Below are 57671 nucleotides of genomic sequence, written 5' to 3'. Positions count from 1 at the left end.
GCCTGCTGGCGACGGTGCCGGAGACATCGCTGGCGCACCTGATGCTCACCTGCACCGGCAGCGAAGCCAATGACCTGGCCTATCGCATCGCCAAGGTCCGCACCGGCGGCACCGGCGTGATCGTCACCGACACGGCCTATCACGGCATCACCGATGCGGTCTCGCAGTTCTCGCCGTCGCTGGGCAGCAGCGTCAACCTGGGACCGCATGTGCGCCTGGTGCCGGCCCCGCGTGCCTATCATGCGCCGGGGCAGGATTTGGGAGAAAAATTCACCCGCGACGTGCAAGCCGCCATCGCCGACCTGCAGCGGCACGGCATCCAGCCTGCCGCCCTGATCGTGGATTCACTCTTAACCAGTGACGGCATCCTGCCGGGACCAGCGGGCTTCCTCAAAGGCGCGGTGCAGGCCATCAAGGAGGCCGGCGGCCTGTTCATCGCCGATGAAGTGCAACCGGGCTTCGGCCGCACCGGCGAGCACATGTGGGGCTTCCAGCGCCACGGGATTGCGCCGGACATCGTGACCATGGGCAAGCCGATGGGCAATGGCCAGCCGGTCGCAGGCATTCTGGCGACGGCCGATGTGTTGCAGGAGTTCGGGCAGCGCTCGCGCTACTTCAATACCTTTGCCGGCAATACGGTCTCGTGTGCCGCTGCGCTGGCGGTGCTGAAGACGATTGAACATGAAGGCCTGATTCCCCATGCACGGGAGGTCGGTGGCGTGCTGCTTGACGGCATCCGTGCGCTGGCCGAACGACACGAAGCGATCGGCGACGTGCGCGGTGCGGGCATGTTCGTGGGTGTCGAACTGGTCTCGGACCGGACGCAGCGCACGCCTGACCGCGCGCTCACCAGCGAGGTGGTCAACCGCATGCGTCAGAAGGGCGTGCTGCTCAGCGCCTGCGCGATGGGCCACAACGTGCTCAAGATCCGGCCGCCGCTGGTGCTGACGGCGGAACAGGCGGGCATGGTGATCGATGCACTGGACGAGTCGCTGACGGAAGCGCGATCGGCGGCGGGGCGGCGTTGATCCTGAGGCCGGCGATGCGGTGCTATGATCGGACCATGCGACCTACCGACCCTCTCGACCGCACCGACATCAAGATCCTCGAGCACTTGCAGCGCGAGGGCCGGTGCTCGAACGTGGAGCTGGCCGAGGCCGTCAATCTCAGCCCCAGTCCCTGCCTGACCCGGACCAAGCGCATGGAAGAAAACGGCGTCATCGCCGGCTATGCAGCCCGGGTCGCGCTGGACAAATTGGGCGGCCATGTCATGGTGTTCTCCGAAATCACGCTGGGCAGTCACCGTCCCGCCGACTTTCGCAAGTTCGAACAGGGCGCGGCCAGGTATGCGGAAATCGTGGAGTGCTACAACGTCAGCGGGGGGTATGACTATTTGCTCAAGATCGTCTCGCCCACCGTGGCGCTGTTCCAGGAGTTGATGGAACGCCTGCTGGAGGACGAGATCGGCATCGAGAAATTCGCCAGCCGCATTGTGTTGCGCCATCCCTATGAGCAGCGGGTGGAGCCGGTGGAGGTGATTGCTTCGGGGAAGAGCAGCTGGAAATAGCGAGGGTGTAGTGATCTCTGCGTTCTCGCAGCTTTTCATTTCTCAGCCGCCATGTAGTAGCGGCCTGCGCAGTTCACGTAGCGATAGTCAAAGACGGGAGAGAAGACGACGTCGCCTTCCTCATCAAGCCATACACCATAGTTGGATCGCTCAAAATAATCCAGGCAGGCCGTCTTTATCTCCGGCTTCAGGTTGGACATGACCAGTGCGACTGCATCCTTGTTCAACTGCAGGAAATTTCCATTCGTGCGGACACCTGCCTTGCGCAGGGAGGGGACGTAGCGATTGATCAGCGCTATGGGTGGAAGCTGTTTTCCCGTGCTGATATCGAAGGTCCAGCCCACTTTGTCGAAGACATGGTTTCCAGCGCATGCACTGGTGACGTTGAAGACGATGCTCATGGTCCGGAACGCCATCAGGGCTTCATCAAACTCTGCTTCATAAGCCCATGCACCACCTTGTGGATCGGGACGACAGGTTTTTCCCTGTGCGAACAGTGACTGATAAAACTTTTCCATGGTGGCATGGATCTGGCTGGCTGCGTCCTTCGATATCCGTCCTCCTGGCTTCACTCTTATCTTCTCGGTATAGATGCGATTCATTGCGTCACGTGGACCGGTTTTCCTGTAGACGGAAATATCGAATTTTTGATCGTCGAGTTCGAGTTCTCGTGCTTGAGTGCAGGGACTAAGAATGGCCGCTCCCAGTGCGGCTGTTCGCAGGAGCAATTTTTTCATGGTATCGCCTTTGATCCGATCAAATGCCATCTGCTTGATGACAATAGGTCAGGGAATAATGAATAGAGAGAGCAACCTTCCGCGGGTCCAGTTTGACTGGTAGACAGACCGCAGGCATTCATCTTCTGATTGGATATTCCTTTTGACATGCCGAATAAGGCCGCTGGAATAACGGCATGAGAAACAATCCCTCGTCCCTTATCAAGATGTGGAAAGCCGTAGTCTTGAAGTGGAAACTACAGAATTCTTTCAAGTCAGCTGTCAACAAGTGTCCATTCTGCTCAATCAGAATCTCGGCAGCATCTTCGCCAAGGACAAGAAGACTGCCCTTTGCGACTGCACCAGCCTCAAACAGCGAAGGCGCATATTTTTTAACGATCTGATGGCTTGAAATTGCCTTACCTGTTCTGATAGCGAAGTTTTTTACACTTTTCCCAAAATAAGGGACGCCACCGCAGACCGCTTGGAAATCGAATACGATGCCCAGCACTCCATGGGCTGAATAGATCTTCTGATGGAGGAAGCGATAGCCCCATGGATGCCTGAATTCCGGCTCATGACAGCTGCGCGCCTCGGCATATACCGACGCATATCTCTCTTCGAGAGCTCTATTGATCCTAAGTACTTGAGCCTTTCCGATCGCGGCAGACCTTTTCAGGACCAACTTTTCAATATATAGACTGCGAAAAGGCTCTTCAAAACCAGTTTGACGGTATATTGATAGCGAATAGTCAATTTCCTCCCTTTCTTTGCTGAGGCCAGTTTCATGAAATATTAAGGTGCCGAAGAGAACCAAGTGGCGGAAGAAAGGGCTCATTGCAAAACTCTCTTGATCCTTTGTGTAAAGTTTTTCCTGTCGGGAAGATTGGCTTTTTGTTCCCACGCCAAGGTTGCATTCCCGCCGTTTATCGCAAGGGTCACGCCGCGGACATCAGCCATATCCATGGCTTCGATCGTCTTGTGCCTGAACAGCACGGCGTACCACGCTGCTGTATCAATACAGTTGAAATTCGTTTCAAGAATGCGGTCTGGATCCTTGATGAGCGGCGGACGTTTCTCTTTGTCACCTTTGCCGCCAGATTTTATGTTCCAGCCAAAATCAAAATCCAATCCCTTGGATAACCATCCGCGAAACGCCCAGTACTCGCCATAGTTGTAGCGTCCAGTCAATTGTTTGAATCCCCTCCCTTTGAATCGCGGCCCATCTCCAGGAGAAACATTGCCGAGTTGTTCGCTATGTTCATAACCATGGCCGTCCGTCACTTCTAGCATATAGGTAAGACTCACCGACTCAACGGCTCCCTGCGCCAAGAAATGCGCCATCCGCAACCGACTGTTGAGCCCATACTTGAAACAGCACTTGTTGATCTCAGCGCGATACTTCTCCCGGAGTTCTTCTGATGTGCCATGACTGATCGTGGCAGCAGCGAGAGAGCCCATGGACGGATAAACCAATGCCAGCTCCTCCTTCGACAACCACATGCATTTCGCCAAATGCTCAATGAACTTGATCGGATGCACATGCCACACTCCGCGCGCATCCGGCAATCCCGGCACCTTCTCCCAGAAGGTCTGGCGTTCGATGTGCCGGATCAACTTCTGAAACTGCTCTTGCGTCAATTTCTGCGCACCGAAGTCCTCCTTCGTCACACGCTCATAGCGCTGAGCGATGCCCTGATTGCTCCACTCGGTGGGGTGTCGGGTGACCACATGGCGGACCATTTCATCCTTGTCTGACTGCACAGTCTTCGTGTCGGTGCGCCCTTTCTGACTCTCCTGGATCAGGCGCTGCAGGCCCTCGTCGTCCATGAAGCCGTCAGCACTGAATTGACCATGCTCCTCAACCTTCCTGAAATCCTTCCAGTCAGCATCGCTGAGATACTTAACCGCACTTTTTTCCGCCCAGAAGATCTTGTTTTGATCCGGTTTGAAAATCTGGATCCAGAGTTTGCCTTCATATTGGCGCTCCTGGAATTCGCCGGCATTCAACCACGGCCCGCTCCACGGAACGATCAAACTGCCAGCTTCCAATGTGCGGGCATTCGTGACAGGATTCTTGGCATAGCCGATGAGCCGCTTCCCTGTCGGCATGTAGGCCTTCCTCGCGGCTGTCTTTTTCTTGAGATCGGCAGGTACTTCTGTCTCCACGAACTGGTCCTTCTCGATCCACCAGTTCTTCTTGTCCTCGGTCTGAATATTGAGACACCCGCCTTTGTCTTTGTCCTTGTCTTTATCCTCCACCACGATCAATGGCTTTTCGGGATCCACTTCCAGCTCATGCTTCACGAGCAGTTCGTCCAATACCCTGAGGCTGGCTGTCAGCCAGCATTTGCCCCAGATCGCCTGCATCGGGTTTTGAAGAAAACGAGGATCCTCAAAGAAGATTTCGAAATGAATACCCTGAGACGGTGTGGCCAGGTTGTCGGGAATGCTGCCGCAATAGCCCAGTACATCGCCGCGCTGCACACGCGAAAACTCAGTCCCCAGTTGTATCTGGCAATCTGCCGCAGGCAGGACCGTCTCATCATGGGCTGGCTCCATGATTGGCCGACCTTGCTTGTCGATCAGCGGAGACTTGTTCTTCATGCGTGGCCTTTCGGGAATCCTCTTCTTCAGGAAATTGATGGCCTGCTCTCCCGATTTTTCCTTGACCTTGCTCCACGCTCGCAGATGCATGTAGAGCGAATAGAACACCAGCTTGCTGGTACCCAGTGAGGTCTGGCCAAGTTCCGTCTCATGCCTGAGCAAAATGAAGCTGCGCGAATAGCTGGCCTTCTCAAAGAGTTCATCTCCGGTATCGGTATCGTCATAGCGATAGGCCACCAGCTCGCCAGCAGCAATCGCGCGGATGGGCGTGTTGCGATCCGCCGGATGAAGGTGCACTCCGCCATGCCAGAATCGATTCTTCCCCATGGGATAAGAGCCGCTCAGAATTTCACTCTGGTGATAGAGCGCATCGGGGACGACACGCTGTTCCGCTCCGGCTACGTAGGGCAGATGAATGGGATAGGTAATGATCATGAGAGAGTCTCGCGTCGATCAGGCCGAAAAGAGAAACGCACCAGCGTTGTCAAATCCGCCCTGAGCAGGAATCACCAGTTGCGCATTCATTGATTTGGGTGAAGTGAATTCATGATTGGCGGCATGCACGATAAAGTCGCCACTGGTTCCGAACTCGACGCCATCGCCACTGAAGCGGGCGTAACTTCCACCACCATTGATGAGAATTTCTTCCTTCGCCGTGATCGTGATTTGCCCGGCTGTCTGCGTGATCTTGAGTTTGGCCAGCAGGTGGATGCTGTCGCTCAGTGCGTGCATGTCGATATTGCCCGCCGCCGCGATGAGTTTCATCCCGGCCCGGTGCACCAATAAGCGCAAGCTATTGCGTACACTGGCAAAGAAGCTGTTTCCGGCTGTAACGGCCACAGTGCCGCCGGTACTGACGACGGTATGTTCCGTGCTGGAAAGATGGGTGGATCCGTCCGTGCTGCCGGCGATGCCGACAGGGCTCGCCAGCACCAGTTGCGGCGTGGCGAACTCGGGAAAAGCTGCGCTCCCGGCAACGCAACCCTTTCCGGAGATGGCATTGTTCTGCTTATTCAGCGCAGCAGCCATGTCCGACAACTCCCCCGGCACCAGCGCACCGCATTGTTCTGCAAAGTCGGCGTGATGCTCCAAGGCTTGCTGTGCCAGCGCCAGACGTTGTGCCGTTTCGCCCAAATCCTTGGCCGGGCCTCCGGCATTGCGGCGTGCCTCGGTGGTAATGAGCATGCCGCGGCCAGCACGCGCCACACCCCACGCATTGGTGGCCAGCTCCCAGCCCTCTCCACGGGCCTCTTCCCGGCCCTGCGTCCGCTCTATGCGCACGATGTGACCCAGCGAGAGCTGACTGCATTGATGATCGGACTTCAACTGAACCTGCAGCTGTTCAGTCGTATCGTCGAGAATCAGATGATTGCCGCGTCCGCCCGGTGCATTTCCCGTGCCCGGCGCCAGCTCGCGGCTACGCAAGCCGGAAAGTGCCCGCTGCTCAGGCAAGGTCCAGGGCGGCATGTTCCAGCGATTGGCCACGGCAGCAAGAATGATCGGCCGGTCAGGGTCACCGGATAGCCAGTGCACGACGACTTCCGAGCCCACCCGGGGAATGGCCGCGCTCCCAAGCTCTGCACCAGCCCATGGCCCGGCAACCCGGATCCAGGCCGAACTGCGGTCATCGTTGCCACCGATCCGGTCCCAGTGAAACTGGACGCGCACCCGGCCATACTCGTCCGTATGAATGCTGTCCGGGCCGGAAGGACCTACGACGGTGGCCGTCTGCGGTGCCAGTATCCGCGTGTCTTCGCTGTTGAACTGGCGTCCTGGTCGCCAAGGGATGGAGCGACGCGTGCACGTGAGCCATTGCTCATAGCGGGAGCGCTCTAATGGTGCTCGCTGCAACACATTGTTGACTGCCTTGTGCTTCACGGAGAGGATCAGGAAGTCATCCTTGCCAGTGGCATCACTCCGGCCGCGCGGTCCGTGGTTGAAGTGATCAACCAGGCGAAAGTAACGACCCGGCTCGATGTAGCGGCAATTGCCTTCGCCTTGATAAGACTTGGCAATGGCCTCCACTTCTTCCATGCGCAGCTTGGCCATCTCGTATCCGGCATCGGCATTGCGGAATCCATAGGCACCGGCATATTCATACGACTCCACATGCGGCACGCATCCCTGCTGGTTCAGCGTGGGCGCATCGCGCCAGACCGGACGCGGATCCTTGAAGTTGAACGAACTCAAGGCCACGCTGGCCGGCATCATCTCGCGCGTGCATGCCCAGCGGCGGATGCCATCCTCCTCACTCGCCCCGCCCTGATCGTGAAAGCGCACCTCAGGACCACAATCAATGGGCAGGCAGCAGCTGGAATCGCTGGCGACGACGAGCGTATGTCCCTGTTCATCATGCCGATAGAAGTAATGCCAGCCTGCGGCTTCCCAGCGGCGGCACAAGTAATTGAAGTCGGTTTCGTTGAACTGGCAGGCATCGGTCATGGGCGGATCTTCGCCGCTGACCTGCCATTCCCACCGGGGATAAAAGGAATAGTCCGAGAAGATGCTTTCACTCTGCTCCCGCAGAGTCTTGCCGTGGAAAAGATAGTTATCCTTGCGCAAAGCAAGGAATTTCAGCCAGGGACCTAGCCAGGCTTCATAGAGCGTCAGCGCGCCGTCCGAATGGAGGCGACGAAAGCCGAAGACATAACCGGAGAAATAGCGCAGGCTGCCATCGGATCGGACCATGGCCACATTGAGCAGCTTTCCCTGCATCTCCTTGAGGGACAGGCTGGGCTCATCCGACAACAATTCGACCTTGAAGGAAAAATCACGGGAGAGACCTTCCTCCGCCTCAATCTGATGCACTGCGAAGCGAGCGGCAGGGGCATCTTGATGCGGAAAGTGCAGGCGCAAGAAGCGCCGCTGCTCCTGGCTCTGCATCAGCCGGTTCAATGCTTGAAATGTCTCGTGCATGCCTCCTCCTTGAAAGCCTCACCTGCGTTGAAACGCGATGAAAAGGAGGACGATGTTAGCCAGTCAGGATCCGCTGCGATAGCGAAGAAATCCTAGAATTTTCGCCTTAATGGGAGGATGAAAAACGGGACAAGCCGACCTACTTGTTAAGTAAATTTTGATGAAATTCTCATTTCTTTTGCTGCACTGACTGCTAGCAGAATTTCAGTACCACATTGCACTGCGGTTGACCGTTCAGGACCACCGCAGGTCAGATGGCATCTCCGGCAGCACCAACCGCAGGAGATGCACCATGACATCAGGAAAACTGCGTGAAATCCGGCTTGCGCTTCTCGAAGAAAGCCGTGAACGCTTCCTTGGCCTCAGGCGCGGTCAGCATGCGCGAGAAATGCTCGATCTCGGCCACCATCTGCTGTTCGGTCGCGGTGACGCGATTCTTCTTCATCAACTGCTTGGTCACCCGGATCGAGGCCGCCGGCAGCGCCGCCAGCTTGGCTGCCTGCTGCAGCGCATAGGGCAGCAACTCCTCCAGCGGCAGCACGCGATTGACCACACCCATCTGGCAGGCTTCGTCTGCGCCGAAGGCTTCGCCCAGCAACAGCTTCTCGGCCGCACGCTGGTAACCGGCGATGTGCGGCAAGAGCAGCGAAGACGCCGCCTCCGGGCACAAACCCAGTTGCGTGAAGGGCATCGAGAACTTGGCATTGTCGGCCGCATACACCAGGTCGCAATGCAGCAGCAGCGTGGTACCGATGCCCACGGCCACGCCCGAGACGGCCGCCACGATGGGCTTGCTGGCATGGCTGATCTGCCACAGGAACTGGAATACCGGCGCATCCTGGGTCTTGGGCGGATTCTTCAGGAAGTCTTCCAGGTCATTACCCGCCGAGAAGGATTTGGGCTTGCCGGTGAAGAGAATGGCGCGGACCGCATTGTCAGTCTCGGCCTCCTTCAGGGCATCGGCCAGCTGCTGGTACATGGCCGCGGTGATGGCGTTCTTCTTGTCTTCGCGATCGAAGTGGATGGTCAGGATGCCATCGGCCTTGGTGAGCTGGATATCCATCTGCACAGTCTCCTTGAATGTTATAAATGATTTATAAGGTTCATGAAAAAAGCCGCACGGCATGCGCAGTGCGGCTTTTGCATCAGGCCTTGCGGGCGCGGATCAGACGCGTTCGAAGATGCCCGCCGCACCCATGCCGGTACCCACGCACATGGTCACCATGCCGTACTTCAGGTTCTTGCGGCGCAGTGCATGGATGGTGGTGGCGGCACGGATCGCACCGGTGGCCCCCAGCGGGTGACCCAGGGCAATCGCACCGCCCATGGGGTTGACCTTGCTCGGGTCCAGGCCCAGGTCGCCGATGACGGCCAGCGCTTGTGCAGCGAAGGCTTCGTTCAGTTCGATCCAGTCGATCTGGTCCTGGGTCAGGCCACCGGCCTTCAGGGCCGCAGGAATCGCTTCCTTCGGACCGATGCCCATGATCTCCGGCGGCACGCCGCGCACGGCGAAGGAGACGAAGCGCGCCAGCGGGGTCAGGTTGAATTGCTTCAGGATCTTTTCCGAAACGATGATCAGCGCACCTGCGCCATCGGAGGTCTGCGAGCTGTTGCCGGCGGTGACACTGCCCTTGGCGGCGAAGACGGGTTTCAGCTTGGCCAGCGCGGCCAGGTTGGAATCGGCGCGCGGACCTTCGTCCAGGGCGACGGTACGGGTCTTGATGTCGATCTCGCCGGTGGCCAGGTTGGGGAAGCGCTCGACGATCTCGACCGAGGTCATCTCGTCGGCGAATTCACCGGCCTGCTGTGCGGCGATGGCCTTCTGGTGCGAGGCCAGCGAGAATTCGTCCTGCGCTTCACGCGAGACCTTCCACTGCTGTGCCACCTTCTCGGCGGTCAGGCCCATGCCATAGGCCATGCCGACGTTCTCATCCTTGAAGGCATTGATGTTGATGGAAGGATGGAAACCCATCATCGGTACCATGGACATCGATTCCGCACCGGCAGCGATCATGACATCGGCTTCGCCGACGCGGATACGGTCGGCGGCCATGGCAATGGCGGTGATGCCGGAGGCGCAGTAGCGGTTGATGGTGACGCCGCCGATGGTGTTGGGCAGGCCGGCCAGCAGCACGGCATTGCGCGCCATGTTCAGGCCTTGCGCGCCTTCGGGGAAGGAGCAGCCGACGATGGCGTCCTCGATCAGCTTGGGATCCAGGCCCGGCACCTGTGCCACGGCGGACTGGATGGCACGCACCAGCAGGTCATCCGGACGGGTGTTCTTGAACATGCCACGCGGCGCCTTGCCGATGGGGGTGCGGGTGGCGGCGACGATGTAGGCGTCTTGCAGTTGTTTGCTCATTACCAAATCTCCTTGGACTCTCCCTCCCCTTCAGGGGGAGAGAGATTTCATTAATTGCGCACAGGCTTGCCGGTTTGCATCATGCCCATGATGCGTTCCTGGGTCTTGGGGTGGTTGAGCAGCTCCATGAAGAACTTGCGCTCGATGTCGAGCAGCCATTGTTCATTGACGATGCTGCCCTCTTCCACTTCACCACCGGCGACGGTCTCAGCAATCATCTTGCCGAGCTTGAAGTCGTGGGCCGAGATGAAGCCGCCATCACGCATGTTGACCAGCTGCGCCATGATGGTGGCCAGGCCGTTGCGGCCGATCACCGGCACCTGCGGCGGCAGTTGCGGACGATAACCGGCATCGAACAGCGCGCGCGCCTCGACCTTGGCCACGTGCAGCAATTCATAGGGGTTGAAGACGATCACGTCATCCTCGCGCAGGTAACCCAGCTTGCGCGCTTCCAGTGCGGACTTGGAGACGTTGGCAGTGGCTGCAGCCAGCATGTATTCCTTCAGGAACTGCAGGATGTCGTTGCCCTTGGCTTCCTTGGCAGCGCGCACGGCGGCTTCCTTCAGGCCGCCACCGGCCGGGATCAGGCCCACGCCCACTTCCACCAGGCCGATGTAGGACTCGATGGAGACCACGCGCTTGGCGGTATGCAGCAGCAATTCGCAGCCACCGCCCAGCGCCAGGCCGGCGACAGCGGCGATTACCGGCACGCTGGCGTACTTCAGGCGCTGGTGCGCCTGCTGCAGCTGGTGCACCACCGGCTCGATGGCCTTGACGCCACCGGACATGAACAGCGGCAGCATCGACTGCAGGTCGGCACCTGCGGAGAAGGCGCCGCCTTCGGCTGCATCCGGATGCCAGATCACCAGGCCCTTGAAGTTCTGTTCGGCTTCGGTGACGGCCTTGTTCATGCCATCGATCACGCCCTGGCCGATCACGTGCATCTTGGTCTTGAAGGACAGGATCAGCACATCGTCGTTCTGATGCCAGATACGCACTGATTCGTCTTCGAAGAAGGTGGTACCGGCGCTCTTGCCATCGGCCGCACCCTCGCCCACCAGCGGGGCACGGAAGGCCTGGCGCTGGTAGACCGGCAGCTCGGAACGGGCTACGTCAGCCTTCTTGGAGGGCGACCAGGAGCCCTTCTCCGAATGCACGCCATCACGGCCATCGAAGACCCAGTCGGGCAGCGGTGCGGTGGAGAGTGCCTTGCCGGCCTCGATGTCTTCCTTGACCCATTGCGCGATCTGCTTCCAGCCGGCAGCTTGCCAGGTCTCGAAGGGGCCGACGCTCCAACCGAAGCCCCAGCGCATGGCGAAGTCGAGGTCACGGGCGTTGTCGGCCACCGATTCCAGGTGCACGGCGATGTAGTGGAAGGCATCGCGGAAGATGGCCCACAGGAACTGGCCTTGCGGATTGGTCGAATCATGCAGCGCCTTCATGCGCTTGACCGGATCCTTTTCCTTGAGGATGCGGGCGATGATGTCATCGGCCTTGGCACCGCCCGGAACGTAATCGCCCTTGGCCGGATCGATGCGCAGGATGTCCTTGCCCACCTTCTTGTAGAAACCGGCACCGCTCTTCTGGCCCAACGCGCCCTGCTCGACCAGCTTGGCCAGCAGCGGCGGGGTGGCATAGGAAGAGAAGAAGGGATCGTCCTTCAGGTTGTCCTGCATGGTCCGGATGACATGGCCCATGGTATCCAGGCCCACCACGTCGGCGGTACGGAAGGTGCCGGACTTGGCACGACCCAGCTTGGCACCGGTGAGGTCATCGACCACATCGACCGAGAGGCCATACTTCTCGGCTTCGATGATGGTGGCCAGGATGCCGAACACGCCCACGCGGTTGGCCACGAAGTTGGGAGTGTCGAAGGCCCGCACCACGCCCTTGCCCAGGGTGGTGGTGAGGAAGGCTTCGAGCTGGTCGAGGATGTGCGGTTCGGTCGATTGGGTCGGGATCAGTTCGACCAGGTGCATGTAGCGCGGCGGGTTGAAGAAGTGCACGCCGCAGAAGCGCGCCTTCAGGCCCGCATCGAAACCTTCGGAGAGGGCATTGATCGACAGGCCCGAGGTGTTGGAGGCGAAGATCGCCTTGGGACCGATGTGCGGGGCGACCTTCTTGTAGAGGTCGTGCTTCCAGTCCATGCGCTCGGCGATGGCTTCGATGATGAGGTCGCAGCCTTCCAGCACGGCCAGGTCATCCTCGTAGTTGGCGACCTGGATCAGGGCCGCGTCATCCTTGTTGCCCAGCGGCGCCGGGCTCAGTTTCTTGAGGTTCTCGATGGCGCGTTGCACGATGCCGTTCTTCGGGCCTTCCTTGGCCGGCAGGTCGAACAGCACGACCGGCACGCGGGCATTGATGCAGTGGGCGGCAATCTGGGCCCCCATGACGCCCGCGCCGAGCACGGCCACTTTTTTGACGATGAAATTGGACACGCAAATCTCCTTTGCTGGTGCTGCAAACATGAAACATGAATTCGGGCCTGGCAAGGTGCTGCGCCGCTGGGACGAGCGCTCACTGTACGCTCTTTATCCCGGGTGCGGCGGCTCACAGCATGCCCTGCCGCAGTGACGCCCGCGTGACGCCGTCACGGGCCGCATTGCGTTGGATCAACGCCGCGTGCAGGCGTGCAGCCCGCGCGCGGCGTGGTGTTGCGATCAGAACAGTTCTGCGTCCAGCGCCATCAGGTTGGCCGCACCCGAACGGGCCTGGCGGATCAGCATCGCGGTTTCCGGCAGCAGGCGCGCGAAGTAGAAGCGCGCCGTGGCCAGCTTGGCGGTGTAGAAGGCGTCGCCGCTGTCCTGCTTTTCCAGCGCAATCTTGGCCATGCGGGCGAACAGGTAGGAGAACACCAGGTGGCCCACCACGCGCAGGTAGGGCACCGCAGCCGCACCGGCTTCATCCTGGTTGGCGAAGGATTTCATGCCAATTTCCATGGTCAGCTTGGTCACCTTGTCGCCGATGTCGGCCAGCGGGGTGATGAACTCGGACATGGACTCATCGGCACCGTGCTCTTCCACGAAGGCCTGGATCTGCGCGCCGAATTTCTTCAGCTTGGCACCGTTGTCCATCAGGATCTTGCGGCCCAGCAGATCCAGCGACTGGATGGTGTTGGTTCCTTCATAAATCATGTTGATGCGGGCATCGCGCACGTATTGCTCCATGCCCCACTCGGCGATGTAGCCGTGGCCGCCGTAGACCTGCAGGCACTCGGAAGTGGCCATCCAGGCGTTGTCGGTCAGGAAGGCCTTTACCACCGGGGTCAGCAGGGCCACGATGTCGGCGCTGTCCTTGCGCACCTGCTCATCGGGGTGGGTCAGTTCCTTGTCCAGCTCCAGCGCCACATACGAAGTGAAGGCGCGGCCACCTTCGGCGAAGGCCTTGGCGGTCAGTAGCATGCGGCGCACGTCCGGGTGCACGATGATCGGATCAGCCGGCTTGTCGGCGGCCTTGATGCCGGACAGGCTGCGCATCTGCAGGCGGTCCTTGGCGTAGACCAGGGCGTTCTGGTACGCCACTTCGGTCAGGCCCAGGCCTTGCATGCCCACGCCCAGGCGCGCCGCGTTCATGAACACGAACATGGCCTGCAGGCCCTTGTGCGGCTGGCCGATCAGCCAGCCGGTGGCGCCGTCCAAATTCATCTGGCAGGTGGCGTTGCCGTGGATGCCCATCTTCTCTTCGATGGCACCGCAGAAGATCGGGTTGCGCGCGCCCAGCGAGCCGTCGGCATTGGGCAGGAACTTGGGAACCAGGAAAAGTGAAATCCCCTTCGAACCTTCGGGCGCATCGGGCAGACGGGCCAGGACCAGGTGAACGATATTGGCGGACACGTCGTTCTCACCGGCGGAGATGAAAATCTTGTTGCCGGTGATCTTGTAGGAGCCATCAGCCTGCGGCTCGGCCTTGCTGCGCAGGAGGCCCAGGTCGGTGCCGCAGTGCGCTTCGGTCAGGCACATGGTGCCGGTCCACTCGCCCGAGACCAGCTTGGGCAGGTAGAGCTGCTTCTGTTCGTCCGAACCGTGCGCATGCAGGCATTCGTAGGCACCGTGCGACAGGCCGGGGTACATGGTCCAGGCCTGGTTGGACGAGTTCAGCATCTCGTAGAAGGAATTGTTGATCGTCAGCGGCAGACCCTGGCCACCGAAGTCCGGATCACAGGACAGCGCCGCCCAGCCGGCCTCCACGTACTGCTTGTAGGCTTCCTTGAAACCCTTGGGCGTGGTCACGGCCTTGCTCTCGCGATCGAAATGGCAGCCCTCGCGGTCACCCGAATGATTCAGCGGGAACAGGACCTGCGAGGCGAACTTGCCGCCCTCTTCCAGCACCTGGTCCACCAGTTCGCGGTTGGTGTCGGCGTGGGGCGGCAGTTCCTTGAACACTTCCTCGACATTGAGCAGCTCGTGCAGCACGAATTGCATGTCGCGCAAGGGGGCGTTGTATTGGGGCATGAATGTCTCCGGACGGGTTACGCTGCCTTCCTGGCAGCCGATTTGGAATTCTTGGGGGCGCTGGTACTGGCGCTGTCGCTGCCCTGCGGGCGGTAGCTGTCGATCAGACGCCGGAAACTGGCCTCGGCACGTTCGACGCTGCCGGGAATGTGCAGGAAGCGCGCATCGTGATGCAGGGCCAGGATCAGGCCATACATTTCATAGACCATCTGGCTGACCTCGATGTCGGTGCGCAGGTGGCCGGCTTCCATGGCCTGCTTGATGCAGCGCTCCAGCGCATCGCGCCAGGCCTGGACCATGGCAACGAGGTGATCGCGAATGGCACCGGGACGGTCGTCATACTCGACCGCGCCGCTGATGTAGATGCAGCCCAGGGCGATTTCCACCGTGACCTGCTTGATCCAGCGCGCGAACATGCCTTCCAGGCGCGGGAGGCCGCGCGGCTCCTTGATGGAGGGATAGAACACGTCCTGCTCGAAGCGGTTGTGGTACAGCCGCACGACCTCGATCTGCAGGTCCTCGCGCGAACCGAAATGGGCGAAGACGCCGGACTTGCTCATCTTCATCTTCTCGGCCAGGAGGCCGATGGTGAGCCCTTCCAGGCCATCACGGCTGGCCAGCTCCAGCGCCACATCCAGGATGGCGGCGCGGGTCTGCTCGCCCTTGCGCAGGAACTTGGGCCGGGCGGGCGCGGTGGTCACCTTGCTTGTCTCAGTCATCGTTGTCTCTTTGATATCCGCCGCAGGCGGCGACGGGAAGGAACCGGTTCGACGGGCGCGGCTCGGGGTCCGCTGTCTTGTGCCCTGGATAACCCGGCATGAATTTATCTTCATGCAGAATTTATTCGAACGATCGTACTATTATTCATAGCGCCGCAAATGTCAAACAAAAAATCGGGCTGTCTTGCGGCATGGATTTTTGCCGGGCGGCAAGCCTTCAGGCGGATTCGGAAGGGGGGCTGGCGGCGCCCAGCAGGTCGTGGGCATCGAGCAGGGCGTAGACGATGGTGGGGTTGTTTTCCAGGCACTTGCGGATGGCCGCCGGGATGGTGTCGCGCGTCTTGCGGCACAGGCCGGGCTGCTCGGCCAGGTGGATCTGCAGGCCGCGCACGGTGCGCACCTCGTTGGCCCCGGGGCTGATGTGCAGGTGGATGCCGAGGTTCTTGCGCATGAGGCTGCCCACATGCAGCAGCTCGTCGTAGGTGCTGACGCGGGTGATGCGTTCGATCAGACGTTTTTCTTCTTCACGGGTGAGCCAGAGTACGCGCGCTTCGGGCGCGTGCAGGCATTCCAGCAGCGCTTCACGCTGGCAGTCGCAGGCACCGGGCGGGCACTCCTTGCGCAGGGGCCGGGCCACGGGGACGGACTGCATCGATTCGGAAGAGACCACCTGAGACATCTGCACCTTTGCACCTGGGTTGGAGAAAAGACAGGCCGGGGAAAACGGCCTTCATCTTACAACGAGCCAGCGCTGCGGCGGGATCAGGATGAGGAACGGTCGAGCAGGCGGCGGTCACGCTTGGTCGGGCGTCCCTTGATCTCGGCCGAGGGTTCGCGGAAGAGGCGATGGCGTTCGGCCAGCGCGGCACGGCGCGCAATGCTCTCTTCGGTTTCCTGATAGAGGGTGGCGGCAATGGCGGCCGAGCCACGCTTGTCGGCAATGCCGGTAACCAGCACTTCCCATTCGGTGGAACCGTTGTCGATGTCTAGGCGATCACCGTTCCTGACGTTGTGGGCAGGCTTGGTGCGCTCGCCGTTGAGCTTGATGCGGCCGCGCTCCACGGCTTCGGTGGCCTGTGACCGCGTCTTGAAGAAGCGTGCGGCCCAGCACCATTTGTCGATGCGGGTGGTGTCCATGTCGGGATGAGAAGTGGTCAGTGATGCTTAGTGAGTAGCGGTAATTATCGATATTTTTTGAATCATTTGCTCAAGAAAATCGGGATTCACTTCCTTTCTTTGGTGAATCTCTGCCCTGGTGGATCAGCGTCACTATGCTTGCCAGTTTTTCTGACCACGCTTGTCGCTGCCGTCCGTTCCGCCATGACAGATCAATTCCAGACCATCGCTGCGGCATTTGCCGGCGCCGTACTCTCGCAGCTACACCGTCCCCTCAGGCTGCGCTGGCGAGGGCAGGAGACTCATTTCGCGCAATGGCTGCTGGTGCAGCAAGTCGATATCCAGGAAGCCTGTCTGGAAGGACTGCAGGCGAAGCTGACCTGCGTGTCCAGCGATCCTGAACTGCCGCTGCAGGCCCTGCTTGGACAGCCGCTGGGCATCGAGATGGTGACCGACCGAGGCGGTCTGCATCACACTAACGGGATCATCACCGAGGCGCGCGCCGGCCAGGCCGACGGTGCGCTGCGGGTCTACCAGCTCACGCTCAAGGACGCGCTGTCGATCATGGAGGAGCGCATCAACACCCGCGTCTTCCGTCAAATGAGCGTGCCGCGCATCCTGGAGATCATGCTCGGTGAATGGCGTCAGCGCAGCCCCGCACTGGCGACGGCGTTTCACTTCGATCTGGATGGCCTGGAAGATCGCCGTTATCCGATGCGCGAGATCAGCCATCAGTTCAACGAATCCGATGCGCACTTCATCAGGCGGCTCTGCCGGCGCGAGGGCATTGCCTGGTATGTGGCCAGCCCCCAGCCGGCTGCCAATACCGGCAGGACAGCGCATGCAGACGTACCAATGCATACGCTGGTGTTCTGCGATCAGTCCGCCCTGCTGCCCCGGGCCCTTGCCGGTACGGTGCGTTACCACCGCGAGGGTGCCACCGAGGAGCGCGACACCATCAGCGCATGGAGCCGCCAGCGCAGCCTGGTGCCGGGTCGCGTATGGCGCGGCAGCTGGGACTACAAGGCGGTGCGCCTGGAGGAAGCCGCCAGCCACAGCGCGATTGACCAGGGCGATACCGGCAGGGCATTGGCCGCCATCCTGAATGACGGGTTGATCGAGGCCCCTCACGCTGCGGGTGGCCAGCAAGATCACTTGCGCCTGGCCGATGCCCGCATGCTGGCGCACGAGGGCCGCAGCGAATCCTTCGAGGCCAGCGGTACGGTGCGCGATCTGGCGGTGGGGCACTGGTTCGAGCTGGAAGGGCATCCGGACATGCACGGCCAAGATCGCACCTTGCGCGAATTCATCGTGACTTCCTTGCGGCAGCAAGCCGAAAACAATTTCCCCAAAGCGTTGCAGGATGCGATCGACCGCCTGCTGCCCGCCTCCACCTGGCAAGCCGATGTGCAGGGCGCAGCGGACATGCGCTACCGCAACCAGCTCAGCTGCTGCCGCCGCAGCGCGCCGCTGGCACCGCATTACGATCCCCGGCTGCATCTGCCGGCCGTGCATCCGGTTACCGCACTGGTAGTCGGGCCTGCCAACGAGGAGGTGTACTGCGACGAACTGGGCCGCATCAAGGTACAACTGCAGGGCTTGCACGTGGAAGACCACGTCCACGCGCAAGGTGCGGGCACCAGCGGGCAGGAACGGGATAGCGCATTTGTGCGGGTATCGAGCGCCTGGGCCGGAGCAGGCTATGGGCACGATGCGGTGCCCCGGGTCGGCATGGAAGTGCTGATCGATTTTCTTGGGGGTGATCCGGACAAGATGTTCGTCGCCGGTGTCCTGCACAACGGCATCAACCATCCGGCGCGCTTCAGCCACAGCGGCGGCTTGCCCGGCAATCGCTTCCTCTCGGGGATCAAGAGCAAGGAAATCGAAGGTGCCCGCTACAACCAGCTGCGCCTGGATGACACGCCCGGACAGATCAGCACGCAACTGGCCAGCGAGCACCAGCACAGCCAGATGAATCTGGGTTATCTCACCGAACCGCGCCACGACGGGCGGGGAGATGGCCGTGGCGAGGGACTGGAGGCGCGCACGGATGGGCATGGCGTCCTGCGTGGGGCCAAAGGCATCCTCATTACGGCACAAGCACAGGACGGTGGGCGCGGCCGCATGCTGGAGCGCGAGGCCCAGCTGGACACCCTGCGCAGTCTGGCGGAACTGGCGCAGCGCCTGAGCCAGGATGCCGCCAGGCACCACGCAGAAGCGACCGATCTGGCGCAACTGGAGCGCATCAGGGAGCAGCTGCAATCATGGGACACGAGCGAAGCGGCAGGCGGCACGAGGCACGCTGCGGCACCCATGGTCGCACTCGACGCACCGGCCGGCGTGAGCGTGACGAGCCAGGACACCATGGTGCTGGGCGCGTCCCGGCATATCGACCTGGTCAGCCGGGACAATACCCAGCTCAATGCCGGACGCAAATTGCTGATGCGGGCAGGAGAAATGTTCGCTGCCTTTGCCGGCAAGCACATGAAGCTGATCAGCGGCAAGGGCAGTGTCAAGGTGCAGGCGCACGAAGAACACGTCGAGCTTCAGGCTGCGCGGCGCATCCTGCTGGAGGCCAGCGAAGAGATCATTCTGCAGGCCCCGAAGATCAGCATCCGTTCGCGCGATGACACGCAAATCCATGGCGGCGGCAGCTTCAGCCGCTGGAATGCCAGCCTCATCGAACACGGCACCAGCGGACAGTGGCGGCAACAGGCTGCTGAACACAATGTGCTGGGTCCGGCCAATTGTCCGCCACCGGAGATAGCGCCACCGCCTACCTATGAAGACTTGCAGCAGAGCGGCAGTTTGCTGGTGCGCCTGCGCAGTCATGCGCGCGATGGAAGGCCGCTGGCACACCAGCCCTATACGCTCTTCAAGCAGGGGGCGCAGATCGCCGTGGGCGTCACTGACGCGGCCGGGCGATTAAGGATCGAAGGCCATCAGCCGGGCGACGACAGCTACTCGGTCAAGCTCCCCAATGGCTACTGCTTTGATTTACCGGTCCACGAACAGATCAGTGCACTGGACCAGCAACTGGCGGCCTCGGGCTACCGCAGCACAGAAGCGGACGCAGACAGCCGCCTGCGCCATGCCGGCGCCTGAACCCCTTCCCTTTTTGGATCATCGCCATGACACAGACCTACCACCCAGGCAGCGTCCCCATCGACCTGCGCAAACGTAGTGCCACCGCCACCGCGCAATGGCTGCTGGAGCGCGCGGAGGACAGCAATTCTCCGATCTATCACGCCAACCAGCTTGAAGTATTGATCTGCGGCGAAGAGGGCTTTGCTCGTATCTTGCAAGACATCCGCCAGGCGAGACACAGCGTGGAGATCATCTGCTGGGGCTTCGACCCTGCCATGGAACTGGAACGCAAGGGCAACACCTGGCCGCGCGGTCCGACCTGGGGGGATTTGCTCAGGGAGGTTGCGGCCGGCAAGCACAACAATGGCAGCCCGGTCAACGTGCGCGTGCTGTGCTGGAACGAGGGCATGATCTCCACGATGGCGAAGAATACGCCCGGCTACGACGAGCTCGACGCGAAGAAGCTCAAGAGCATCCGGGACAAGGAGCGCCTTTCCGGCAAGCCGCACGAAGCCGGTCTCACGCCACAGGAGCGTCGCAGCTATTTCAATGCACTGTGGTTCTTTGAAGCGACCCATGGCACGCAGGCTCATCTCACTTTCAAGGTCCGTGCAGGCAATGCCGACAAGGTCCGGGAAAGTCTCAAAGAAGAGAAATCGACCAAGCTTACGATCACGGAACATCACTCCCTGGTCCAGGCATCGACTGCGCATCAAAAAACGATACTGATCGACTATGCCCATGCCAACGGTGAACATGAAGGCAAGCGCGGGCAAGGCCGCTCACCGCGCGCAGATCGTGCGCACCCAGCCGGAGGAAGGTGACAACACCATCCAGCGCCTGTATCGGCAAGCGACCAGTTTTGCTTCCAACTACATCTACATCGAAAACCAGTATTTCCAGTACACCGAATGGGCCAGGTATCTCAAGCAAATGCGGCGCAACTTCATTGCTGCGTGGAAGGAAGCGGGACAGCCATTGAAGACCCTTCCGGATCTGCATGTCTTCATCGTCATCCCCACACCCGAACGAGTACAGATGGTCCCGGCCACGCATGAAGCACTCAAGCTGCTCGGGCTGGGAACTTCGATGCCTGAGCAGGACAAGATGTTCGAAGAGCAGCAACAGGTCCGTCAGAAACAGCAACAGAGGGAGATTGAAAGGGTCCGCTTCAAAGAGACCGGTAATGGTACGCCACCCGAGCTCGTACGAACGCCCAAGCCCCCGCCGGGACAACAGGAACCCTACGGCAATGCCGAGATCGCCGAGGAATTGGAGGCATTGGGTATCAAGACGCTGGCAGCCAGCCTTTGGACCTACGACCATACCGCGAAAAGCACGGGCGACAAATATCGCGAGATCTACATTCACAGCAAGTTGATGATCATCGACGATGCCTTCTTCACCTTGGGCAGCGCCAATCTCAATCTGCGCAGCATGGCGGTGGATGCTGAAATCAATATCGGGTGTGATGATCCGCTGTTGAGCGAAAAACTGAGGAAGGAAGTTCTTTCCTTGCACTCATTTAGCAGGACAGCGTGCGATGGCGGCAATGGATCTCCATTGGACATCAAGAGAACCTTCCTTCAGTGGCAACGACAGCTGCTGGACAAGGCGTGCTGCGCGAGATTCCCGTTCCTTCACGCGAACTGCTTGCCACTGGCTTGCTTCCTGCACCCGCTACCGGTATCTGGCACGGACGAATTGATCCGGCCCATCCTCTGGCCAAGGTCTTCAACCAGTGGAACCGCCAGGCCTATGTCGAAGAAGGGCAGCCCTTCCCCGATCCGCGTGATCGCGGGCTGGACATCTCTCCGAAAGAAATTGAATGGCAATGGCTGGATCAGGCCAACCAACCCCTGCCTTCAGGACGCAAAGCCATCACGATCCGCAATTTCAGTGCGGAAGAACCAATGGCAAAAGGAAGCTGATCGGCGGGTCCCCCATCTTGCCCCAAAGAAAAACGCCGGCTGAAAAGCCGGCGTTTCTTCATCACGACAAGCGCATCAACAGGCTCAACGCTCCACCGCCAGCGCCACGCCCATGCCGCCACCGATACACAGGCTCGCCAGGCCCTTCTTGGCATCACGGCGCACCATCTCATGCAGCAGCGTCACCAGCACGCGGCAGCCCGAGGCACCGATGGGGTGGCCCAGGGCGATGGCGCCGCCGTTGACGTTGATCTTGCTGGTGTCCCAGCCCATCTGCTTGTTCACCGCAATGGCTTGCGCGGCGAAGGCTTCGTTGATTTCCATCAGGTCCAGATCCTGCGGCGTCCAGCCGGCCTTCTTCAAGGTCAGCTGCGATGCCGGCACCGGGCCCATGCCCATGATGCTGGGATCCAGGCCAGCCGAGGAATACGCCTTGATCCTGGCCAGCACCGGCAGACCCAGTTCCGCGGCCAGCTTGGCCGAGGTCACCACCACGGCCGCCGCACCATCGTTGATGCCGGAGGCGTTGCCGGCCGTCACCGTGCCAGCCTTGTCGAAGGCCGGACGCAGACCCGCCAGGGCTTCGGCAGTCACGCCGTGCTTGACGAATTCATCGGTATCGAAGACCACGGTTTCCTTCTTGCCCTTGATTTCGATGGGCACGATCTCATCCTTGAACCGGCCGGCCTTCTGCGCCGCTTCAGCCTTGTTCTGCGAGGCAGCTGCGAAGGCGTCCTGCTCTTCACGGCTGATCTCGAACTTCTTGGCGACGTTCTCGGCGGTGATGCCCATGTGGTACTGGTTGTAGACGTCCCACAGGCCATCGACGATCATGGTGTCGGTCAGCTTGGCATCGCCCATGCGGAAACCGTCACGCGAGTTGTTGAGCACGTGCGGCGAGGCGCTCATGTTTTCCTGGCCACCGGCGATGACGATCTGGGCGTCGCCGCAGCGAATCGCCTGCGCCGCCAGCTGCACCGCCTTCAGGCCGCTGCCGCAGACCTTGCCGACCACGAAGGCCGGGACCATGTCAGGCAGGCCCGACTTGATGACCGACTGGCGCGCCGGGTTCTGGCCCAGGCCAGCCGTGAGCACCTGGCCGAGGATGACTTCGCTGATGGCTTCCGGCTTGATGCCGGTCTTGGCCAGCAGGGCCTTGATGACTTGCGCACCCAGATCGGCCGCCGCAATCTTCGACAAGGATCCGCCGAATTTGCCGATCGCCGTTCTCTGTGCTGCGACAATGACCACATCATCCATAACTCGCTCCTTTTATTGAAATGGCAGGAAGCCGCGCACGGCTGTCCTTCGAAAACCGGGATGGTCATCTTATTCGATTTCAGCTTGGAACGCGATATGGTGAATTTTCGGTAAATCAAACACCCGGCAAAAAGTCTCAAGCGTCTTTTCCGAGCGTGATGATGTGAATTACCGTGCGATAGAGGAGGAAGGCCGCACCATACGCCGCGCGCTTGTACCAGGGCACGTGCAGGAAGTCCGACAGGTGCACCACCCGGCCCCCTGCCGCACCGGCTTCGATCTCCTGGCGCAGGTAAGCGGCGAAGGCCGGATCCTGCACCACCACGTTGGCTTCCTGGTTGACGAACAGCGACAGGCCGTCATAGTTGCTCGATCCCACGGTGGCCCATTTGTCATCCACCACGGCCACCTTGGCATGCAGTTCCGTATGGGTGTATTCGATGATGCGCACGCCCGCCCGCAGGAGCTTGGGATAGAAGGAATGCGCCACCGCATCCTGCATCACGAACTGTCCCACGCCCAGCAGCAGGGTCACCTTCACCCCGCGCATGGCGGCTTCTTCCAGCGCGCGGCGCATCTTGCGGCCCGGGGCGAAATAGGGATTGGCGAGGAAGGCCGTCTCCCGCGCACGCCCCAGCGCCTGCAGATAGGCGCGCTGGATGGTGCGCCGGTTGCGGAAATTGTCGCGCACCACCAGCGCAGCCTGGGTCTGGTCATGCACTGGACCTGGGTGGCCATGGCGCAGGCGCTTGAAGTTGCGCCAGCGCGCCTTCAGTTTCATGCGCCCCACACGCAGCCATTGCGCCTGCACTTCACGATAGATGTCCTGCACCAGCGGCCCGAGCACGCTCACGGCGAAATCCCAGCGCGGTGCGGGCAGCGCGGTGATGTGGTCACGGTCGGACACCATGTCGTCATTGATGTTGAGCCCGCCAACGAAGGCCACCTGCCGATCCACCACGCACAGCTTGCGGTGGCTGCGCGCCACGCCGCGCCGGAACCAGGGATTGAAGGAGCGATGCTGCACCCCGGCCGCCGTCAGTGCGAGTCGCAATTTGTTAGTATTTTCGCGTCCGGTACCGAGCCAGTCATTGATGACATAGACCACAACACCGCGTCCGGCGGCCCTTTGCAGGGCTTCGCAGACCAGTATGCCCGTATCGTCGAGCGAAAAAATATAAGTTTCCAGATAGATCTCGACGCGTGCTGCGTCGATGGCGCTGATCAGGGCGGGATAGAACCCCGCGCCACTGTGCAGCAGCGCAATCTGGTTGCCGTCAGTAAAGGTGAGGTGGCGCAAGATCAGGCCAGCTGCAGTTCGGTCACGATCGGGGCATGGTCCGACAGGCGCGCCCAGGGGCCATCCTTGAGGACCTCCGCCATTTCCACGCGGAAACCTCGCACATAGATGCGGTCCAATCGCAGCCACGGCATCATGGCCGGGAAGGTCCGTGCCGGGCGGATCGGTGCCGACAAGCCACCGAGCCGGCGCAAGCCATGCATCACGCCGCGCGCATTGGGCTGCGGCTGATCGAACACTTCGGTCACGCCCAGATTCTGGTACAGCGTGCGGCTCAGCTGGTTGGTCCAGTCATTGAAATCACCGGCAATCAGCAAGGGCGCATCAGGCGGCGAGGAGGCGCTCACGGCCTGGATCAGCGCATCGATCTGGCGCCGACGGCCCCCTGCGAACAGCCCCAGGTGAATCACGTAGCAATGCACCTCCACCCCTTCGATGGGCACCACGCAATGCAGGATGCCGCGTGACTCATAGGCATGGTCCGACACATCCTGGTTGCGGATGGAAGCGATTTCAAAACGCGAGATGAGCGCATTGCCATGATGGCCATGGTCATACACGGCATTCATGCCGTAGGCGGCGTGGTGGGTATCACCGGCAAGATATTCATGCTGCCCCTGCTGCGGCCAGTTGGAGGCGTGACGCAGGGCGTTGAGGTCATGGCGGCCCTGCACTTCCTGCAGGAACAGGATGTCCGGATCCAGTTGTGCCAGCGCCTGCTTCAGCGCCAGGATGCGCGGGCGGCCGGCAAAGGAGGTCACGCCCTTGTGGATGTTGTATGTGGCAACGCGCAGCTTCATCGATGCAACCTTTCTCTTGTTCTTGTCCGGTGGCGGTCCCGCGCAAGACGCTGGCTAGGTCGCCAGATAGCGCGGCAACTGCAGGATCGCTTCCGCATTGGAGGGCGAGAAACAGCGGTCGGCTGCCTCGCGATACGGCAGCCAGACATGGCGGGTGTGCTCGCGCGGGGCCAGCGTCACCGGAATATCACGGGGCACCAGCAGGCCAAAGACATGTTCGGTGTTTCTCGTCACGCCCGGCGCATAGCGGTGCCGCCAGACCGGATAGATGTCATAGATGTTGGAAAGTTGCCAGTCGCGCAGATGCGCGCGCGGCACGCGGTTTCCGCCATCCTGCAAGGAGTCTACGCCGGTGTCGGCCACCACGATGCCGGTTTCTTCCTCCACCTCGCGTCGGGCGGTCTCCGACAAGGGCTCATCAAGGGCATCCTTGGAACCGGTCACCGATTGCCAGAAGCCGGGCTGGTCGGCCCGTTCGATCAACAACACGTATTGATCGGCGCTGTGGATCACCACCAGCACCGATTCGGGAATCTTGTAGGGCTTGGCTTGCGTCATGGCCTGTCCGTGATGCGGGAAAGGCTCCATTGTATCGGGACGGCAGCGTTTCAGAGCAGCGAGGCTTCGCTCTCGGCCACCAGCCAGCTGCGGAAGGCCCGTGCCGCTGCATGCTCGATGCGGTCGCGCGGCCACACCGCATAATAACCGCCGCCCAGGCTGGCATTGGCTTCACAGGCGCGCACCAGCAGCCCTTGTTCCATGCAGGCGTCGATCATGTGACGCCAGGCCAGCACGATACCCTGCCCTTCCATGGCCAGTTGCAACAGCACCGGATATTGGTTCGACAGGATCTGCTGTTCGATGCGCACATCGTCCACCCCGTTGTGCGCCAGCCAGTTCTGCCAGGACATCCACTGGCGCTGCCCGTCCTCCAGCATCAGCAGGGTTTCCTGGGGCAGCTCGGCAGGGGCCAGCGTACGGCCCTTCAGATAGGCCGGGGAGCAGACCGGGAACACTTCCTCGTCATACAGGCGGCGCACCGCCAGGCCCGAAGGCGGGCCATCGCGCAGGAAGTAGATGCCCATGTCGAAATCGGTTTCGGACAGCTGGGCCAGGCTGTCATTGACCACCAGGCGCAGGTGGCAATCCGGATGCTGGGCGCGAAAACGCGCCAGGCGCGGTGTCAGCCACAGCACCGCCACCCCCTGCGAACAGGCCACCGTCAATTCCTGATGGCCCTTGCGCTTCATGATGTCTTCAGTGGCTTCAGCGCAATCGACCAGCAGGCGCTGCACCAGCGCGGCATAGCGCTGGCCGCTCACCGTCAGGCGCAGTGCGCGCGGCTCGCGCAGGAACAGCTTCTTGCCGAGAAAGCGCTCCAGCTGGGCGATCTGGCGGCTGATGGCGCTTTGCGTGAGGTGCAGTTCAGCCGCCGCGCAGGTGAAGCTGCCATGGCGCATGGCCGCCTCGAAGGCGATCAGCGAAGGTAATGGGGGAAGGGGCGATATACGCATGGTCGGCGCTCCGGCTCGAAAGGTCTCATCCAGGTCGAGATGGTAGAGCGAAAAGCATGCCCGCCGCAGCTTTCCCATGAGGTGCGGAAAGCTGCGGCGCAAACGACGCAGTACCGGCGATCAGCGGCTGCGGTGGATGTGGCCGGATTGCATGACCAGCGACAGGTGTTCACCCTGGCCGGTCAGCAGCGTGATGTCCTGCAGCGGATTGCCGTCGACCACGATCAGGTCGGCCAGCGCACCGGCGCGCACGGTGCCCAGTTCGCCTTCGCGCTGCAGGATCGCAGCGGCAATCGAGGTGGCCGAGCGGATGGTTTCCAGGTTGCCCAGGATCTCGGCGCGGATCAGGAATTCGGTCGATTGATCCTGATGCATCTCGCCCAGCAGGTCCGAGCCGAAGCCCATCTGCACGCCGTGCTCGGCATAGATGCGCAGCGAGTCACGGCCGGCCTGGCGCACCGATTCGATTTTGGCCACCGAATCCGGCGGCAGGCCCAGGCGCGCGCCATCACGGGCCAGCGAATCGTAGGTCACCAGCGTGGGCACCACGAAGGCACCGTGCTCGCGCATCACGCGTGCAGCCTCGGCATCGACCAGGTTGCCGTGCTCGATGGTGCGCACGCCGCAGCGCACGGCACGGGCAATGGCGCGGCCGGTGTAGGCATGCGCCATCACGTAGGTCTGCGCGGCTTCGGCTTCGGCCACGATGGCGCGGATTTCATCTTCGCTGTATTGGGTATTGCCGATGGGGTCGGTCGGCGAAGCGACGCCGCCCGAGGCCATGATCTTGATCTGGGTTGCGCCCTTCTGCAATTCCTCGCGGGCAGCCAGCCGCACGGCATCCACACCATCGGCCACGCGCGCAATGGCACCGGCACGGAAGGCGCAGGAGCACGGCTCCAGCACATCGGAACGCGGCCGGAAATCGCCATGGCCACCAGTCTGCGACAGCGCCTTGCCCGAGGGGAAGATGCGCGGTCCCGGTACCAGGCCGATGGCGATGGCTTGCGCCAGGCCCCAGTCGGCACCGCCGGCATCACGCACGCTGGTGAAGCCGCGATTCAACATGGCTTCGACGATGGGCAAGGCGCGGATCGAAGTCAGCGAGCCGGGTTGCAAGGCATTCAGGCCCAGGTTGGCCAGCGAGGCCAGCACGTGCACGTGGCAATCGATCAGGCCGGGCATGACGGTCTTGCCGGTGACGTCGATCACGCGTGCGCCGCTCACCTCCAGCGGGGTAGCGGAGACATCGACGATGCGGTCTTTTTCAATCAGGACATCATGGCGCGGGAACAGGCTGCCCAGGGCCGGGTCGAGGACGTTGCCGCCCTTCAGGAGAATCTTGGTCATGGCGAATTTCAGTGTTGTTGCAGGTACTGCGGCTCACGCACGAAGCGGGTGCCGACGAAGCTGATGGCAGCGGCGATCATCACGTAGAAGGCCGGGGCCATGTTGTTGCCGGTGGCAGCGATCAGCCAGGTGATGAAGAAGGAAGCAAAGCCGCCGAAGATGGTCACGGCCAGGTTGTAGGCCACCGACAGGCCGGTGGAAAGCACCTTGGCCGGGAACAGTTCGGAGAAGGCCGCCAGGATGGGGCCGGTATAGGCCGCAATCAGGGTGCCGAAGACCAGCTGGAAGATCAGCAGCGTGGACAGGCTGGGCGCGCTGTTGATGTAAGCGAACATGGGATAGGCCAGCACCAGGATCAGTGCGGCCGCACCCGAGAGCAGCGGACGGCGTCCGATGCGGTCGGCCAGGCGGCCGACGATGGGGGCCAGCACCATGATGCAGAGTCCACCGACCATGCCGGCGATGAAGCCGGTGGTCTGCGGCAGCTTCAGCACCTTGACCGAGTAGGTCGGCATGTAGAACAGCAGCACATAGGTACAGACCGTCCACAGGATCACCATCGAAAAGCTGGCCGAAGTCTCGCGCGGGAAGTTGCGGATCACTTCCTTCAAGGGCGAATCGGTCTTGTCCTTTTCTTCGAGGAAGGTCGGGGTTTCTTCGAGGTGATTGCGGATGTAGTAACCCACCGGGCCGATGATGATGCCGAGCAGGAAGGGCAGTCGCCAGCCCCAGCTGGCCAGGGCCTGCGGATCCAGGCTGGTGGTGACGAAGGTACCGACGGCTGCACCCAGCAGCACGGCCACGCCGATGCTGGCCTGGATCCAGCTGGAGTAATAGGCGCGTTCACGCTCGGGCGCGTATTCGGTCAGGAAAGCGGTGGCGCTGCCCATTTCGCCGCCGGCCGAGAAGCCTTGCAGCAGGCGTGCCACGACGATGATGAGCGGGGCGAACAGGCCCACGCTTTCATAGGTCGGTGCCAGGCCGATCATGGTGGTGCCCACCGCCATGAGCAGGATGGTGACCGACAGCGCCGCCTTGCGGCCCACGCGGTCGGCGTAGATGCCCAGCAGGATGCCGCCCACCGGACGCATGAAGAAACCGACACCGAAGGTGGCCACTGCCAGCAGCAAGGAGGTCAGGTCGTTACCGGTCGGGAAGAACAGCTTGGCGATGATCACCGCGAAGAAACTGTAGACGGTGAAATCGAACCATTCGAGACCATTGCCGATCACGGTGGCAATGATCGCGCGACGGCGCTGGTGGTTGGTGACCACCGGAATCCCGCCGGCTGGTAATGTCGTTGCTTGCATGCTCTCCCCTCATGTCAGACGTTGATATGCGGCCGATAATAGGGTCAGCGGGAGACTGGCGGAAATGATATCTGTGCATGCAGCCATGCTCTGTACGCATGCATGCGTAAATGATTTGGCGATTTTTCGCCTTAACTTTTTATATTGTTTATATCGTTTAGGAATCCGCTACCGGAATGAAAAAAGCGCGTGCATTTCTGCACGCGCTTCTTGTTGCTGCCCTCATCGATTCATCAACCCAATCGATGAATCGATACGGAGCTGAATGTCGAATCGATGAATCGATCAGGCCTTCACTGCCGGCTCGGTATTGCGCAGGCGGATATGCAGCTCGCGCAGCTGCTTCTCGTCCACTTCCGACGGGGCGTGGGTCAGCAGGCACTGGGCGCGCTGGGTCTTGGGGAAGGCGATCACGTCGCGGATCGATTCGGCGCCGGCCATCATGGTGACCAGGCGGTCCAGGCCGAAGGCGATGCCGCCGTGCGGGGGCGCGCCGTATTGCAGGGCGTCCAGCAGGAAGCCGAACTTCAGGCGGGCTTCTTCGTCATCGATCTTCAGGGCGCGGAACACCTTGCTCTGCACGTCGGCGCGGTGGATACGGACCGAGCCGCCGCCCAGTTCCCAGCCGTTCAGGACCATGTCGTAGGCCTTGGCGATGGCCGCACCCGGGTTGGTCGAGATGAAGTCTTCGTGGCCATCCTTGGGCGAGGTGAACGGGTGGTGCAGGGCGACCCAGCGCTGGCCGTCTTCGTCGTATTCGAACATGGGGAAGTCGACCACCCACAGCGGACGCCATGCGTCGTCGAACAGGCCGTTCTTCTTGCCGAATTCGCTGTGGCCGATCTTCACGCGCAGCGCGCCGATGGCATCGTTGACCACCTTGGCCTTGTCGGCACCGAAGAAGATCAGGTCGCCGTCTTGTGCGCCGGTCTTTTCCAGGATGGCGTTCAGGGCCGCATCGTGGATGTTCTTGACGATGGGCGACTGCAGGCCGTCACGGCCCTTGGCCTTTTCATTGACCTTGATGTAGGCCAGGCCCTTGGCGCCGTAGATGGCCACGAACTGGGTGTAGGCGTCGATTTCCGAACGCGGCATTTCCGCGCCGCCCGGCACGCGCAGGCCGACCACGCGGCCGCCTTCGCTGTTGGCAGCGCCCGAGAAGACCTTGAAGTCCACGTCCTTCATGACATCGGTCAGCTCGGTGAATTCGAGCTTGACGCGCATGTCCGGCTTGTCCGAACCATACATGCCCATGGCGGTGGCGAAGTCCATCACCGGGAACGGGTTCGGCAGGTCGATGTCCAGCGCGTTCTTGAAGACCAGGCGGATCATGCCTTCGAACAGGTCACGGATTTCCTGTTCGTTCAGGAAGGAGGTTTCGCAGTCGATCTGGGTGAATTCCGGCTGGCGGTCAGCACGCAGGTCTTCGTCGCGGAAGCACTTGGTGATCTGGTAGTAGCGGTCGAAGTTGGCCACCATCAGCAGCTGCTTGAACAGCTGCGGCGATTGCGGCAGGGCGAAGAATTCACCGGCGTTCACGCGCGAGGGCACCAGGTAATCGCGAGCGCCTTCCGGGGTGGACTTGGTCAGCATCGGGGTTTCGATGTCGATGAAGCCTTGTGCATCCAGGAACTTGCGCACTTCCATGGCGACCTTGTAGCGCAGGCGCAGGTTGTTCTGCATCTGCGGACGGCGCAGGTCCAGCACGCGGTGGGTCAGGCGGGTGGTCTCCGACAGGCTGTCGTCATCGAGCTGGAACGGGGGCGTCACCGACGGGTTCAACACTTCCAGTTCGTGGCACAGCACTTCGATCTTGCCCGACTTCAGGTTGGCGTTGGTGGTGCCTTCCGGACGGTTGCGCACCAGGCCGGTGATGCGCAGGCAGAACTCGTTGCGCACCGATTCGGCATTCTTGAAGACATCCGCGCGATCCGGGTCGCAGACCACCTGGACCAGGCCTTCGCGGTCGCGCAGGTCGATGAAGATCACGCCGCCGTGATCGCGGCGACGGTGCACCCAGCCGCACAGGCTGACGGTTTGGGCGAGCAGTGCCTCGGTAGTGAGGCCACAGTATTGGGTTCGCATGGACATGGTTGTGATTCCGTTGACAGTGTTCTTGTTGGATTTCAGAGAAGACGCTAAGGGCGAAGGCGGGGCTGGCCGGGCAGCGGACTGCCGGCCGCCCCCTCAATTCTTCGGCGCCGCCGCGTCGGTGATGATCTTCTTGTCGGTGACCATCTCGGGGGCGACCACGCCCATGGAGACGATGTACTTCAGGGCTGCATCCACCGACATGTCGAGCTCGATGGCATCGGCACGTGGCAGCATCAGGAAGAAACCGGAAGTCGGGTTGGGGGTGGTAGGGACATACACGCTGATGAAGTCACCCTGCAGGTGGTTCTTGACCTCGCCACCGGGCGCGCCGGTCAGGAAGGCGATGGTCCACGAACCCTGGCGCGGGTACTGGATCAGCACGGCCTTGCGGAAGGCGTTGCCGGAAGGCGAGAACAGCGTGTCGGAAACCTGCTTGACGCTGGAATAGATCGACTTCACCACCGGAATGCGGGTCAGCAGGCCTTCCCACAGCAGCACCAGGCGGCGGCCGATGAAATTGCGCGCGGCCAGGCCGGTGAGGAACACGATCAGCAAGGTCAGGATCGCGCCCAGGCCGGGGATGTTGTGGCCCAGCCAGTGCGCCGGCCGCCAGGCCTCCGGCAGCAGCAGCAGCGACTGGTCCATGGTACTGATGATCAGGTTCAGTACCCACAGCGTGATCGCCAGGGGGACCAGAATCAGCAGACCCGTAATGAAGTATTTGCGCATGGGGGAAAGGAAGGCCTCGTTAGCTGGCGCTGGGGGTGGACGCTGCCGCAGGGGCAGCCGCCGCCGGTGCCGGTGCGGGCGCAGCGGCCGGAGCAGCTGCAGCAGCAGGTGCATCGGCAGGCGCAGCGGGGGCGTCAGCTGAGCCGGCAATGCCGGTGCCATTGGCACCCTTGCTGTTGGCCGTGCCGCTGCCATTGCCCCGGAAATCGGTCACGTACCAGCCCGAGCCCTTTAACTGGAAGCCGGCCGCAGTCAGCTGCTTCCGGAAGCTGTCCTTGTTGCAGGAGGGGCAAACGGTCAACGCATCGTCAGAGATCTTCTGCAAGACATCCTTGGCAAAACCACACGCTTCGCAGCGATACGCATAAATGGGCATGACAAACTCCGCAAAAAACTTCCAAAACCCTGAATTATAAAGGCTTTTGGCGGAGTTTTAGTGAACCTGCCCGCGCAGGCGATGCGCTGGCGCGACGGCTCGGGCCTCGCACCAGGCAAAGATTTGCTTTTTGGAAAGTTTATTCACCACCCGGCCCTGCCGGTGGCCGGCTCCCGTCTCATCCCTCAACAGGGGCGGCGCGGCTGCTGCGCAGGGTGTCAAGAAATTCACGACACCACCAATGCACGTCGAACTGGCGGATGTTCTCCATCAGTGCGGCATGGCGCTCGCGCCGCTCGCCCTGCGACATCTGCAGGGCCTGCTGGATCACCTGGGCGGCACCGTGGGTGTCGTAGGGATTGATGATGAGCGCCTGTTTCATCTGCTCGGCCGCCCCGGCAAAGCGCGACAACACCAATACGCCCGGATCGTCCGGGTCCTGGGAGGCGACGAATTCCTTGGCCACCAGGTTCATGCCGTCACGTAGCGGCGTGACCAGGGCCACCGCGCAGGCACGGTACAAACCCGGCAGGCGGCGGCGCGCCACGGTACGGTGGATGTAGCGGATCGGCATCCAGTCGAAGTCGCCGAAGTCGCCGTTGATGGAGCCGCACAGGCTTTCCAGCTCGCGCTGGATGTCGCCGTAGGCTTCCACGTCTTCACGGCTGGGCGAGGCGATCTGCAGCAAGGTGGCGCTGTGGCGATTTTCCGGATACAGGCGCAGCAGTTCGCGGAAGGCGCGGATGCGCTGCGGCAGGCCCTTGGAATAATCCAGCCGGTCCACGCCGATCAGCAAGCGCCGGCGTGAGTACTCGGCCTTGGTGCTTTCATAGGTATCGCGCGCTTCCTTGGCCTGGCCCAGGCGCTGGAATTCGGCCACGTCGATGCCGATCGGGAAGGCATTGGCATGCACCGTGCGGTTGAAGGCGCGGAACTGGTTGGGGCCGACCGGCTCGGCGGTCGCTTCGGCCTGCACGTACTGGGCGAAGTGCTGCAGGTCGGCATGGTTCTGGAAGCCCACCAGGTCATAGGCAAACAACGCGCGCATGAGCCATTCATGCGAAGGGATGGCAGTCAGGATGGGCGGCGGCGGCAGCGGGATGTGCAGGAAGAAGCCGATGCGCGCCTCGCAGCCCATGGCGCGCAGTTCGGCGGCCAGCGGGATGAGGTGGTAATCGTGGATCCAGACGATGTCATCGCGCTTCAACAGCGGAAACAATTTACGCGCGAAGAGCTGATTGACCCGGCGATAGCCGCCCAGGTGACCCGCCTCGAAATGCGCCAGGTCCAGCCGATAGTGGAAGACCGGCCACAGCACGCCATTGGCGTAGCCGCGATAGTAGGCATCATGGTCTTCCTGCGACAGGTCGAGTTCGGCCAGGGTGACCGGGCCGGCCTGGTTGACGCGCAGCTCGCCCTCGCCGGGCGTGCCGTTCTCGACGACCTTGCCGCTCCAGCCGAACCAGAGTCCGCCAGTCTTCTTGAGGGTCTCGCCAAGCGCGACGGCCAGCCCGCCGGCAGCCGGCTTGCGGGGATCGGCGAGGCGATTGGAAACGACGACGAGTCTGCCCATCAGATCACCGCCTCCCATGACGCCGACAGGCGCATCGCACAGTTGATGATGCCCACCATCGAATAGGTCTGCGGGAAGTTGCCCCACATCTGGCGCGTGACCGGATGCGTATCCTCGGACAGCAGGCCCAGGTGGTTGCGGGCATCCAGCATGGCCTGGAAGATCTCGCGCGCCTGCTCCTTGCGGCCGATGCGCGCCAGCGCGTCGATGCGCCAGAAGGTGCAGATGTTGAAGGCAGTCTCGGGACGGCCGAAATCATCCGGGGCTTCGTAGCGGCGCATGTAGGGACCGTCGCAGAGGGACTTCTCCAGCGCTTCCACGGTGGAGATGAAGCGGGGATCGGTGGGCGAGATCAGGCCGACCTCCACCATCAGCAGTACGCTGGCATCGAGGTCGCGTCCGCCGAAGCTTTCGGCATAGGCCTGGCGCTGTTCATTCCAGGCTTCGGTGAGGATGCGGTCGCCGATTTCCTTGGCACGGTCGCCCCAGTAGCGGGCGCGCTCGGGCAGGTCCACGCGGGCGGCGATCTTGGCCAGGCGGTCGCAGGCGGCCCAGCTCATGAGCGCCGACGAGGTATGGATGCGCGAGCGGGTACGCAGCTCCCACATGCCGGCATCGGGCTGGTTGTAGACTTCATAAGCACGTTCGCCCACCGCTTCCAGATGCTGGAAGTGTTCGGCCCCGGCGCGATGGTGCAGGCGCATGTCGTGGAAGGCCTGCGCCGCACCCAGCACGATGTTGCCGTAGACGTCGTGCTGGAAGTGTTCATACGCCTGATTGCCCACGCGCACCGGCTGGTGATGCTGGTAGCCCGGCAGGTGATCCAGGATCTGCTCGGGCAGCGCTTCTTCCAGGCCGATACCGTAGAGAGGCTGCACGTGGCCGCCACCGGAACGCACCACCACATTGGTCAGCCAGCGCAGGTAGTCTTCCATGGTGCCCAGCTCGGAGAGGCTGTTGAGGGCACGCACCACGAAGAAAGCGTCACGCAGCCAGCAATAACGGTAGTCCCAGTTGCGCTGGCTGCCCGGTGCTTCGGGCACGCTGGTGGTCATGGCGGCGATGATCGCGCCCGTATCTTCATACACCGATAATTTCAGCGTGATGGCGGCGCGGATGACGGCATCCTGCCACTCCAGCGGCGTGGCCAGGGCGCGGCTCCAGTTGCGCCAGTAGGCGGTGGTTTCCTGCTCGAAATCACGGGCGGTATCGTTGATGCCGCCATGCAGGGTTTCGTCCGGACCGAGGATGAAGTTGTAGGGGCGGCTGACCACGAAGGCGGTCTCGTCGACGATGTAGCTGATGGGCGCATCGGTATTGAGGCGCAGGGTCTGTTCCTGGCCGACATAGCGGATGTGGTTGCTGCCGCGCGTCTGCGGCGGCACTTCGCGGCCCCAGTCGAACTTGGGACGCAGCACCACGCGCATGCGCGGCGCGCCCGAGAGCGGATGGATGCGGCGTACCAGCTGCAGCGGCCGGAAGAAGCGGCCGCGGCTCTGGAAGCGCGGCGCCAGGTCGGTGATCTCGATGCCCTGGCCCAGCGTGTCGTACAGGCGGGTGCGCAGCACCGCCGTATTGGGTTCATACCACTGCTCGCTGTGGGAAAAATTCTCCAGCTGGAAAGCCCACAGCGCGCCATTGTCGGTCGGATCGAGCAAGGCATTGAAGACCGGGTCGCCATCGAAACGCGGCAGGCAGCACCAGACGATGCGGCCCATCTTGTCCACCAAGGCCGAGAAGGCGCAATTGCCGATCACGCCCAGCTCCAGCGAGGAGGTCGAGGGCATGTCGTGCGCCTGCGCGGCCAGGTGCGGTTGTTCGGAATGCTGCGTCTGGGAGTGGGGTTGCGGTTGCGCTTCTTGATGCGGATCGGGGCTGGGCTGGCTCATGGTTCCTCGTGCTCTGTTCTGTGGGTCAGATTTCTTGATGGAAGGCGATGTGCTGCGGGGCCGGCAAACAGGCCGGTACGAAGGCTATCCGGGGGTGCTGCGTACCTCCACGCTCTGGCGCAGCAGGTCCAGCACGGCGGCTGGATCGGCCAGGCGTTGCAGGGCTTGGCTGGGGCCGGCGCCGATCTTGATGCCAAATCCGCCGAAGACTTCACCTTGGGCGATGGCAAAGCCGGCCTCATCGGTCACGTCATCGCCGATGAAGACCGGACGGCGGCCCCGGAACGGGGCCTCATGCAGAAAAGCGGCGACGGCGTCGCCCTTGTTGATGTGCGGCTTGGCTTCCACCACCATCTTGCCGTGCAGCAAGGTGAAGCCCGGTTCATGGCGCAGCGCGTCCATCATGGTCTCCACGCAGCGCTGTTCCAGATGGGCGGCGTGGCGGTAATGCAGGGCCAGTGCGCCGCGCTTGAGTTCCAGCTGCAGGCCGGGATGCGACTCCACCAGCGGCAGCAGGCGCTCGCGCAGGTGATGCACGTCCGGCACCGGTTGCTGCAGGATGCGGCCATCGGCCGTACGCCGCTCGGCACCATGCACACCGGCCGCAGGCAGGCGCAGCGGGGCCAGGAAGAAATCCAGTTGATCGAGCGGACGGCCGCTGACGATGGCCAGCGCGCCGTCCGATTCTTGCTGGATGCGCTGCAGGAGCGTGATCAGCTCCGGCGGCACCACGATCTCTTCAGGCTGGGGCGCCAGGTCGACCAGGGTGCCGTCGAAGTCCAGAAACAACGCATCGGCAGCGACATCGTAGGGGCGAATGTGCTCAGTCATGCCATTTCAGGTTGATGGAAAGCAAATAAGTTCCGGGTGGCTCTCGAATTATTGTCAAATAAATATCGAATAAGTTCGAAAACCCGGGCGTTGGAATTGCTTTGACAGCACCTGGCCCAGCAGTTCTGGCGGCTTCCCCAAAAAGACGAAACGGCCGCGCGGCAAGGCCGGGCGACCGTTTCAATCAGGCAAGAGGGATCAGGACTGGACGCTGCCCTCGGCGGGGACCGCCACCATGGGCGGCACCGGGGCCAGCACCTGGGGCAGGAGCGAACCAGCCACCATGCCGCCGATGGAGAACAGCAGGCCGGCCAGTTGCGGCGGCCACAGGCCGTCGGGGGCGGCGTATTCCAGCGTGATCCAGGAGACCAGGCCCAGCACCATGGCCATCAGTGCGCCCTGGCGGGTGGCACGCTGCCAGTAGACGCCGAAGGCCAGCGGCACGAAGGCGGCCACCAAGGTCACCTTGTAAGCGTTCTCGACCATTTCATAGATGCTGGACTGGCTGTTCAGAGCCAGCGTGGTCACGCCCACCGTGAAGACCAGCACCACGGCGCGCATCGAGAACAGGAATTCACGGTCGCTCTTCCACGGGCGAATTTCCTTGAGGACGTTCTCGGTAAAGGTCACCGACGGTGCCAGCAGGGTCGCGCTGGCGCAGCTCTTGATGGCCGACAGCAGCGCGCCGAAGAACATGACTTGGGCGAACACCGGCATCTTTTCCATGATGAGGGTCGGCAGCACCAGCTGGGAATCGGTTTCCAGCAGGCGCGAGACCATCGCCGGGTCGATCAGCGTGGCGGAATAGGCCAGGAAGATGGGGATGAAGACGAAGAAGAAATAGATCACGCCACCCAGCACCGAGGCGTTGCGCGCCACGTTCTCGTTCTTGGAGGACATGACGCGCTGGAACACGTCCTGCTGCGGAATCGAGCCCAGCATCATGGTGATCCAGGCGGCAAAGAACCACAGCACGTCTTTCAGTTCAGCGGCCGGCCAGAAGTTGAACTTGCCGGCCTCGGCGGCGTGCGCAATCACGACTCCCGGACCGCCGACCATGCCCGAAACTTCAACTCCGATATAAAGCATGCCGACCACCACGATGATCATCTGCAGGAAGTCCGTGATGGCCACGGCCCACATGCCGCCCATCAGGGTATAGATGAGCACGCTGCCGGCACCGATGATCATGCCCCAGTGCATGGGAATGTAGCCGCCCGAGACGACGTTGAAGACCAGCCCCAGCGCCTTGATCTGCGCCGCCACCCAGCCCAGGTAGGAAATGACGATGCAGATCGTGACCAGCATTTCGGCGGCACGGCCGAAGCGCTTCTTGTAGTAGTCGCCGATGGTCAGCAGGTTCATGCGGTACAGCTTCTTGGCGAAGAACACGCCCACCAGGATCAGGCACAGCGACGAGCCGAAGGGATCGGCCACGATGCCGCCCAGGCCGTCCTTGAGGAAGGTCGAGGAAACGCCGAGCACCGCCTCGGAGCCAAACCAGGTCGCAAAGACGGTCGCGGTCACCACCGACATCGGCAGCGAGCGGCCGGCGACGGCATAGTCCTTCGAACTCTTCACATAGCGGGTGGCATACAGGCCGATACCGACCGAGATGACCCAGTAGAGGACGACGAACCAGAGCAGTGCATTCATGCCTTTTTCCTTGCAGGGGGGGGTAAGAAAAACGCGCATTATAGCGGCAACTTCCTCGCGCAAAGCCGCTTGCGGCAAGACTTTTCATCTGTCGCCAGCGGGCCACAGCCGTGCTGGCCGCTCACTGCGGACTGGTCTGTCGGCAAGCAAGAAATGCTCCCGCTCACAGGGGGCGGGCCTTCAGGAATTTGTCAGGGGAGATGAAGCGGAAGGAAAGCAGCCTGCGCCGCCGGAAGCGGCAGCGCAGGAGAGGGAGGGATCAGGCACCTTCGTTGTTGCGCTCGTAGGAGGGGCAGCCGTTCTTGCCCCACTTGCCGTCGCACAGCTTCCACAGGCAGCTCTCGCGCGCAAAGACGGACAAGGTGCTGCATTGCTTGACCTGCTCGGCCAGGGTCGGCACGGGCTGCACTTCCACCACTTCCGGCACCGGCACCACGGCCTGGGCGCGCTCCGCCTTGGCGCGGGCGTTGGCCAGCTGGGCCTCGGCTTCGCGGCGCCGCTGTTCGCGCAGGGCCAGGGCGGCATCCTCGCGGCGGTGGCGGGCTTCGGCGGCGGCGCGCTTCTGCGCCAGTTGATGGGCCTTGTCGTCTGCTTCCTGCTGCAGCTGGGCGATCACTTCGGGGCCGGGGGCAGCATCGCTGGCGGCAGGCTGGGCATGGTCCAGGCTGGCAGGCGGCGCCACGGCGTCCACCGGGGCCGCCTTGGATAGCGGCGGCAATTGCTGCATCACCGGCTTGAGCGAGCGTTGCGGCCATTGCGCCCCCGCCCACAGAGCGACGCCGATGATGGCCAGTGTCAGCAGCGAGACCAGCAAGGCCCCACGGGTCGACGCGCGCGGCTCCGGTTCGCTGCGCGGACCACGCGGACCACGGCGGGTCTGGGCTGCGGGCTCTTCCTGCGCCGCCGGCGCCGTGGCGGTGTCTTCATACGGCAGGCTGGCGGTGCCGGCTGAGGTAGCCACCGCCGCCGTGACGGCGGCTGCGGCAACAGCGGCAGCCGTGATGTGCGAGGCCCGGACTTCCAGTTCCTCTTCGCTCAGGTCAGGCTGCACGGACGCAACGCGTGCTGGTGCCGGCGACTGGCTGGCGTGACTGGACTGACTGCTGTGTATGACCTGGCCGGACGGATCGCCATGGCCGGCCTGCGCCACGACCTCGCTGGCGACGCGACGGTCGCGATCTCCCTCTGACCGTTCCAGAACTTGCATTGGAATTCCCCTGTATTACGCTAGCGACCACCGTCCCGGTGGCCCTGATGTGCTCCCTCACGTCCGTGAATGCTTGCCAGGTCTCGCGTTGCGGGCTGCTCTGCCCCCAGGCATGTTCTGATGCTTCGATTGTTTTTCGGACGGATGGCTATTTTGCGCCGAAATTTCTGAAAGGCAAAACAAAAATGCGGCTCTGCAAAAAATATCTGCAGCCAAGCCAGGCGGGACTTGCCGGGCTATCAATAAACGCGCCCGGAATGATGCACAAAAGGAAACGGCAGCCCCGTTTCCGGGACTGCCGCTTGGCAGACCGACAATAAATCGCGTCAGTCCACGATCTTTTCCAACGCGAACAGGTCGGCCGGATTTTCACGGGCACGGACCAGGTGGACCTGGCTGCCATCGACCAGGACTTCCGCCGCACGGCCACGGGTGTTGTAGTTGGAGGCCATGGTCATGCCGTAGGCACCGGCCGACATCAGGGCCAGCAGGTCGCCCTCGTGGATGGCCAGTTCGCGCGAGCGGGCCAGCCAGTCGCCGGATTCACACACCGGACCGACCACGTCGTAGATGCGGGGCTGGCCGGCGTTTTCCTTCACGGTCTGCACGCCATGCCAGGCTTCGTACATGGCCGGACGCATCAGATCGTTCATGGCAGCATCAACCACGGCGAAGTTCTTTTCTTCACCATGCTTGAGGTATTGCACCTCGGTCAGCAACAGGCCGGCATTGCCGACCACCGAGCGGCCCGGCTCGAACATGACCTGGATCGGGCGGCCGTCGTACTTCTTGGCGCGCCAGGCGTCGACGCGAGCGAACACGCGCGCCAGGTAGTCGCCGATGGCCACCGGTTGCTCGTCATCGTAGCGGATGCCGATGCCCCCGCCGATGTCGAGGTGGTGAATCGCGATGCCTTCGGCTTCCAGCGCATCGACCATGTCGATGATCTTTTCCAGTGCTTCCAGCAGCGGCGAGTCGTCCAGCAGCTGCGAGCCGATGTGGCAGTCGATGCCGACCACGTCGATGTTGGGCAGGGCAGCGGCGGCGCGATAGCAGTTCAGCGCATCTTCATAGGCCACGCCGAACTTGTTTTCCTTCAGGCCGGTAGAAATGTAGGGATGGGTCTTGGCATCCACGTTGGGATTGACGCGCAGCGAGATGCGGGCGCGCTTGCCGAGCGCACCGGCCACTTCATTCAGGCGCGCCACTTCGGGGATGGATTCCACGTTGAAGCAGAGGATGTCATGTTCCAGCGCCAGCTTCATCTCGTCGCGGCCCTTGCCCACGCCCGAGAAGATCACCTTGCGCGCATCGCCGCCGGCGGCCACCACGCGCAGCAGCTCGCCACCGGAGACGATGTCGAAGCCCGAGCCCAGCTTGCCCAGCAGGTTCAGCACCGCCAGGTTGGAATTGGACTTGACCGAGTAGCACACCAGTGCGCCACCCTTGCCGCCCTCGGCACGGCCGGCCGCGCGGCAGGCATCGGCATAGGCCGAGAAATTCTGCACCAGCGCCGACTTGGAATAAACGTAGAGCGGGGTGCCGAACTGATCGGCCAAGGCTTGCAGGGAGACGTCTTCGGCGTGCAGCGCGCCGTTGCGATAGGAAAAGTGGGACATGGGAATCCGGAAAAGTCAGCGGAAAAAGGCAATCGGTGGAATCATCCGGCGCAGTCCCCGCCCTCATTACCGGGGGACCGGCCACAGTACAGCGCGATGTTTCAGCCAGGCATCATCGTTTGGGAGCGTCCGCGGCGGGGGTGTCGCCGGAGGCTTTGGCCTCGCCCTCCTGGGTGCCTGCCTTGTCCTGAGCCGCTGCCGGCGCGGCGGGCTGGGTGCGCACGAAGGGATCAGGCGGCACCTTGGGCATGTACAGCGGGCCTTTCTGGCCACAGCCGGCCAGCATCAGGACGGCGGCGCACAGCGCCAGGGAAGCTGCACAACGGACGGGAGAATGGGGTGACTTCACGATAAAATGACGGATTACATCGAAATCTTAGAATGACTTGGAGTGTAGCATGACCGAATCGGAATTCCTGGACCTGGCTGACGCCACCCTCAACGCCATCGAGACGGCCCTGGAAGACGCCTGCGACGCCAGCGACCTGGATGTGGAATGCAGCCGCAGCGGCAACGTGCTGGAAATCGAGTGCGTGGACAATGGCTCCAAGATCATCATCAACAGCCAGGCCCCCATGCAGGAAATGTGGCTGGCCGCGCGTTCCGGCGGCTTCCACTACAAGTTCGACGGCAGCCACTGGATCAACACCCGCGATGGCACCGAGCTTTACGCTACGCTGTCGGAAGTGGTCAGCAGCCAGGCGGGCGTTCCCGTCACCATCAAGCCCTGAGCCAGCGCGGCGCCGGCCTGCGCGTCCTGCCGCCCCAGCGGCGGTGCGCCTGAACCTGCGCCCTGCCGGCTTGCACCGTCCACAACAATAAGACTGCAGCATTCATGCGTCGATCTCTCCGACATCCTGCCTTCCTGTTCCTGCAGCGCGGCCTGGCGCGCCTGCGCTGGATCCTGGCGCTGACCGTATTGGCCGTGGCGGCCGCCCTGCTGCTGCCACCGCTGGTGACGCGCTTCAACCACGACCACAGCCCGCAAGCACTGGCCGCCGAGAAGGACATGCAAGCCATCGCCGCCGGGCTGGAACGCTATCGCCAGGACAATGGCCGCTATCCCAGCGCCGCCCAGGGCCTGCTGGCTCTGGTGATCAAGCCGACCCGGGCACCCGTGCCGGGCAACTGGCCCATCGGCGGCTACGTGGATCGCCTGCCGCGCGACCCCTGGGGCAATTCCTATCAGTACGGTGCCGATGACGACGGCACCAGTTACGAACTCTATTCCTTCGGCCAGGCCGGCCCGGACGGCGGTGCCGACGGCGAACAGGTCATCCGCCAGCATTGAGGAGACCGATCAGGCGGCAACTATCGCCTGATCAAGCCTGTCGCTATCTCAGGCGATATCCGGGAAGGCCGTGCGCAGCCGGTACTGGCGCTGGCGATAGTTGCCTTCCGGACCGCTGAATCCACAGTCGACGTCACCGAACAGGCGGCTCACGCGGTTGATGGCGGCGCGCTGGGCTTCGGTCTGCACCGCGATCAGGCGGCGCTTGCTGCGCGCGTGATGAGCGCAGATGTCGACCACCAGACAGTGGCCATAATCGGCCTGCTTGATATCGATGAGCAAGGCTTCCGGCTTGGTCAGGCCAAAGGTGGCCGCCAGTTCGATGCGCGCACTCAGGAAGGGATTGCTGTTGCGCAGCTTGTCGCTGAGCTGGGCGCGCGCCTGCACCGCCCATGACTGCGCCTCTTCCACGGCCATGAACGGCTGCAGCGCGTCGGCTGCGCCGGCCTCGCCCTGGGCGGCCGCCTGCTGCCACCAGTACAGGGCCTTGACGTCATGCATGGGATCATCGCGGCGATTGCGCCAGAAAATCTGCGCCAGCTCGCTCTGCGCTTCCACCAGACCGGACTCGGCCGCCTTTTCCAGATATTGCTGGGCGACCTGCAGATTGCGCTGCGAATAGATCGAGCGCGAATAGATGCGCGCCAGCGCATGCCAGGCCTGGGCCGAACCGCCCTCTCCCGCCAGCACCAGCCAGTGCAAGGCCTTCTTGAAATTGGCCAGGCCCTGCTCCATGAAGACGCGATTGCCGGCGCGGTCGATCTTGGCGCACAGCAGTCCCAGTTCCAGACGCGCCTCGACCTCTCCGGCCAGCGCTGCCAGTTCAAACAAGCGCATCAGTTGCGGCAACTCGGGCGCGGCCGCACGTGCCTGCCACTGGCCATAGCGCAGCAGCAGCGTGGCTTCCTCGGCATTGAGCTGCACCAGACCGGTAGCATCGCCTTCCTTGTCCAGTTGCGCCACCGCCTGGCTGTTGCGCTCGATCAGGCGCTTGACCAGCACCGCCGCGCCGCGCGCGAAGGCCGCACCCTGGCCTTGCTGCCAAGCCTTGTCCAGCAGCGCGTATTGCGCCTGTTCGATGCCGGCACGTGCTGCTTCGCGCACCAGTCGTTCTTCGACTGCCGAAGCCGGCAGGCCGGGCACCATCGGCTGGCCATGGCGCTGCATCTGCTGCGCCAGCAGCCATTGCGCCTCATGGTCATCGCGGCTGGCCAGCAAGGACAGCGCGGCGATGGCGCGCGCGTGAGCATTGCTGTCGAACTGTTCGGTGTGTTCCAGTACCAGGCGCGCAAAGATCACGCCGGCCTGCGGCACGCCCGCTTCAAACGCCTTCTCGTACCAGATGGCCGCTTCCTGCGGCGAAGATAATTCCTTGACCTGATCGTAGGTGATGTTGCGGCCGATGATCATCCACGCATCGTCCACACCCTGTTGCGCGGCGCGGCGCAGCCAGTAGAAGGCGGTGCCCTTGCTGCGCGGCAGACCGCTGCCGCCGTCGAGGTAGCGTCGGCCCAGCGCCAGCTGCGCGCGTGATTCGCCGGCACGGGCGGCCTTGATGACGGCCAGCTCTTCTCTCGTTGCCATGTTCTTTTCCTTTCTCAGCAAATCCGCAATCACGAAATCGCGGACGAAAAAATCCCCGCTGGCGCAGCAAGCTGCGTCAGTCCGGTGTGCATCAAAAAACTAAGGTTTTGAATGCAATCCGCCAGTCCGTTGTGGGGCGGTGCGATACGCGATCCATGGAAGTGTTCCACCTCCATGCGCATCGAAATGGTGCTGCTATTAGAGCAGTGCGCTGCAAAAAAGTGCGCAAGGCCGAGAGCTTATTACGCTTTCTTTACAGACATCAAGATCGGCCACCAGTAAGGCTTTTGTCAGGATTTGACAAACAGAAAGCGAGCTTTTTGCAATGCCAAAAATGAGCTTTCCTGTGCAAGCTCGGGGGCAGCGTTGCACCAAATCCGAGTGCCCGACGAGCCATGCGCGAAATCAGCTGCATTCCTGCGAAGAACGAAATGGACTATTGCCAAAACTAATAAAAATCGCGATCAGAAGAAGCATGAAAAAAGCGCCGCATGAACCTCATGCGGCGCTTCTTTTGCTCACTTGTGCATCACACTGCGCCGCCGGGAAGACGACGCAGGTCAACTCACATTAGAACTTGTGACGGATACCCACGGCGACGGCGCCTTGGTTGCCATCGGTGCCGGTGCTGTCGGAGACGCCCGGGTTGACCATGTCGCTAGCCTTGGTGTAAGCCAGGAAGGCGTACAGGTCGGTGCGCTTGGACAGCCAGTAGTCGGTGCCCAGGCTGACTTGGGTCAGCTTGGTCTTGTTGGACACGCCGTCGAAGTTGGCACGGGTGTGGTCCACAGCCGCCAGCAGCTTGAGCGACGGGCTCAGGGAGTAAGCGGTACCGATTTCGTAGATGTCAGCCTTGTTGGAACGGGCCAGCGTACGATTGGTCAGCGAGGTCAGCGAACCGACGCCCACGGAGGTCAGGTTGGCCTGGGTGTTCAGGTCTTGCTTGACGCGCGACCAGTTACCGTACACACGTGCCGGACCGAACTGGTAGGACGCTGCCACGTTCAGGACCTTCTGTGCGGTGCTGCCGGAGTTGGCAGTCAGGGTGTTGACGTTGGTGGTGGTCGAGCTCGACGGGATCAGCGAGACGTCAGACGGGGTCGAACCAGCCTTGGACTGGTAGTAGTTGATACCCAGACCCAGAGGACCGTTGTCGTACTTGCCGCCGATGCCGAAGGACTGGCCAGCGGAAGTTTGACCAGCGGTTTCACCGAAGCCGTACATCAGGTTACCGGTGAAGCCGTTCAGGCTGTTGGTGGTGTAGCTGATCGAGTTGTTGGTGCGGGTGCCTTGCAGGCGATCCAGACCGGAGCCGGAGTTGTTGACCCAGCCACCGAAGTCTTGCACGGCGGTGTAAGCCGAGATGGTGTCGGCGAAGTCGGTTTGACGACCGACCAGCACGCTACCGAAGTTACCGGTCAGACCAACCACCGACTTGCGGCGGAACAGGTTGGAACCAGTGGTGGCGTCGGAGCCTTGCAGGCCGCCGGTATCGTTGGAGAAGCCGGTTTCCAGTTGGAACACAGCCGACAGACCGCCGCCCAGATCTTCAACACCCTTGAAGCCGATACGCGAACCCTGGATGATGCCCGAGTTCAGGCCAAACTTGGTGCCAGTACCGCCGGAGGCAGTAGCAACCTTGCTTTGGTAGACAACACCGGTATCGACGATACCGTAGATCGTGACGGAGCTTTGCGCATTGGCTGCGCCTGCGAACGCGCCCAGAACGGCGAGTGCCAGCAGAGATTTTTTCATGTGACGTCCTTCTCTAAAAATAGTCTTGAGGATCCGCACTTGCAGTCGGATGGGCAAACATTAATGCTTCTCGTCGCCCATGACTGCACCTTGGTCGATAGAAGTCATTTTTTAGACGGGAGCCAAAGATTGAAAAGGCAATTGTTGTATTTTTTTATCGCCGCTTTCGGATGTGCTGCGGCAGGACTGTCCCGCTATCGGCCTGCATCAAGGAAAAAGCGCCGGTATCCCTACCGGCGCTTTTCGTCATTTCTAACATTTTGATACATCTTGCTGGCAACAGACAATGGGCTCTTGTCCAGCAGGCCGGCGAGGCTTGTTGTCACTCGCTGCGCATTTCCGTACATTTTCGTACATTTCTGGCGAATGCGACTGGTTGGATGCAATATCGCGTTCCATCACTGTACAGCCATGCATTGCACTCACTCCTGCTTATCTTCCTTGGGTTCACCGGCCAGCTTCTTCAACAGCTCCGACTTCAATTGCTGACGCTGCGCCGATGCATTCTTGCGATGTGCACCGGCACCTCCGGCGCGCTGCTGGGCAGCCAGCGCCACCGGATTGCGTGGCTTGGATTGTGATGGCTCGATGCGAAAACTCAGTTTCTGCCGCGTTCCCAACGTCTTGTTGGCCATCGCATTCTCCTTGCCTCGGCGGGCATCATGACAGCATCGCGTTACAGCACGTAGCGCGACATGTCCTCATCCACGGCCAGCTCGCCCAGCCGCTCGTTGACATACCCGGCATCGATGAGCAGCCCATCCACACCAGCCTCACCCGCCGTGAAGGAAATCTCTTCCAGCAGTTTTTCCATCACGGTATAGAGACGGCGCGCACCGATGTTCTCGGTCTTCTCATTGACCGTATGCGAGATCTCGGCCAGTCGCTTGATGCCGCTGTCGGCGAATTCGATCTTCACGCCTTCGGTGGCCAGCAGCGCTTCGTACTGCTTGGTCAGGCAGGCATCGGTGCCGGTCAGGATGCGCTCGAAATCGGCAATCGACAGCGAATCCAGCTCCACGCGAATCGGGAAGCGTCCCTGCAATTCCGGAATCAGATCGGAAGGCTTGGAGAGATGGAACGCGCCCGACGCGATGAAGAGAATGTGATCGGTCTTGATCATGCCGTACTTGGTGTTGACGGTGGTGCCCTCCACCAGCGGCAGCAGGTCGCGCTGCACACCTGCGCGCGAGACATCGGCATTGCCGTTCTGCGAGCGGGTGGCGATCTTGTCGATCTCATCCAGGAAGACGATGCCGTTCTGCTCGACATTGGCGATGGCCTTCTGCTTGAGTTCTTCCTCATTGACCAGCTTGGCGGCTTCTTCCTCGATCAGCAGCTTCATGGCTTCCTTGATCTTGATCTTGCGCGCCTTCTTGCGCTGATTGCCCAGGCCCGAGAACATGGACTTGATCTGCTCGGTCATTTCTTCCATGCCCGGGGGTGCCATGATTTCCATCGAGGGGGCGGCATCATTCAATTCCAGTTCGATCTCGCGATCATCCAGCGCACCTTCACGCAGACGCTTGCGGAAGGTCTGGCGGGTCGTGTTCTTGTCATCCTTCTCGGGGCTGGCATTGCCATCGGGCGTAAAACCGAAATCGCGGGCCGGGGGCAGCAGCACGTCCAGGATGCGATCCTCGGCCGCATCCTCGGCGCGGGTGCGCACCTTGCGCGTTTCCAGCTCGCGCGTCTGCTTGATGCCGATGTCGACCAGGTCGCGGATGATGGTGTCCACGTCGCGGCCCACATAGCCGACTTCGGTGAACTTGGTGGCTTCAATCTTGATGAAGGGTGCATCGGCCAGCTTGGCCAGGCGGCGCGCAATCTCGGTCTTGCCCACGCCGGTGGGGCCGATCATGAGGATGTTCTTGGGCGTGATCTCGTGGCGCAGCGGTTCCTCGATCTGCTGGCGACGCCAGCGGTTGCGCAGCGCGATGGCCACCGCGCGCTTGGCGCGGGCCTGGCCGACCACGTGCTTGTCGAGTTCGGAGACGATTTCCTTGGGAGTCATATTCATGGTGGTGATCTTTTCGCTGTGACGATTCATCGGAGAAACAGGCAGGAAATGCGCGCTGCGCGGCTTAGTCCAGCGTCTCGATGATGTGGTTCAGGTTGGTGTAGATGCACAGCTCGCCGGCGATGGTCAGCGACTTCTTGACGATCTCGGCCGGGGTCAGCTCGGTGTTCTCATACAAGGCCTTGGCGGCCGATTGGGCATAGCTGCCGCCGGAACCGATGGCACCGATGCCGTCATTGGGTTCGAGCACATCGCCATTGCCGGTGATGACCAGGGTGGTGTCGCGATCCGCGCACAGCAGCATGGCCTCGAGACGGCGCAGCATGCGATCGGTGCGCCAGTCCTTGGCCAGCTCGACCGAGGCGCGCATCAGGTTGCCCTGGTGCTTTTCCAGCTTGGCTTCGAACAAGTCGAGCAGGGTGAAAGCGTCAGCCGTGCCGCCGGCGAAACCGACCAGGACCTTGCCGTGGTAGAGCTTGCGCACCTTGCGCGCACTGCCCTTCATGACGATGTTGCCAAGCGTCACCTGGCCGTCACCGCCAAGCGCGACCTGGTTGCCGCGACGGACGGAAAGGATGGTGGTGCCGTGAAATTGTTCCATGCTTGCCTCTGTTCAATATGTGCCGGGGAGCAGCGGAGGGACGTACCGGTTCCGCATTCCTGTCGAGATGGGGCTGGCCAGCCGGATTGCAAGTCATGCCATCGGGTGGGCCGCCATCGAGGGCAATATTGTACGCCCCAAGAAAAACGGGCACCCTGACCACAAGGCCGGGGTGCCCGTCTGAGGCAGCGGGAGCGATTACACCGAAATCGTCATCAGGCTGGCATTGCCGCCGGCGGCCGTGGTGTTGACGCACAGCGCGCGCTCAGCCAGCAAGCGCCACAAGGGAATGGCACCGTCTTCGCTGCACAGGATCAACGGCACCAGCGCACCTTCGCGCTCGGCCAGGCGCACGCGCCATGCGGCAGCCTGGTGGCTGTCCACCAGAGCGGCCTGCAGCGCTTCGGCCTCCAGCTGGCTGGCACGGCGGATGGCCGCACGCACCGGCGCCGGCAAGCCGGCCGGCAGCATCGCCGCGCTGGCCTCATCGACCACCACCGTATTGCCGGTCGCAAAGGCCGCCGCCAGTTGATTCAGCAATGTACCGACGCTGGCGGCCACGCACAGCACCAAGCCGCGCGGGGCGAAGCCCAGGGTATTGCGCTCGCCGGTGGGGCCGGGCAGCAGCAGGCTGCGCTGCAGCAGGCTGTCGCGGTGATAGCGCTCACCGCTGGCGGCCAGGCGCTCGTGGCCATGGGTGCGGGCCCAATCCAGCAGGCTGTCCAGCAAGGTGTTGGGCACTTGCGCCGGTTGCGCGCGGGTCAGTTCCTCGTGCAGTTGCGCATGGCGCTGCAGGCGTTTGAGGTAGAGCGGACCACCGGCCTTGGGACCGGTGCCGGACTTGCCTTCGCCACCGAAGGGCTGCACCCCCACCACTGCGCCCACGATGTTGCGGTTGACGTAGATGTTGCCCACGTGCGCGCGCTGGGCCACGAAATCGATGGTCTCGTCGATGCGCGAATGCACGCCCAGGGTCAGGCCATAGCCGGTGGCGTTGATGGCGTCGATCAGCTGTGGCAGCGCATCGCGGCGATAGCGCAGCACGTGCAGCACGGGGCCGAAGACTTCGCGCTGCAGTTGCGCCAGGTCGTCGATCTCGATCACGGTCGGCGCCACGAAGGTGCCGTGCCGGCAGTCCTCGCCCAGCGGCAGCTGGTGCACGGCGCGCGCGCTTTTGCGCATGCGCTCGATGTGGGCCAGCAGGTTCTGCTGCGCCTCGGCATCGATGACCGGGCCGATGTCGGTGGAGAGGCGGTCCGGACGGCCCACGCGCAGTTCGGCCATGGCGCCCTTGAGCATTTCCAGAGTACGGTCGGCGATGTCTTCCTGCAGGCACAGGATGCGCAGAGCCGAACAACGCTGGCCGGCACTGTCGAAGGCGGAGGACAGCACGTCCTGCACGACTTGTTCGGCCAGCGCCGAGGAATCGACGATGAGCGCATTCTGGCCGCCGGTCTCGGCGATCAGCGGGACATCGCCATGTTCGCCGCTGCCGTCGCCATCATCGTGCTTGCGCTGGGCCAGGGTGCGGTTGATGAGCTGCGCCACTTCGGTGGAACCGGTGAAGATCACGCCCTTGACGCGCACATCCGAGGTCAGTGCGGCACCCACGGTCTCACCCCGGCCCGGCAGCAGCTGCAGGGCCGCGCGCGGCACACCGGCCTCATGCAGCAGTTGCACGGCGCGATGGGCGATGAGCGCAGTCTGCTCGGCTGGCTTGGCCAGCACCACGTTGCCGGCGGCCAGCGCAGCGCTGACCTCGCCGATGAAGATCGCCAGCGGGAAATTCCACGGGCTGATGCACACCACCGGGCCCCAGGCCAGCACGTTGCCGTCGTGGCGCGAGGCGATGGCGTAGTAGCGCAGGAAGTCGACCGCTTCACGCACCTCCGCAATCGCATTGGGCAGCGACTTGCCGGCTTCGCGCACGGCCAGTGCCATCAGTTCGGCGATATGTTCTTCCAGCAGGTCGGCCGCGCGTTCGAGCATGGCGGCGCGCTCGGCGGCCGGGGTCGATTGCCATTGCGGCGCGTAGGCGGTGGCGGCGGTCAGCGCCGTATCGACATCGGCCACGGTGGCTTCGCTGACCTGGCCCACGATCTCACGATGGTCGGCCGGATTGCGCACCGCCTGTGCGGGCTGCGCAGCCAACTCGCCCGCGATCAGCGGTGCGGCCTGCCACTGGCGCTGGGCCATGGAAACGAACAACTCACCCAGTTGCTGCAGGCGCGATTCATTGGAGAGATCGATACCCGAAGAATTCTTGCGCTCCTGGCCATACAGCTGCTGCGGCAAGGCGATGGCCGGATGCGGCACGCCGCCCTGGGCGCGCACGGTCTCGATGGGATCGGCCACCAGACGGTCCAGCGGCACGGCCTCGTCGACGATCTGGTTGACGAAGGAGGAATTGGCACCGTTTTCCAGCAGGCGGCGCACCAGGTAGGCCAGCAGGGTCTGGTGCGAACCGACCGGGGCATAGATGCGGCAGGCCTTGCCCAGGTTCTCGGCACCGACGACCTGATCGTACAGGGTCTCGCCCATGCCGTGCAGGCACTGGAATTCGTAGTTGTCGACCTGGAGCTGCTTGGCCCAGTGATAGATCGCCGCCAGCGTGTGGGCATTGTGCGTGGCGAATTGCGGATAGATGACGTCGGTGGCGGCCAGCAGCTTTTGCGCGCAGGTGAGGTAGGACAGGTCGGTATGCACCTTGCGGGTATAGACCGGATAGCCCTCCAGGCCATCGACCTGGGCGCGCTTGATTTCGCTGTCCCAGTAGGCACCCTTGACCAGGCGGATCATCAGGCGGCGGCCGTTGCGGCGGGCCAGGTCGACCAGGTAGTCGATGACGAAGGGGCAGCGCTTCTGGTAGCCCTGCACCACGAAGCCCAGGCCGTCGAAGCCGGCCAGGTCGGGGTCGGCCACCAGTGCTTCCATCATGTCCAGCGACAGTTCGAGGCGGTCGGCTTCTTCGGCGTCGATGTTCAGGCCAATGTCGTATTGCTTGGCCAGCAGCAGCAACTGCTTCAGGCGCGGCAGCAGTTCACCCATGACGCGTGCATGCTGGGCGCGCGAGTAGCGCGGATGCAGGGCCGAGAGCTTGACCGAGATACCCGGGCCATCCTTGATGCCGCGACCGTTGGAGGCGCGGCCGATGGCGTGGATGGCGGTCTCGTAGGACTGGTAGTAGGCATCGGCGTCGTGCATGGTCAGGGCGGCTTCGCCCAGCATGTCGTAGGAATAGCGATAGCCGCGCTTTTCGTTGTCGCGGCTGTTGTCCAGCGCTTCTTCGATGGTCTGGCCGGTCACGAACTGGTTGCCCAGCATGCGCATGGCCAGGTCCACGCCCTTGCGGATGAGCGGCTCGCCGCCCTTGCCGATCAAGCGCGTGATGGCTTGCGTGAGGCCGCTTTCGCTGCTGCTGGAGACCAGCTTGCCGGTGATGAGCAAGCCCCAGGTGGCGGCATTGACGAACAGCGACGGCGACTCGCCCAGGTGCTTGCGCCAGTCGCCCTTGCTGATCTTGTCGGCGATGAGGCGGTCGGCGGTCTGGCGGTCGGGGATGCGCAGCAGCGCTTCGGCCAGGCACATCAGCGCCACGCCTTCTTCGGAGGACAGCGAGAATTCATGCATCAGCGCATCCACGCCGGAGGACCGGGTGCGCTTCTCGCGCACCTGCTGCACCAGCTTCTTGGCCAGTTGCTGAGTGGCGTCCTTCCAGGGCTGCTGGCCCTGCACCTGCTGCAGCAGCCATTGCACGGCCTCGCGCTCGTCGCGACGATAGGCGGCAGTGATGGCCGCACGCAGCGGGCTGGGGGCCGGCAGCAACTCGGCCTGGAATGTGCCAAAGGGCAGGCTGGAAGCGGAGGCCGCAGGGGCGGCGGAGGCGACGGTGGTCATGGTCTGGAGTCGAAGTGGGATGGAAATGGGCAACCGGATTCTATGTGCTTGATGCCAATATTAATTCTGTATTTCATGCACCCGTCCAATATTTAATTCGGACTATTTCATTTATACGATTTTTAATTTTCCAAAACTGCGCCAGCATCGCGCCTTTCGCAGTACTGTCGCGGCTTCCGGGGCGATGGACGGTCGGAGCTGGCCTGAGCCCGGGCCATTGCTCTCCTGGCGAGGCAATTCCCAATTTATTCGAAACATTCTTCGGTGCCTTTCGAGCTTTGCCCGGGATTTTCTTGGATTCTCTGGAAGTACGAAGTTGCCGAACAAGAATGACGGCCCGTCATTGTCCTGGGGCTTGTCATGGATCACGCCAGTCAGTTGCTCTCTCGTCTGCTCCCCTTCTCGGCGGCAACGCGCCTCTATCGTCTGGAGATCGCTGGCCAGCCCGAGGACCGCTTCCTGGTCGAAGCCTGGGCGGCGGCAGAGGCCCTGCATGCGGTGGGCGCCACCGAGCTGATCGTCGTACGCCTGGATACGGAGGTGGCGGCCGGTTCCCTGCTGGGCTGCCGCGCCACGCTGGAAACACGTCTTGCCGAGGGCGGCCTGCGTCGCAGCAGCGGTCTCATCCACGAAGTGGCCAGGCTGGGCGGCGATGGTGGATTCTGTCGCTATCGCCTGCGCATGGCCCCCTGGCCCTGGCTGCTGTCGCAAGCCGCTACCAGCCGCGTGTGGCAGGACAAGCGTCTCATCGAGGTCGTCGATGAAGTCTTCCGCGAGTGTGCACCCCATGCGGATTGGCACTGGAGCAGCGATGCGCTGGCCTGCCTGCACCACCTGCCGCCGCGCAGCTACACCGTGCAGTACCGGCAGACGCATCTGGACTTCATCAGCCGGCTGCTCGCTGGCGAAGGGCTCTCCTGGCGCATCGAAGAACATGATGCCAGCCCGCAGAGACATCGGCTGGTGATCTTTGCCGACAGCGCCGCGCGCAGCGCTTTTCCGGAAGATCCCACCAGTGCGGCCCATGATGGCATCCGCTTCCAGGCGGCCCGCGAGCAGGAGCAGCAGGACGGCATCCAGGCCCTGGCGGCATGCCGCAGCCTGCAGGCGGCCAGCTACACGCTGCTGTCCTATGACTACCAGAACAAACAGGCCATCGCCGCGCGCATTCCCACGCATCACGACTTCGGGGGCCAGACTGCCCCCAGGCTGGAAAGCTATGACAGCGCAGGTCCGATCACCGATGACAACGACGCTGCAGACCGCCATGCACGCCTGATGATGGAAGCCGCGGAGGCCCGCAACAAGCACTGGCGTGGAGGCAGCACGGTGCGCAGCTTGCGGGCCGGGTCACGCTTTACCCTGCGGCAAGGGCCGCTGGCGGGCAAGGAGCAGGAATATGCCGTGCTGGCGGTGCTCAGCGTGGGCGTCAACAACCTGCCCGCCGATACGCAAGCGGCGCTGGCCGAGCTGTTTGGTCCCCTGCCGGTCTTGCTGGAAGACGCCCTCCATGCCTGCCTCAAGGCCGCCACCGTGGACGAGATACAGGCGCCGGACCGCAGCCTGATCGATCTGGCACGCCGCACTGGCCATGCCAACCTTTTCGAGGCGATACGTGCTGACATTGTCTGGCGGCCCGTGCTGGCCGATGGCACCGGCCTGGAGCGCCTGCCGCACGCATGGGCGCAGGGCAGCCAGAGCGCCATCGTGGTCGGCCATCAGGGCCAGACCACACCCAACGGTCCCGACGAAATCTGCTGCGACCATCTGGGGCGCATCCGCATCCGTTTCCACTGGCAGGGACGGCATGGCGATGCGGGGGCCACCTGCTGGGTCCGTGTGGGCCAGCGCTGTGCCGGACCGGGCATGGGGATGCAGTTCTTGCCGCGCATCGGGCAGGAAGTGCTCGTCCAGTTCATTGAAAACGACCTGGAGCGACCGATTGTGCTGGGGACCCTCTACAACGGCCGTGGGGAGGGAGGTGTCGCACCGACGCCGGGAGGCGAGGTGAAGTTTTCTGCAAACACGCAGGTGTTTCAATGGGCCAGCGATACCGCCATCGGCGGCCAGGGCAATCTGGCCGGGGGAAACGCACCGACCTGGCATGGCGCCAGCGCGGATCTGGACGGGCACCGCAATCCTGCGGCGCAATGGGGCATCCGCTCCAAGGAGTTCGGTGGCTGGGGGTACAACCAGCTGCTCTTCGATGACAGCGACGGCCGTGGCCGCATCCAGCTCAAGAGCACCCAGGCCGGTAGCGAGCTCAATCTTGGGCACCTGATACACAGTGCCGACAACTATCGCGGCAGCTTCCGGGGCACGGGCGTGGAATTGCGCACCGATGCCTACGGCGTGATGCGTGCGGGGCGCGGCCTCCTGTTCTCCAGCTACCGGGTGGCACATCACGCAAGCCATCGCGATCCGGCCGGGGACAACATGGGGCAGCGGGCCATGGTGCGACAGGCTGCACAGACACGCAAGACCTTCGATGAAGCGGCGCGCACGCATCGCGCCGCAGGCATGGCCGAAGGGCTTGAAGCGCTTAACAAGGCCATCGCCGCGCAAGCCGAGATCGCCCAGGAGGAGCTGCCTGCCAGCAGCACGCCGCTGATCCAGGTCGCTGCGAAGGAAGGGCTGGGCGTGGTGGCGGGCCAGCATCTGCAGATGGCCAACGGCGGGAGCGTGAGCCTCATTGCCGGCCAGGATGCGCAGCACGTCAGCGGGCAGCATTTGCGGGTGCGTACGCAGCAGGCCATCGGTGTGCTGGCCGGGGCCACTGCTGCAGGTGAGAAGGGAATCGGCTTGCAGATGATTGCCGCACAGCGCGACATCGATGTGCAGGCGCAGGCGGGCAGCTTGGACCGATGATGGTTGCGTCGTAATTCGCCATGACACCGACATCGGTGAGGGTGCGGCGGCCATGGCTGACACGCAGTGAGAATGGTGTGCCGGCGCGATTGAATGCCGAGGGATTTGAGCAATTCAAAAAACATGCGAGGGCGCTTTGCATCGATCACAAAGAGGTATTGATGGCGAAGTGGCGGTTCAATCCGCGTGAGTTTTTACTTAGCTTTAGAAGAAATGGATGGATGTGCCTTGATGAAATGGTGCAAATAATTCCACGAGCGATAAAAGTCGACAATATTACTTATGGTCTGGCTTGGGACGAAGCACTGACCAGGCTTACTGCTGGCACCATCAAGGACAAGGGAACGATGCCTGCAGATATCCACAAAAACTGGAATCTACTTTCCCGAAAGTATCTGCTAGCAGCGTCACCGACACGTACATCATATTTTTTTAGTCACGTTCTGCAAGAGACAGAGCTGTTCTTTTCCGCCATCGAGAAAGGAAATGAGCGATATTTTAGAACGATGTACGAAATCATTACCCCAGAGGAATGCGAGCAAGACTATCTCAACAAATCCAGTACCGCTTGGAAGCTGCACTTCGTGTATATCAAAGGAACCAAGACGCTGTACGAACTCGAAGCCTATAAAAAGCATCGACCCGAAGTCGTAAAAGAAAAGGCGAAGGAATTAGGCAATACACAACCAGGCGACGGAAACCGATTTAAAGGGCGCGGGTTGATTCAACTAACAGGTCGAGCCAACTACAGCGAGTACGGGCAGTACCGCGGCATAGACTTTACGACTGAAAAACATAATGACTTGATTGCTGTCGTCTCGTATAACACGATTGATTCAGCGTTGAAGTATTGGGTATCAAAGTCCTACATCAAGATCAACATCAATCGTCATGCGGACAATGGCTTCTCAAAAGAGAGTTGTGTGCTTGTGACAAAGGCTGTGAACGGTGGCAACACGCATTTAGCAATACGGTTCGCCTATTTGTCATATCTTGAGCAGCTACTCGGAGACTATAAACAAACGAAAAATACGAAGATCCAAGCCCAGCGAAGGGACAAAGAATGAGCTGGATTATAACGGCCTCGAAAATCTCCCTGCTTGCAGCAATATCGTTCTCCGCTGACACAGCAGCGATCTACCAGGAAACTATCTATCTGGATGTGGAAATGCAGAATCGCTGCGGGTTCGCACTCACTCTGGCCGATACGATTGACGGGGTTAATTGCAGTGGGGATCGGCAATTGACCGATGCCTACCGGGCGATGAGCATCAGCTACTTCGTGAATCAGTTTGAGCATAACGACTTTGCTCGCCAGATTACTTTGGGAATCCCCAATCATTCTTTAGAAAAGCTCGTTGGATCCGGCGCAAAAGGAAAACTCAAGAGAAATGACGATACCGGCGAATCAATCCCTGGCGACGAACTGTATCTCACCGAACAATTAGTGAAGGACCTGTGCGCAAAGAGCATGAGACAGGTTCAGGTAGAAAAGATCGCGGCCAACAACTGGCGAGGCTACCTTTGGCGAAGATCATCCAGACTGAAAAAGAGCGACCTTGTACGGGATTGTCCCTACGATGCAATCGACAAGGAATGCTTTCTCCTGATTATCGGGAATACGACCGTGACGCTGTACTCGGATCTCATCTGCTTGCCGCGTAACGGAAAAAAATCCGACCCAGCAGAGTTCGATGTGGGCGACTTCATGAAGATGATCTACAGCATCACTTTCGATAGTCAATGAGACTTTCCCTTCCATGAACACAGAACCAAACCTGTCTCCCGGATTCCTCGAAAAACCCTCATCGGTGAAGATACTGATTTCGTTTCTGATGCTGTGTCTCGCGTCAAGCTGTCACGTCCATGCGGCCGCCGCTAACGCAGCTACTCTTTTTAAATTCAAGCAACGCAGGATCAAGGAAACCTGCCATTTTTCGATGCGTCCACCTAGCAGCTCACCCATCATCACATGCACTGCGCTTGCACACTATCCTGGTGCCAAGGTACTTCAGATGGGCCATTATCCAGAAGACTTTCCCGGCCCCGGAATGCTGGCAAATACAGAAGGATTTCTCTCGGGACAATCCACGCAGGACTACCTCGCTTCAGGCATCTCGGACTGGATCGCCGTCCCTGCGCGGACTGGCGACTTGGATCAGGGGGACGATGCGATACAGCTCAACGAGTACGGTGTGGATTTTCTCTGGGCAACCAGGCCAGATGAGATCAAGCGGGAGAAACTTCGCGGCAAGGACTGGACCGGCTATCTCTGGACGCGGCGCACGGAGCCGACGCGCAAAGAGATGGGCGAGGCTGCTCCCAAGAAGCCACAACGATGTTTCATCGCCCTGATCGGCAATCAGAAAAACAGCCTGGAGTTCGCCACCTGCCTTGCCCGGGACCGTAATCCCAGGGAACCGAACGAACTGCATTATCGGGACTTCATGCGAGCGCTGAAGAGTATCGAGTTCGGTCGATAGCGATTGCACATCATTGTATATACGTGATCCCATCCAAACGAAGCACCAGATTTATACGAAAAAAAACGCAGCCTCGGCTGCGCTTTTTTCTTCGATCCATCACAAATGATTTATATCATTTACGAATTAAACGATCGACTCAACCCTCACCCAGATAAGCCGCCTTCACCCGCGGATCATCCAGCATCTGCT

Annotated in this window: 45 protein-coding genes (1 of these 45 running past the window's edge); 11 read left to right on the top strand and 34 right to left on the bottom strand. The window is 61.8% G+C overall.

Annotation, left to right across the window (positions count from 1 at the left end; genetic code table 11):
* Together JOD78_RS09065 and JOD78_RS09060 are read left to right on the top strand one after the other, a co-directional pair.
* Positions 1-1028, top strand: partial view of an aspartate aminotransferase family protein gene (locus JOD78_RS09065; RefSeq protein ID WP_209568244.1) — the 3' portion only. Its footprint begins 328 nt before the window's first position; 1028 of the gene's 1356 nt are visible here — the last part of the coding sequence; its start codon lies off the left edge, out of view; the stop codon is at positions 1026-1028.
* Between the two features lie 35 nt (positions 1029-1063).
* A complete protein-coding gene (locus JOD78_RS09060; RefSeq protein WP_134135747.1) occupies positions 1064-1567 on the top strand; it encodes an Lrp/AsnC family transcriptional regulator in 504 nt (167 codons plus the stop codon).
* A gap of 35 nt (positions 1568-1602) precedes the next feature.
* Here the strand turns inward: JOD78_RS09060 and JOD78_RS09055 are convergent, their stop codons facing one another.
* From JOD78_RS09055 to JOD78_RS09005, 11 genes are all read right to left on the bottom strand, one after another.
* Positions 1603-2304 (bottom strand): hypothetical protein, encoded by a 702-nt coding sequence (locus JOD78_RS09055; protein ID WP_134135749.1) that lies wholly within the window; start codon positions 2302-2304, stop codon positions 1603-1605.
* 118 nt (positions 2305-2422) lie between these two features.
* Entirely contained in the window at positions 2423-3121 is a 699-nt protein-coding gene (locus JOD78_RS09050; protein WP_209568245.1) for a hypothetical protein, read from the bottom strand.
* Entirely contained in the window at positions 3118-5325 is a 2208-nt protein-coding gene (locus JOD78_RS09045; RefSeq protein WP_209568247.1) for a hypothetical protein, read from the bottom strand. Before JOD78_RS09045 ends, JOD78_RS09050 begins: the two co-directional genes overlap by 4 nt.
* An 18-nt stretch (positions 5326-5343) precedes the next feature.
* The gene (locus tag JOD78_RS09040) at positions 5344-7806 is read right to left on the bottom strand and encodes a type VI secretion system Vgr family protein (RefSeq protein WP_209568249.1); all 2463 of its coding nucleotides are present in this window, start codon (positions 7804-7806) and stop codon (positions 5344-5346) included.
* A gap of 298 nt (positions 7807-8104) precedes the next feature.
* Positions 8105-8869, bottom strand: coding sequence for an enoyl-CoA hydratase (locus JOD78_RS09035; protein WP_204726221.1), 765 nt, complete (start codon positions 8867-8869; stop codon positions 8105-8107).
* Positions 8870-8971: 102 nt separating this feature from the next.
* Complete coding sequence (locus JOD78_RS09030; protein ID WP_008334355.1) at positions 8972-10168, bottom strand: acetyl-CoA C-acyltransferase; 1197 nt, start codon at positions 10166-10168, stop codon at positions 8972-8974.
* 50 nt (positions 10169-10218) lie between these two features.
* Positions 10219-12606 (bottom strand): 3-hydroxyacyl-CoA dehydrogenase/enoyl-CoA hydratase family protein, encoded by a 2388-nt coding sequence (locus JOD78_RS09025; protein WP_121042396.1) that lies wholly within the window; start codon positions 12604-12606, stop codon positions 10219-10221.
* 222 nt (positions 12607-12828) lie between these two features.
* The gene (locus JOD78_RS09020; RefSeq protein WP_209568251.1) at positions 12829-14619 is read right to left on the bottom strand and encodes an acyl-CoA dehydrogenase C-terminal domain-containing protein; all 1791 of its coding nucleotides are present in this window, start codon (positions 14617-14619) and stop codon (positions 12829-12831) included.
* A 17-nt stretch (positions 14620-14636) separates the two neighbouring features.
* A complete protein-coding gene (locus tag JOD78_RS09015; RefSeq protein WP_034329398.1) occupies positions 14637-15338 on the bottom strand; it encodes a TetR/AcrR family transcriptional regulator in 702 nt (233 codons plus the stop codon).
* A 217-nt stretch (positions 15339-15555) separates the two neighbouring features.
* Positions 15556-16017 carry a hypothetical protein gene (locus JOD78_RS09010; protein ID WP_121042392.1) on the bottom strand — a complete coding sequence of 154 codons (462 nt, stop codon included), beginning with the start codon at positions 16015-16017 and terminating at the stop codon, positions 15556-15558.
* Positions 16018-16100: 83 nt separating this feature from the next.
* The gene (locus tag JOD78_RS09005; RefSeq protein ID WP_121042390.1) at positions 16101-16475 is read right to left on the bottom strand and encodes an RNA-binding S4 domain-containing protein; all 375 of its coding nucleotides are present in this window, start codon (positions 16473-16475) and stop codon (positions 16101-16103) included.
* A gap of 183 nt (positions 16476-16658) precedes the next feature.
* On the opposite strand from JOD78_RS09005, the gene JOD78_RS09000 reads away from it, so the two are divergent.
* The 3 genes from JOD78_RS09000 to JOD78_RS27950 are packed head-to-tail and all read left to right on the top strand — an operon-like array spanning position 16659 to position 21515.
* A complete protein-coding gene (locus JOD78_RS09000; protein WP_209568253.1) occupies positions 16659-19559 on the top strand; it encodes a type VI secretion system Vgr family protein in 2901 nt (966 codons plus the stop codon).
* A 26-nt stretch (positions 19560-19585) separates the two neighbouring features.
* Positions 19586-20365 carry a hypothetical protein gene (locus JOD78_RS27955; protein ID WP_245202081.1) on the top strand — a complete coding sequence of 260 codons (780 nt, stop codon included), beginning with the start codon at positions 19586-19588 and terminating at the stop codon, positions 20363-20365.
* Positions 20298-21515 carry a phospholipase D-like domain-containing protein gene (locus JOD78_RS27950; RefSeq protein WP_245202080.1) on the top strand — a complete coding sequence of 406 codons (1218 nt, stop codon included), beginning with the start codon at positions 20298-20300 and terminating at the stop codon, positions 21513-21515. The genes JOD78_RS27955 and JOD78_RS27950 overlap by 68 nt, the downstream gene beginning before the upstream one ends.
* Positions 21516-21556: 41 nt before the next feature.
* Here JOD78_RS27950 and JOD78_RS08990 read toward each other — a convergent pair whose 3' ends face one another.
* The 17 genes from JOD78_RS08990 to JOD78_RS08910 all read right to left on the bottom strand — a co-directional run bounded on the left by JOD78_RS08990 (position 21557) and on the right by JOD78_RS08910 (position 41329).
* Positions 21557-22732, bottom strand: coding sequence for an acetyl-CoA C-acetyltransferase (locus tag JOD78_RS08990; protein WP_039785245.1), 1176 nt, complete (start codon positions 22730-22732; stop codon positions 21557-21559).
* Between the two features lie 136 nt (positions 22733-22868).
* A complete protein-coding gene (locus tag JOD78_RS08985) occupies positions 22869-24032 on the bottom strand; it encodes a phospholipase D-like domain-containing protein (protein WP_039785243.1) in 1164 nt (387 codons plus the stop codon).
* A gap of 2 nt (positions 24033-24034) precedes the next feature.
* Entirely contained in the window at positions 24035-24832 is a 798-nt protein-coding gene (locus JOD78_RS08980) for an endonuclease/exonuclease/phosphatase family protein (RefSeq protein ID WP_121042386.1), read from the bottom strand.
* 54 nt (positions 24833-24886) lie between these two features.
* Positions 24887-25390: a dihydroneopterin triphosphate diphosphatase gene (gene nudB / locus JOD78_RS08975; RefSeq protein WP_121043062.1), complete on the bottom strand. Its 504-nt coding sequence runs from the start codon at positions 25388-25390 to the stop codon at positions 24887-24889.
* A 50-nt stretch (positions 25391-25440) separates the two neighbouring features.
* Positions 25441-26346, bottom strand: a complete 906-nt coding sequence (locus JOD78_RS08970) for a LysR substrate-binding domain-containing protein (RefSeq protein ID WP_209568255.1) — start codon at positions 26344-26346, stop codon at positions 25441-25443.
* A 120-nt stretch (positions 26347-26466) separates the two neighbouring features.
* Entirely contained in the window at positions 26467-27696 is a 1230-nt protein-coding gene (locus JOD78_RS08965; RefSeq protein WP_034329458.1) for an amidohydrolase family protein, read from the bottom strand.
* Positions 27697-27704: 8 nt separating this feature from the next.
* Positions 27705-29006 (bottom strand): MFS transporter, encoded by a 1302-nt coding sequence (locus JOD78_RS08960; RefSeq protein WP_121042384.1) that lies wholly within the window; start codon positions 29004-29006, stop codon positions 27705-27707.
* 285 nt (positions 29007-29291) lie between these two features.
* Positions 29292-31097 (bottom strand): aspartate--tRNA ligase, encoded by a 1806-nt coding sequence (gene aspS, locus JOD78_RS08955; RefSeq protein WP_209568257.1) that lies wholly within the window; start codon positions 31095-31097, stop codon positions 29292-29294.
* A 96-nt stretch (positions 31098-31193) separates the two neighbouring features.
* The gene (locus tag JOD78_RS08950) at positions 31194-31829 is read right to left on the bottom strand and encodes a DUF502 domain-containing protein (RefSeq protein WP_034329425.1); all 636 of its coding nucleotides are present in this window, start codon (positions 31827-31829) and stop codon (positions 31194-31196) included.
* Positions 31830-31848: 19 nt separating this feature from the next.
* Positions 31849-32205, bottom strand: a complete 357-nt coding sequence (locus tag JOD78_RS08945; protein WP_121042382.1) for an FmdB family zinc ribbon protein — start codon at positions 32203-32205, stop codon at positions 31849-31851.
* A gap of 178 nt (positions 32206-32383) precedes the next feature.
* Positions 32384-33778 carry an alpha,alpha-trehalose-phosphate synthase (UDP-forming) gene (otsA, locus tag JOD78_RS08940; protein ID WP_039785232.1) on the bottom strand — a complete coding sequence of 465 codons (1395 nt, stop codon included), beginning with the start codon at positions 33776-33778 and terminating at the stop codon, positions 32384-32386.
* Positions 33778-35667 carry a glycoside hydrolase family 15 protein gene (locus tag JOD78_RS08935; protein WP_034329431.1) on the bottom strand — a complete coding sequence of 630 codons (1890 nt, stop codon included), beginning with the start codon at positions 35665-35667 and terminating at the stop codon, positions 33778-33780. Before JOD78_RS08935 ends, otsA begins: the two co-directional genes overlap by 1 nt.
* 84 nt (positions 35668-35751) lie before the next feature.
* Entirely contained in the window at positions 35752-36498 is a 747-nt protein-coding gene (gene otsB / locus JOD78_RS08930; RefSeq protein WP_034329435.1) for a trehalose-phosphatase, read from the bottom strand.
* A gap of 198 nt (positions 36499-36696) precedes the next feature.
* Positions 36697-38154 carry a sodium:solute symporter family protein gene (locus tag JOD78_RS08925; protein WP_121042380.1) on the bottom strand — a complete coding sequence of 486 codons (1458 nt, stop codon included), beginning with the start codon at positions 38152-38154 and terminating at the stop codon, positions 36697-36699.
* Positions 38155-38413: 259 nt separating this feature from the next.
* A complete protein-coding gene (locus JOD78_RS08920) occupies positions 38414-39361 on the bottom strand; it encodes a phage tail protein (protein WP_204726227.1) in 948 nt (315 codons plus the stop codon).
* Positions 39362-39687: 326 nt separating this feature from the next.
* Positions 39688-40980 (bottom strand): diaminopimelate decarboxylase, encoded by a 1293-nt coding sequence (gene lysA / locus JOD78_RS08915; protein ID WP_121042377.1) that lies wholly within the window; start codon positions 40978-40980, stop codon positions 39688-39690.
* Between the two features lie 112 nt (positions 40981-41092).
* The gene (locus tag JOD78_RS08910) at positions 41093-41329 is read right to left on the bottom strand and encodes a lipoprotein (RefSeq protein ID WP_121042375.1); all 237 of its coding nucleotides are present in this window, start codon (positions 41327-41329) and stop codon (positions 41093-41095) included.
* A gap of 49 nt (positions 41330-41378) precedes the next feature.
* On the opposite strand from JOD78_RS08910, the gene cyaY reads away from it, so the two are divergent.
* Both cyaY and gspG read left to right on the top strand, forming a co-directional pair.
* Positions 41379-41711, top strand: coding sequence for an iron donor protein CyaY (gene cyaY / locus JOD78_RS08905; RefSeq protein WP_204726229.1), 333 nt, complete (start codon positions 41379-41381; stop codon positions 41709-41711).
* Between the two features lie 104 nt (positions 41712-41815).
* A complete protein-coding gene (gspG, locus tag JOD78_RS08900; protein ID WP_034331869.1) occupies positions 41816-42271 on the top strand; it encodes a type II secretion system major pseudopilin GspG in 456 nt (151 codons plus the stop codon).
* Positions 42272-42319: 48 nt separating this feature from the next.
* Here gspG and JOD78_RS08895 read toward each other — a convergent pair whose 3' ends face one another.
* The 6 genes from JOD78_RS08895 to putA form a co-directional block, all read right to left on the bottom strand.
* On the bottom strand, positions 42320-43855 hold the full coding sequence (locus tag JOD78_RS08895) for an SEL1-like repeat protein (protein ID WP_209568258.1): 1536 nt from the start codon (positions 43853-43855) through the stop codon (positions 42320-42322).
* Between the two features lie 570 nt (positions 43856-44425).
* Positions 44426-45610 (bottom strand): porin, encoded by a 1185-nt coding sequence (locus JOD78_RS08890; RefSeq protein WP_034331865.1) that lies wholly within the window; start codon positions 45608-45610, stop codon positions 44426-44428.
* Between the two features lie 422 nt (positions 45611-46032).
* The gene (locus JOD78_RS08885) at positions 46033-46245 is read right to left on the bottom strand and encodes a hypothetical protein (RefSeq protein ID WP_121042369.1); all 213 of its coding nucleotides are present in this window, start codon (positions 46243-46245) and stop codon (positions 46033-46035) included.
* Positions 46246-46286: 41 nt separating this feature from the next.
* On the bottom strand, positions 46287-47630 hold the full coding sequence (gene hslU / locus JOD78_RS08880) for an ATP-dependent protease ATPase subunit HslU (RefSeq protein ID WP_121043060.1): 1344 nt from the start codon (positions 47628-47630) through the stop codon (positions 46287-46289).
* A gap of 64 nt (positions 47631-47694) precedes the next feature.
* Positions 47695-48231, bottom strand: coding sequence for an ATP-dependent protease subunit HslV (hslV, locus tag JOD78_RS08875; RefSeq protein ID WP_006464149.1), 537 nt, complete (start codon positions 48229-48231; stop codon positions 47695-47697).
* Between the two features lie 198 nt (positions 48232-48429).
* A complete protein-coding gene (gene putA, locus JOD78_RS08870) occupies positions 48430-52128 on the bottom strand; it encodes a trifunctional transcriptional regulator/proline dehydrogenase/L-glutamate gamma-semialdehyde dehydrogenase (protein WP_121042365.1) in 3699 nt (1232 codons plus the stop codon).
* 360 nt (positions 52129-52488) lie between these two features.
* Here putA and JOD78_RS08865 point away from each other — a divergent pair, with 360 nt between their 5' ends.
* The 4 genes from JOD78_RS08865 to JOD78_RS27945 are packed head-to-tail and all read left to right on the top strand — an operon-like array spanning position 52489 to position 57479.
* On the top strand, positions 52489-54996 hold the full coding sequence (locus tag JOD78_RS08865) for a contractile injection system protein, VgrG/Pvc8 family (RefSeq protein ID WP_245202079.1): 2508 nt from the start codon (positions 52489-52491) through the stop codon (positions 54994-54996).
* Between the two features lie 20 nt (positions 54997-55016).
* Entirely contained in the window at positions 55017-56063 is a 1047-nt protein-coding gene (locus JOD78_RS08860) for a hypothetical protein (RefSeq protein WP_209568260.1), read from the top strand.
* Positions 56060-56743 carry a hypothetical protein gene (locus JOD78_RS08855; RefSeq protein WP_209568262.1) on the top strand — a complete coding sequence of 228 codons (684 nt, stop codon included), beginning with the start codon at positions 56060-56062 and terminating at the stop codon, positions 56741-56743. The genes JOD78_RS08860 and JOD78_RS08855 overlap by 4 nt, the downstream gene beginning before the upstream one ends.
* Before the next feature lie 13 nt (positions 56744-56756).
* Positions 56757-57479 (top strand): hypothetical protein, encoded by a 723-nt coding sequence (locus tag JOD78_RS27945; RefSeq protein ID WP_245202078.1) that lies wholly within the window; start codon positions 56757-56759, stop codon positions 57477-57479.
* Positions 57480-57671 lie beyond the last annotated feature (192 nt).

It is taken from the genome of Herbaspirillum sp. 1130 (assembly GCF_017833835.1).
GTDB classification, from domain to species: Bacteria; Pseudomonadota; Gammaproteobacteria; order Burkholderiales; family Burkholderiaceae_D; genus Herbaspirillum; species Herbaspirillum huttiense.
The sequence above is the reverse complement of the archived record's forward strand: the minus strand, read 5'-3'. Positions and strand labels throughout refer to the sequence as shown.

Coding starts and splice junctions, on each gene's coding strand:
- JOD78_RS09060 (WP_134135747.1), top strand. CDS start 1,064: ATGCGACCTACCGACCCTCTCGACCGCACCGACATCAAGATCCTCGAG.
- JOD78_RS09055 (WP_134135749.1), bottom strand. CDS start 2,304: ATGAAAAAATTGCTCCTGCGAACAGCCGCACTGGGAGCGGCCATTCTT.
- JOD78_RS09050 (WP_209568245.1), bottom strand. CDS start 3,121: ATGAGCCCTTTCTTCCGCCACTTGGTTCTCTTCGGCACCTTAATATTT.
- JOD78_RS09045 (WP_209568247.1), bottom strand. CDS start 5,325: ATGATCATTACCTATCCCATTCATCTGCCCTACGTAGCCGGAGCGGAA.
- JOD78_RS09040 (WP_209568249.1), bottom strand. CDS start 7,806: ATGCACGAGACATTTCAAGCATTGAACCGGCTGATGCAGAGCCAGGAG.
- JOD78_RS09035 (WP_204726221.1), bottom strand. CDS start 8,869: ATGGATATCCAGCTCACCAAGGCCGATGGCATCCTGACCATCCACTTC.
- JOD78_RS09030 (WP_008334355.1), bottom strand. CDS start 10,168: ATGAGCAAACAACTGCAAGACGCCTACATCGTCGCCGCCACCCGCACC.
- JOD78_RS09020 (WP_209568251.1), bottom strand. CDS start 14,619: ATGCCCCAATACAACGCCCCCTTGCGCGACATGCAATTCGTGCTGCAC.
- JOD78_RS09015 (WP_034329398.1), bottom strand. CDS start 15,338: ATGACTGAGACAAGCAAGGTGACCACCGCGCCCGCCCGGCCCAAGTTC.
- JOD78_RS09010 (WP_121042392.1), bottom strand. CDS start 16,017: ATGTCTCAGGTGGTCTCTTCCGAATCGATGCAGTCCGTCCCCGTGGCC.
- JOD78_RS09005 (WP_121042390.1), bottom strand. CDS start 16,475: ATGGACACCACCCGCATCGACAAATGGTGCTGGGCCGCACGCTTCTTC.
- JOD78_RS09000 (WP_209568253.1), top strand. CDS start 16,659: ATGACAGATCAATTCCAGACCATCGCTGCGGCATTTGCCGGCGCCGTA.
- JOD78_RS27955 (WP_245202081.1), top strand. CDS start 19,586: ATGACACAGACCTACCACCCAGGCAGCGTCCCCATCGACCTGCGCAAA.
- JOD78_RS27950 (WP_245202080.1), top strand. CDS start 20,298: ATGAAGGCAAGCGCGGGCAAGGCCGCTCACCGCGCGCAGATCGTGCGC.
- JOD78_RS08990 (WP_039785245.1), bottom strand. CDS start 22,732: ATGGATGATGTGGTCATTGTCGCAGCACAGAGAACGGCGATCGGCAAA.
- JOD78_RS08980 (WP_121042386.1), bottom strand. CDS start 24,832: ATGAAGCTGCGCGTTGCCACATACAACATCCACAAGGGCGTGACCTCC.
- nudB (WP_121043062.1), bottom strand. CDS start 25,390: ATGACGCAAGCCAAGCCCTACAAGATTCCCGAATCGGTGCTGGTGGTG.
- JOD78_RS08970 (WP_209568255.1), bottom strand. CDS start 26,346: ATGCGTATATCGCCCCTTCCCCCATTACCTTCGCTGATCGCCTTCGAG.
- JOD78_RS08965 (WP_034329458.1), bottom strand. CDS start 27,696: ATGACCAAGATTCTCCTGAAGGGCGGCAACGTCCTCGACCCGGCCCTG.
- JOD78_RS08960 (WP_121042384.1), bottom strand. CDS start 29,006: ATGCAAGCAACGACATTACCAGCCGGCGGGATTCCGGTGGTCACCAAC.
- aspS (WP_209568257.1), bottom strand. CDS start 31,097: ATGTCCATGCGAACCCAATACTGTGGCCTCACTACCGAGGCACTGCTC.
- JOD78_RS08950 (WP_034329425.1), bottom strand. CDS start 31,829: ATGCGCAAATACTTCATTACGGGTCTGCTGATTCTGGTCCCCCTGGCG.
- JOD78_RS08945 (WP_121042382.1), bottom strand. CDS start 32,205: ATGCCCATTTATGCGTATCGCTGCGAAGCGTGTGGTTTTGCCAAGGAT.
- otsA (WP_039785232.1), bottom strand. CDS start 33,778: ATGGGCAGACTCGTCGTCGTTTCCAATCGCCTCGCCGATCCCCGCAAG.
- JOD78_RS08935 (WP_034329431.1), bottom strand. CDS start 35,667: ATGAGCCAGCCCAGCCCCGATCCGCATCAAGAAGCGCAACCGCAACCC.
- otsB (WP_034329435.1), bottom strand. CDS start 36,498: ATGACTGAGCACATTCGCCCCTACGATGTCGCTGCCGATGCGTTGTTT.
- JOD78_RS08925 (WP_121042380.1), bottom strand. CDS start 38,154: ATGAATGCACTGCTCTGGTTCGTCGTCCTCTACTGGGTCATCTCGGTC.
- JOD78_RS08920 (WP_204726227.1), bottom strand. CDS start 39,361: ATGCAAGTTCTGGAACGGTCAGAGGGAGATCGCGACCGTCGCGTCGCC.
- lysA (WP_121042377.1), bottom strand. CDS start 40,980: ATGTCCCACTTTTCCTATCGCAACGGCGCGCTGCACGCCGAAGACGTC.
- cyaY (WP_204726229.1), top strand. CDS start 41,379: ATGACCGAATCGGAATTCCTGGACCTGGCTGACGCCACCCTCAACGCC.
- gspG (WP_034331869.1), top strand. CDS start 41,816: ATGCGTCGATCTCTCCGACATCCTGCCTTCCTGTTCCTGCAGCGCGGC.
- JOD78_RS08895 (WP_209568258.1), bottom strand. CDS start 43,855: ATGGCAACGAGAGAAGAGCTGGCCGTCATCAAGGCCGCCCGTGCCGGC.
- JOD78_RS08890 (WP_034331865.1), bottom strand. CDS start 45,610: ATGAAAAAATCTCTGCTGGCACTCGCCGTTCTGGGCGCGTTCGCAGGC.
- JOD78_RS08885 (WP_121042369.1), bottom strand. CDS start 46,245: ATGGCCAACAAGACGTTGGGAACGCGGCAGAAACTGAGTTTTCGCATC.
- hslU (WP_121043060.1), bottom strand. CDS start 47,630: ATGAATATGACTCCCAAGGAAATCGTCTCCGAACTCGACAAGCACGTG.
- hslV (WP_006464149.1), bottom strand. CDS start 48,231: ATGGAACAATTTCACGGCACCACCATCCTTTCCGTCCGTCGCGGCAAC.
- putA (WP_121042365.1), bottom strand. CDS start 52,128: ATGACCACCGTCGCCTCCGCCGCCCCTGCGGCCTCCGCTTCCAGCCTG.
- JOD78_RS08865 (WP_245202079.1), top strand. CDS start 52,489: ATGGATCACGCCAGTCAGTTGCTCTCTCGTCTGCTCCCCTTCTCGGCG.
- JOD78_RS08860 (WP_209568260.1), top strand. CDS start 55,017: ATGACACCGACATCGGTGAGGGTGCGGCGGCCATGGCTGACACGCAGT.
- JOD78_RS08855 (WP_209568262.1), top strand. CDS start 56,060: ATGAGCTGGATTATAACGGCCTCGAAAATCTCCCTGCTTGCAGCAATA.
- JOD78_RS27945 (WP_245202078.1), top strand. CDS start 56,757: ATGAACACAGAACCAAACCTGTCTCCCGGATTCCTCGAAAAACCCTCA.